This window comes from Tabrizicola soli (genome assembly GCF_015999335.1).
GTDB classification, from domain to species: domain Bacteria; phylum Pseudomonadota; class Alphaproteobacteria; order Rhodobacterales; family Rhodobacteraceae; genus Tabrizicola; species Tabrizicola soli.
This window is the reverse complement of the sequence record NZ_JAEACP010000015.1, coordinates 56305-108485: the sequence shown is the minus strand read 5'-3', so window position 1 is coordinate 108485 and position 52181 is coordinate 56305. Positions and strand designations below refer to the sequence as shown.

Sequence of the window (52181 nt, the reverse complement as noted above, 5' to 3'; positions counted from 1 at the left end):
GCGGCGGGGGTTGTTGGGGTGGTGTGGGGGGGGTGTGGGGGGCGGGGGGGCCCGCCCCCCCCCCGCGACCGCGGCGGTGCGCTGTAGCGCACCCTACGCTGCCCCGTTGGGTGCGCTACAGCGCACCGTCCTTCCGATTCGCCCCCCATGGTTGACGCCCCGCCAGCCCCACGCGGACCTGGACAGGTGCCAGACGGATGCCAGACGCTTCGCAGACGCGCCGTCTCGCCGAGGACCCCGGCGTAAACCCGGCGTTCCCAGATGCTTGCCCGGACCGGCCGGGCGCGGCGGACCGCGGCCCTAGTGTCCCACCGATTTCGAGAACAGGTTCACCACCATCACCCCCGCGATGATCAGCGCAAGACCGATCAGCGCGGCGGTGTCGAGGGTCTGGCGATACCAGATCCAGGCCACGCCGCTGATCAGGACGATGCCCATGCCGGACCAGATCGCATAGACGATCCCGGTCGGCATCACCTTCAGGGGATAGGACAGCAGCCAGAAGGCGATGACATAGCCCGCGACGGTCACGACCGTGGGCCAGAACCGCGTGAAGCTGGCGGAGCGCGACAGGGCGGTGGTCGCGATGACCTCGGCGAGGATCGCAAGGCCCAGGATGGCGTAGGTCTTGGTCATGGTCGTGCGTCCTCTCGTCGAGGAAAGCCTAGCAGGGGCCGGGCAGGGATGGTGCGCGGTTCGCGGCAAGATATGGACGGATTGCGGCTGTCAAGGGCAACTGCTGGGGCGAAAGCGCGCTCTGGCGCGGCCTGCGGGACAAGGGCAGGGGGCGCCATGACGGCGCGGCCGAAGGGGATCCTGGCGGCATTCCTTGACTTTGGACCGAGGCGGCGGATTGATCTGGCCTTATCCCCCAGCCGCGATTCCCATGGCCGCCATCCCTGTCGAAGCCTTCTACCTGACCCCCGGCGCCACCGGCTCGCTGCAGCAGCAGATCCGGGCGATGGTGACGCAAGGGATCCTCGCCGGCCGCTTCCGGCCGGGGGCGCGGATGCCCTCGTCGCGCGGGCTGGCCGGGCATCTGGGGGTCAGCCGGATCACGGTGACGCTGGCCTATTCGGACCTCGTGTCCTCGGACTACCTGACCTCGGCCGGCCGGTCGGGCTATTTCGTCTCCGGGACCGCGCCGCTGGCGCCGGAGTTTCCCGCAAGCGCGCCGCCGGCGGAGGCGATTGATTTCAAAGGCTTGACGGGGGGGAGGTTCTCCTCGGTCGTGCGGGTGGAGCGGCCGGATGACTGGGACCGCTATCCCTGGCCCTTCATCTACGGCCAGGCGGATCCGACGCTTTTCGACCACCAGAACTGGCGGCAATGCGCGCTGCGGGCGCTGGGCAAGCGCGATTTCGCGGCGCTGACCAGCGACTACTACGAACGCGACGATCCCCTGCTCTTGCAGGAGCTGGTGCGCTCGATCCTGCCCCGGCGCGGGATCGCTGCGCGCGAGGAGGAGGTGCTGCTGACGCTGGGGGCGCAGAACGCGCTCTGGATCGCGGCGATGGCGCTTCTGGGGCCGGGGCGGCGGGCGGTGGTGGAGAATCCGGGCTATCCGGCCTGGCGGGCCATCGTCGCGGCCACCGGGGCCGAGGCGGTGCCGGTGGATGTCGATGCGCTGGGCCTGCCGGTCGAGGGGCTGGCGGGGGACGTGGTCTTCACCACCCCCTCGCACCAGTGCCCGACCAATGCGACCATGCCGGTGGAGCGGCGGGTGGCGCTGCTGGAGGCGGCGGAGCGGCAGGGTTTCGTGATCGTCGAGGATGATTACGAGTTCGAGATGTCCTTCCTGAAGCCGGTGGCCCCGGCGCTGAAGTCGCTGGATCGCGGCGGGCGGGTGATCTATGCCGGGTCCTTCTCCAAATCGGTGTTTCCGGGGCTGCGGCTGGGCTATCTGGTTGGCCCGCCCGGCTTTATCGCCGAGGCGCGCAGCTTGCGCGGGCTGATGCTGAAGCACCCGCCGGGGCATATCCAGCGGACAATGGCCTATTTCCTGGGCCTCGGGCATTACGATGCCCTCGTCAACCGGATGAAGAACGCCTACCGCCGCCGCCGGCAGGTGATGGCCGAGGCGATTGCCACCGAGGGACTAGAGGTCGCGGGGCAGGGCGGCTTTGGCGGTTCGTCCTTCTGGATGCGGGCCGGGGCGGGGGTGGATACGGAGGAACTGGCCCTGCGGCTGCGGGCCGATGGCGTGCTGATCGAGCCGGGGCGGGCGTTCTTTGCCGGCGCGGGGCCGCGGAACTACTACCGGCTGGCCTATTCCTCGATCGCGCCGCAGCGCATCGCCGAGGGCGTGGCGCGGATCGCCCGGGCCTTGGCGCCGGGAGCGGCCCGGCGATGACTTCGTCGCGCCTCGCGGGGGCCCGCCGAGGAGGAGACGACGTCGAACGGGGAGGGGGTCCGGTTGGATATAGCGGGCCGGATCATCTGGCCGTAAGCTCGACCGGGGCGCGGCGCTAGGGTGCCGGGCAAGGGGGCCTTCGGGGCCGTGGAAAGTCATGGAGAGACGCGATGAGGATGACGACCGAGGAAGCCTTCGTGAAAGTGCTTCAGATGCACGGGATCGAACATGCGTTCGGGATCATCGGCTCGGCCTTCATGCCGATTTCGGACCTGTTCCCGAAGGCCGGGATCACCTTCTGGGACTGCGCGCATGAAGGCTCGGGCGGCATGATGGCCGATGGCTTTACCCGCGCCTCGGGCAAGATGAGCATGATGATCGCGCAGAACGGGCCGGGGATCACCAACTTCGTAACCGCGGTGAAGACGGCCTATTGGAATCACACGCCTTTGCTGCTGGTCACGCCTCAGGCGGCGAACAAGACCATCGGGATGGGCGGGTTCCAGGAAGTCGAGCAGATGGCGCTGTTCAAGGACATGGTCTGCTACCAGGAGGAGGTGCGCGACCCCTCCCGCGTGGCCGAGGTGCTGAACCGGGTGATCCTGCAGGCCCGCCGCCAGTCGGCCCCGGCGCAGATCAACATGCCGCGGGATTTCTGGACCCAGGTGATCGACGTGGCCCTGCCCGCGGTGGTGGAGTTCGAGCGGCCCTCGGGCGGGGAGGAGGCCCTGGCGCAGGCGGCGCAACTGCTGTCCAGCGCGAAGTTCCCGGTGATCCTGAACGGCGCGGGCGTGGTGATCGGAGGGGCGATCCCGGCCTCGATGGCCTTGGCGGAACGGCTGTTGGCGCCGGTCTGCGTCGGCTACCAGCACAACGACGCCTTCCCCGGCTCGCATCCGCTCTTCGCCGGACCGCTGGGCTACAACGGCTCGAAAGCCGGGATGGAGCTGATCCAGCAGGCCGATGTGGTGCTGGCGCTGGGGACACGGCTCAACCCGTTCTCCACCCTGCCGGGCTATGGGCTCGACTACTGGCCGAAGGAGGCGAAGATCATCCAGGTCGATATCAACCCGAACCGGATCGGGCTGACCAAGCCGGTGACGGTGGGGATCGTGGGCGATGCGCGGAAGGTGGCCGAGGGCATCCTGTCGCGCCTGGCGAAGACGGCGGGCGATGCGGGGCGTGAGGAGCGCAAGGCGCTGATCGCGCAGAAGAAATCCGCCTGGGCACAGGCGCTGGCGGGGATGGACCACGAGGAGGACGATCCCGGCACCAGCTGGAACGAACGCGCCCGCGCCGCGAAGCCGGAGTGGATGAGCCCCCGTATGGCCTGGCGCGCGATCCAGTCCGCGCTGCCGAAGGAGGCGATCATCTCCTCCGATATCGGCAACAACTGCGCGATCGGGAACGCCTATCCCAGCTTCGAGGCCGGGCGGAAATACCTGGCACCGGGGCTGTTCGGACCCTGTGGCTATGGGCTGCCCAGCATCATCGGGGCCAAGATCGGCTGCCCGGATGTGCCGGTGGTGGGCTTCGCCGGCGACGGGGCCTTCGGGATCGCGGTGACGGAACTGACCGCCATCGGCCGCAAGGAATGGCCGGCGATCACCATGGTGGTCTTCCGCAACTACCAGTGGGGAGCCGAGAAGCGGAACTCGACGCTCTGGTATGACGACAACTTCGTCGGGACCGAACTGGACACCGACGTGAGCTATGCCGGGATCGCCAAGGCCTGCGGCTTGCAAGGCGTGCAGGCGCGGACGATGGAGGAGCTGACGGCCGCGCTGCGCAAGGCGATCGAGGACCAGATGGCGGGCAAGACCACGCTGATCGAGGCCCTGATCAACCAGGAACTGGGCGAGCCGTTCCGCCGCGACGCGATGAAGAAGCCGGTCGAGGTCGCCGGGATCTCGATGGCGGACATGCGGCCGCAGGTGGTGGGGTGACAGCCCTGCTGCGGCTGGCCAGAGGAAAGGCGGCCGGCATTCCGCGCCTCCCCTCCCCCTGGTGGGGAGGGGTTGGGGGTGGGGGGCAACCTGCGTTGGCCGCCCCCCCACCCTCTCCCTCCCCCACGCGGGGGGAGGGAAGCTCCTGGTGCGCGAGGCCTGGCCTGCTTCGGCAGCCGACGCAGGGCGGGTGTCATGCCCTATGACCTTGGGCCAGGGGCGCTGGCCTGGCTGGCGGTGGCCAGTCTGGTGGCGGGCTTCGTGCGCGGCTATTCCGGCTTCGGCTTCTCGGCCCTGCTGATCGCGGCTTCCAGTCTTGTCACCAATCCCCTGAACTTCGTCGCGGTTGTGGTCATTCTGGAAACGGTTATGTCGCTGCAGGCCGCCAGGGGCGCCGGGCCGCATGTGGACTGGGGCAGGGTCGGCTGGCTGATGGGCGGCGCGGCGCTGGGGCTGCCCCTGGGGTTGTGGGTGCTGACCGGGATCAGCGAGGATGCGGCGCGGGCGGTGATCTCGGGCTATGTGCTCTTGATGTGCGTCGTCCTGCTGGCCGGCTGGCGGCTTTCCCGCGAGGTCACGGGCGCGGCGAATGGGGTGGCGGGGGTGGTCTCGGGCCTGGCGAATGCGCCGGGAATGGGGGGACTGCCGCTTGCGGCCTTCTTCGCGGCGCAGCCGATGCCCGCGGCGGTGTTCCGGGCCACGCTGATCGCCTTCTTCCCGCTGCTCGACCTTTACTCGGCTCCGCTCTACTGGCTGGCGGGGCTGGTCGGCTGGGATACGCTCCGGGCCTCGCTGCTCGCGCTGCCGGTGACGCTGCTGGGCAACTGGCTGGGCGGGCGGCATTTCTTCGGCACCGATCCGCAGGACTTCCGCCGCTTCGCGATCGGGCTTCTGGCGGGGCTGGCGGTGCTGGGACTCGGGAAGGCGGTGCTGTGATGTGGCTGATCGTGAACGCGGGCTCGTCCTCGCTGAAGCTGAAGGTCTTCGACGGCGACGCCGAGGTCGGCAGCGCGCTGGTGGGCGAGATCGGGCCGGACGGGCACCGCGAGGCGATGGCGCGGGGGCTGGCCGAGGCGGGCGTCCCGCTGGACCGGCTGACGGCGGCGGCGCATCGGGTGGTGCATGGCGGGGCGGGGCTGACCGCGACGGCCCGCGTGACGCCCGAGGTCCTGCGCCAGATCGAGGCCTGCGTGCCGCTGGCGCCGCTGCACAATCCGGGGAATCTGGTGGGACTTCGGGCGGTTTCGGCGCTGGCGCCGGACCTGCCGCAATATGCCGCCTTCGATACCGCCTTCCATGCGACCAACCCGGAGGTGGCCACGACCTATGCCCTGCCCTTGGTCGAGCGGGAGCGGGGCATCCGGCGCTATGGCTTTCACGGCATCAGTTTTGCGGCCCTGGTGCGCATCCTGCGCGCAAGGGGGGACCTGCCGGGGCGGCTGCTGGCCTGCCATCTGGGCAACGGCTGCTCGCTGGCGGCGATCCGGGACGGGCGGTCGGTGGCGACGACGATGGGCTATTCGCCGCTGGACGGGCTGACCATGGGGACGCGGACCGGGGGGATCGACGGCAATGCGGTCCTGCGGCTGGCCGAGCTGCACGGGGTGGAGCGGGCGGGTGCGATCCTGAACCGGGAGAGCGGGCTTCTGGGCCTGGCGGGGGCGAGCGACATGCGCGCTCTGCATGCGGCGGGGACGGCGGAGGCGCGCTTTGCGCTGGCGCATTTCGCCTATTGGGCGATGCGCCACGCCGGGTCGATGGTGGCCGCGATGGGGGGGCTGGACGGCGTGGTCTTCACCGGCGGCATCGGCGAGAACGACCCCTGGATGCGGAACGAAATCCTGTCCGGGCTGGCGTTTCTGGGAGTATCTCCCGACGCTCAGGCCAATGCCCGGAACGACAGGGTGCTGCATGACGCGACAAGCCGTGTCGTTATCCTTGTTGTGCCGGCGGACGAGGAGCGGCAGATTGCGCTTGAGGCGCAGGCCGTAATGTCTGCCGAGGCGCAGGCCGTCAGGGCAGGGGAGGGGGCGTGAACCAGCCGAGGGTGGAGACGCAGCGCGAGGTCGGCGACGAGGTCCGCCAGACCACCTGCTACATGTGCGCCTGCCGCTGCGGGATCAACGTGCATCTGAAATCGGGGCGCGTCGCCTATATCGAGGGCAACCGCGACCACCCGATCAACAAGGGCGTCCTTTGCGCCAAAGGGGCGTCGGGGATCATGCAGGTCACGGCGCCCTCGCGCCTGAAGGCGCCGCTGCGGCGGGTGGGGCCAAGGGGCTCGGGGGCGTTCGAGGAGATCAGTTGGGAAGAGGCGCTGGAAACGGCGGTCGCCTGGCTGAAACCGCTGCGCGAGACGGCGCCGGAGAAGCTGGCGTTCTTCACGGGCCGGGACCAGTCGCAGTCGTTGACAGGCTGGTGGGCGCAGAATTTCGGCACGCCGAACTACGCGGCGCATGGCGGCTTCTGTTCGGTCAACATGGCCGCCGGGGGGATCTACACCATCGGCGGCGCCTTCTGGGAATTCGGCCAGCCGGACTGGGAGCGGACCAAGCTGTTCGTCATGTTCGGGGTGGCGGAGGACCATGACAGCAATCCGATCAAGATCGGCATTGGCAAGCTGAAGGCGCGGGGCGCGCGGGTGATCTCGGTAAACCCGGTCAGGACCGGCTATTCGGCGGTGGCGGACGACTGGATCGGGATCACCCCCGGCACCGACGGGCTCCTGATCCTGTCGCTGATCCATTGCCTCTTGGAGGCGGGGAAGATCGACCTCGACTACCTGGCGCAATGGACCAACGCGCCCTTGCTGGTGAACGAACACGAAGGCCCGGAGAAGGGGCTTTTCGTCCGCAATGCCGAAAGCCAGCCCTTCGTCATCGACCGTCGCACCGGCCATCCTGCGCCTTGGGATGGCAAGGGGGTGGAACCCGACCTCGGCGCGGACTGGCAGGGGCACCGGACGGTGTTCCGGCACATGGTCGAGGAATACCTGAAGCCGGAGCACGCGCCGGAAGCGGTGGCCGCGCGCTGCGGGGTGACGGCGGAGCGCATCCGGCAACTGGCGGCGGAATTGGCGGAGGCGGCCTTCGAGCAGGCGATCTCGCTGCCGCGCCCGTGGGTGGATTTCCGGGGCAATGAACATGCCGACATGCCGGGGAGGCCCGTCTCTTTCCACGCCATGCGGGGGATTTCGGCGCATTCCAACGGCTTCCAGACCGCCCGGGCGCTGCATCTGTTGCAGATCCTGCTCGGCGCGGTGGAAACCCCCGGCGGCTATCGGCTGAAGCCGCCGTACCCGAAGCCCATCGAGGCGCACCCGACGCCGCATTTCGTGGCGACGCCCGGCAAGCCGCTGACCGGCCCGCATCTGGGCTATGTGCGCTCGCCCGACGACCTGTGCCTTCTGCCCGATGGCCAACCGGCCCGGATCGACAAGGGGTTTTCCTGGGAAAACCCGTTCTCCGCCCATGGCCTCATGCACATGGTGATCCCCAACGCCCATGCGGGCGACCCCTACCGGATCGACACGCTCTTCCTCTACATGGCGAACATGTCGTGGAATTCCTCGATGAATTCCGCGCGGGTGATGGAGATGCTGACCGAGACGGGCGAGGACGGGGACTATCTGATCCCCCGGATCATCTATTCCGACGCCTATGCCTCCGAGATGGTGGCCTATGCCGACCTGATCCTGCCCGACACCACCTATCTGGAGCGGCATGACTGTATCAGCCTGCTCGACCGTCCGATCTCCGAGCCCGATGCGGCAGGGGATGCGGTCCGCTGGCCGGTCGTGGAGCCGGACCGGGAGGTGAGGTGCTTCCAGTCGGTGCTCTTGGACCTCGGCGCGAGGCTGGGCCTGCCGGGGATGGTGGAAGAGGACGGCAGCCCGAAATACCGCGACTATGCCGATTATATCGTCAACCACCAGCGGCGGCCCGGTGTGGGACCGCTGATGGGGTTCCGGGGGGACGGGACGCAAACCGGACGGGGCGCGCCGAACCCCGGGCAGATGGAGCGCTATATCGCGGCCGGGGCCTTCCATCAGGCGCATGTGCCCGAGGAGGCGGCCTTCTACAAGCCGTGGAACGCCGCCTATCAGGACTGGGCGGTTCGCCTTGGCCTTTACGAGACGCCGCAGCCCTATCTGTTCAACATCTGGTCCGAACCCATGCGCCGCTTCCAGCTGGCCGCAGAAGGCTTCGGCCCACGCCAGCCGCCGGACCACCTGCGCGACCGCCTGCGCCAGGCGATGCAGCCGCTGCCGGTCTGGTATCCGCCCTATGGCGACGAGGACGCGGCTTTCGGTTATCCGGTCCATGCGCTGACCCAGCGCCCGATGGACATGTATCACAGCTGGGGCAGCCAGAACGCCTGGCTGCGGCAGATCAGGGGGCGGAACTATCTGTATCTGCCGACGAAGCTCTGGCAGGCGCAGGGGTTCGAGGAGGGCGACTGGGCGAGGGTCTCCAGCCGTGCGGGACGCATCGTGGTGCCGGTGGCGCATATGGCGGCGCTGAACGAGAACACGGTCTGGACCTGGAACGCCATCGGCAAGCGCAAGGGAGCCTGGGCGCTGGATCCCGATGCGCCGGAGGCGGTGACGGGGTTCCTGCTCAACCATCTGATCCCGGAGCTTTTGCCCGGGAAGGGGGCGCGGCTGTCGAACTCGGACCCGGTGACGGGCCAGGCGGCCTGGTTCGATCAAAGGGTGCGGGTCGAGCGGGTGGCGGCGGCGGATCATCCGCGCGGGACGGCGGAACCGGCCTTCCCCGGCTTGCCCGAGGTGCCGCACTCGGGCGGGGGGCGGCAAAATTCTTCGAAGAATTTTGGCAAAAGTTTTCGAAAACTTTTGCGCCTGGCGGAGGGGCCGCGATGACCTTGTTGCCGGGAGCGACCGAAAAGCTGCTGGGGCTGGTGATCGACCTCGACACCTGCGTCGGCTGCCAGGCCTGCGTCACCGCCTGCAAGGGCTGGAACGACGCCGGGATCGGCTTGTCGGACCAGGACCCCTATGGCGCCGATCCCTCGGGCACCTTCCTGAACCGGGTGCATTCCTATCAGGTCGCGGTGCCCGACGGCCCGGCGCAGGTGGTGACCTTCCCCCGCTCCTGCCTGCATTGCGAGGTTGCCCCCTGCGTCACCGTCTGCCCGACCGGGGCCAGCTACAAGCGGGCCGAGGACGGGATCGTGCTGGTCAACGAGGACGCCTGCATCGGCTGCGGTCTCTGCGCCTGGGCCTGTCCCTACGGCGCGCGCGAGATGGACGCGGCCCAGGGGGTGATGAAGAAATGCACGCTCTGCGTCGACCGGATCTACAACGACCACCTTCCCGAGGCGGACCGCGAGCCCGCCTGCGTGCGGACCTGTCCGACGAACGCGCGGCATTTCGGCGATCTGGCCGACCCGGAGAGCCCGGTGTCCAGGCTGGTGGCCGAGCGGGGGGGCTATGACCTGATGCCGGGAATGGGAACCAGGCCCACGAACAAGTATCTGCCGCCAAGGACGAAGGGGCCGGGCAATGCAAGCCCGCTGGCGCCGCTTCTGGACGTGCAGGCGCATGGCATCGCCGGCTGGCTGGACCGGATGCTGGGGAAGATCTGAATGCATCCGGCGCCTTCGGTCATCCTGTTTTCGACGCTGTCGGGTCTTGGCTTCGGCTTCCTGGCCTTCCTGGGCTGGGGGGCGGTGCAGCCCTCGGGCTGGGGGGCGTTCTTCCTTTGGGGCTTGGGCTACGGGCTGGCGGTGGCGGGGCTGATGGCCTCGACCTTCCACCTCGGCAATCCGAAGAACGCGCTGAAGGCCTTCAGCCAATGGCGGACAAGCTGGCTGAGCCGCGAGGCCTGGGCCTCGGTCGCGACGCTGGTGCTGCTGGCACCGGCGGCGCTGGCGGGGATCTTCGGGCTGGGCCTGCCTGCGGTGGTGGGGCAGGTCGGGGGCGCTCTGGCGCTGCTCACGGTCGGCACCACGGCGATGATCTATGCCCAGATCCGGGCGGTGCCGCGCTGGCACCATTGGCTGACGCCGGTGATGTTCCTGGCCTTCGCGCTGGCCGGGGGAGCGATGCTGTCGGACCAAACCTGGGCGCCGATGGCGCTGCTGGCGCTGGGGGCGGTGCTGCTGGCGGTCTGGCGGGTCGGCGACGGGGCTTTCGCGAAGGCGGGCGAGAGCCTGGGGACGGCCACGGGGCTGGGCGGGCTCGGGGTGCCCTCGGTCCTGGATCCGGCGCATACGGCGGGGAGCTACCTCAAGCGCGAGATGATCTTCGTGGTGGGGCGGAAACATGCCGCCAAGCTGCGGCGGATCGCGCTGGCGCTGGCGGCGCTGGCCCCGGCGCTGGTGCTGCTTCTGCCGCTGGGCCCCTGGGCGATCGCGCTGGCGGCGGTGCTGCACCTGGCCGGGGCGCTGGCGGCGCGCTGGCTGTTCTTTGCCGAGGCCGAGCATGTCGTGGGGCTTTACTACGGCGCGCGGGGATGATCCCCTGCCGCCATGAACCCGTTCAAGCGTTATGACATCCGTGGCAGGCTGGGAATCGACCTCGACGAGGCCGTGGCCTGCCGGATCGCGCGCGCCTTTGCCCGGGTGACCGGGGCCGGGGCGGTCGTGCTGGCGCGGGATCCGCGCGAAAGCTCTCCGGCGCTGGCCGGGGCGGTGGCGGCGGGGCTGGTGGCGCAGGGGGTCCGGGTGCTGGACATCGGGATGGCCGGGACCGAGGAGATGTATTTCGCGACCGCCCATCTGCGCGCCGGCGGCGGGATCATGGTCACGGCCTCGCACAATCCGCGCGATTACAACGGGATGAAGCTGGTGGGCGCGGGGGCGGTGCCGCTGACCGACGCGGGTTTTGCCCGGCTGCAGGCATTGTCGGCCGAGGAGCCGGACCGGCTGCCGGGCGGCGGGGTCGAGGACGCAGGCGCGGTACGCGCGGATTATGTGGCGCATGTCGCGCGGCTGGTCGGGCCGGTCGGGCCGCTGCGGGTGCTGGTCAATGCGGGCAACGGGGCGGCGGGGCCGACGCTGGATGCGTTGGCCGAGGGACTGCGGGCACGGGGCGCGCGGCTGGACCTGGTGCGGATGCATCACGAGCCCGACGGGGCCTTTCCGAACGGGGTGCCGAACCCGCTTCTGCCCGAGAACCGGCCCGTCACCGAGGCGGCGGTCCGGGCGGCGGGGGCGGATATGGGGGTGGCCTTCGACGGCGATTTCGACCGCTGCTTCCTGTTCGACGGCGCGGGGCGCTTCGTCGATGGCGAGCATGTGGTGGCGCTCCTGGCGCGGGCGGAACTCGCCCGGCATCCCGGTGCGGCGATCGTGCATGATCCGCGCGTCCTTTGGGCGGTGCAGGACACGGTGGCGCGGGCCGGGGGGCGGTCGGTGCTGGCGCCGACGGGGCATGTCTTCCTGAAGGAGGCGATGCGGCGCGAAGGCGCGGTCTACGGCGGCGAGATGTCGGCGCACCATTATTTCCGCGATTTCATGGCCTGCGATTCGGGGATGATCCCCTGGCTTCTGGTGGCGGGCCTCGTCTCGCAGGGCGAGGCGCTGGACGAGATGGTCGGCGCGCTGCGGCGCGAGCATCCGTCCTCGGGCGAGGTCAATTTCACCGTCACCGACCGCGAGGCGATGATGGGCCGGGTCCATGCGGCGCTGGGGCCGCTGGCGCGGGGCGAGGACCGGACGGACGGGCTGAGCCTGGATTTCGGCGACTGGCGCTTGAACCTGCGGGCCTCGAACACCGAGCCGCTGTTGCGGCTGAACGTCGAGGCGCGGGGCGACCGGGGGCTGGTGGCCGAGGGGGTGGAGCGCGTGCGGCAGGTGATCGGGACGGGAGAGGCTTGACGCAAGGCCGGCTGCGGGGAGAGGCTGACCGCCTGACGCAACAGGGAGAGACCCCATGTGTGACGCCTGCCTGATCGAGTCCATCAAGAATTCCATGCTGTCGCGCCGGGCGCTGTTCGCCGGCGCGGCGGCGACGACCGCCGCCGTGGTGGCAAGCGGCCTGACCACGGCAAGGCCCGCGCTGGCGCAGGCGGCGGGCAAGGTGGTGGACCTGACCCATGCCTATGACGGGGAGTTTCCGACCTTCGACGGCAATCCGGGGATCCTGTACGAGCCCGCGGTCAAGTTCGACGAATCGGGCTATCAGCTGTGGAAGCTCACGATCTACGAGCACACCGGCACCCATATCGACGCGCCGCTGCATTTCAGCGCGGACGGCGCCTCGGTCGCCGATCTGCCGCCCGAGCGGCTGGTCTGCCCGCTTTGCGTGCTGGACATCACCGCCAAGGCCGCCGGGGACGCCAATGCGATGGTGGAACCGGCGGATATCGAGGCCTGGGTTTCGGCGAACGGCGCGATTCCGGCGGGGTCCTGCGTGGCGATGCATTCGGGCTGGGCGGCCAAGCTGGGCGATCCCTCGTTCCGCAACACGGCCGATGGCAAGCTGGCCTTTCCCGGCTTCTCGAAGGCGGCGACCGACATGCTGGCGGGGATGGATGTGGCCTGCATCGGGGTGGACACGCTGTCGCTCGACCCCGGCAATTCGGCCGATTTCGGAGTGCATTTCAGCTGGTTGCCCGGCGGGCGCTTCGGGATCGAGAACCTCGCGAACCTGGACCAGTTGCCCGCGACCGGGGCGACGGTGTTCATCGGTGCGCCGAAGCACAAGACCGGCACCGGCGGGCCGGCGCGCGTCATGGCGGTGCTCTGATGGCGGTGGTGCCGCTGCTCGGCGACGGGGAGGCGGGGGCAGAGGCCCGTGCCGTCTTCGCTGACATCCGCGAGAAGCGGCAGACGGATTACGTCAACAACTTCTGGCGGGCGCTGGCGCATGACCCGGCGCTGTTGCGGGCGACCTGGGAGCGGGTGCAGGCGGTGATGGCGCCGGGCGCGCTGGACCCGCTGGTCAAGGAGTTGGTCTATGTCGCGGTCTCGGCCGCGCATGGATGCGACTATTGCGTCCATTCCCATACGGCGGCGGCGAAGGCGAAGGGGATGACGGCGGCCCAGCATGGCGAGCTTCTGGCGGTGATCGCGCTGGCCAGCCAGACCAATGCCCTGGCCACGGCGCTGTCGGTTCCGGTGGACGAGCGGTTCCGGGCCTGAGGAGTCAGGCGTGGACCTGTCCGGCCGGTTGCGCCGCGGCCCCGGGCCCGGCACGCCGGATCGGCCAGCCGGGACGGAAGACCGGGATGGCGGGCAAGTCCCGCTCGATCCGGGCGAGCGCGAGTTCGCGCCGCTGCAACCGGGCGATTTCGTCGCGGATTTCGGCAAGTTCGTCTGCAAGCGAGAAGCGGGGCGCGGCCATCTTGATCCTCCTTCGTTCCGGCTCAGGATCGCCGGGATTCTTGAAGGAATCGCTAAGGCCCGCAGGTATCCCCCGGCTCGGTTCGCGCCGGGGGATCCTCCGCGGGTCAGTTCGATCCTGAATCCGAGTCCGACTCCGAGCCGGTCCCGGAGCCGCCGTCGCCGGTTTCCGTCCCGGTACCTTCGGCGGCCGGGGCGGCATCCCCGTCTGCAGGCGGCGCGGGCGAGAGGGAGACGATGAAGGCCCAGACATTCGCGACATCCTCGGGCTTCTTCAGCTTGAAGGACATTTTCGTCGTCGCTTTTGGGTCGCCAAGTTCCTCCTTGAGGTATTTTGCCGGGTCGTGGACGAAGGCCGTGAAGTGCTCTTCGTCCCATTTCACGCCCTTCTCGCCGAGGGCCACGAGGGATTTGCTGTACTTGAAGTCGGGCAGGCTGCCCGCCACCCGGCCCGGTACGCCGTAAAGGTTCGGCCCGGTCTTGGCGGTCTTGCCAGCGAGAACCTCGCCGGCCTCGTTCTCGATCACATGGCAGGTCTGGCACTGGTTGAAGACCTTGACCCCGGCCTCGGCATCCCCGGTGGGGGCGTCCTGGGCAAGGGCGGGGGCGGCCAGGCTGGCCATGGCGACGGCCGTCAGAGTGAAACGCATGATATCCTCCTCGAGGGCTTGGTTCGCTGGAGTTCCAGAGGGATGGAACAGGGCGCGGGCGGCGTATCGGCCCGCGGCCGGAGGGAAAACGCACAAGCGCGCGGGATGTTCCGGCTTGCCGGGCGGGCAGGCGGCCCGATAGGGGGAGGGGAAGCATCGGAGGGCTGGGCGATGGACGGCGCGTTGCAGGAGAAGATCCCGGCCTGGGTGGACGGCCGGCTGGTGCCGGTCGAAAAGCTGGAGGTCCACCGGCGCGGGTTGCGGCACAAGGCGGTCTCGGTCTTCGTGCTGGAAGGCACGCGCGTGCTGATCCAGAAGCGGGCGGCGGGCAAGTATCACACACCGGGGCTTTGGGCGAATACCTGCTGCACCCATCCGCGCTGGGAGGAGACGGCGCTTGCCTGCGCCGGGCGGCGGCTGGACGAGGAACTGGGGATCGGCGGCCTGTCGCTGGGGCATGTGGGGCAGGTGGAATACCGGGCCGATGTGGGCCGGGGCATGGTCGAGCATGAACTGGTCGAGATCTTCCGGGCCGAGGCGGGGCCGGATCTGCCGGTGCGGCCCAATCCGCAGGAGGTCGAGGCGGTGCGCTGGGTCGAGCTTGACCAACTGACGGAAGAGGTGCGGCGCGAACCGGAGCGTTTCACGCCCTGGTTGCGAATCTATCTGGCCGAGCATCTGGACCGGATTCTCGGGCCGGCCGGCCCTTGCGATTGATTTTCTTAGGATTTCGTATATTTTTCGGTGGATTTCGGCCTGGACCCAGCCATTCGTCAAGACTTCCGCAGCCAGACGCGGGCTTCTCTTGACAATCTGGCGTTGAGGGGAATCGTTCTTCCGGCCGTTTCGGGGCGGGTGGGGGCCGTCATGGATATCGGATCCTTCTTCATCTTCCTCGCGGCCTGCGTCCCCTCGGCGGCGACGGGCGCGCTGTTTCCGCCCGGCGCCTGGTACCGGCGCTTGCGCAAGCCGCGCTGGACCCCGCCGGATCGGGTCTTTCCGGTCGTCTGGACCACGCTTTACCTGCTGATGGCCGCCGCCGCCGCCCGCGCCTCGGGGTTTCGCGGGGCGGAGACGGGGCTCGCGCTCTGGGCGCTGCAGATGACGTTCAACACGCTCTGGACCCCGGTCTTCTTCGGGTTGCACCGGATGGCGCTGGCGCTGGGGGTGCTGGCCGTGCTGTGGGTCGCCGTGGCGGCCACGACGCTGGCCTTCTTCCAGGTCGATCGCTGGGCGGCGGGGATGTTCCTGCCCTATTTCGCCTGGGTCAGCTTCTCGCTGGCGCTGAATGTGGCGGTGGTACGGCTGAACCCCGGACCGCATCGCCAAGCCGCAGAGGCGGACTGCGGCGCGCCGAACGGCTGAGGCATCGGGCCCTGCCGCCCATGCCGGCTGGCCAAGGTTGCGCGGGCAATGACCGGCGTGTATCACCCCTGAAAAGCCTTTGCCTTAAGGGAGAGCAGCATGCGTCGCGTCGTGGTCACCGGCCTGGGAATGGTCACTCCTCTTGCCTCGGGCGTGGAGGAGACCTGGAGCCGCCTGCTGGCCGGGCAATCGGGTGCGGGGCTGATCACGAAGTTCGACACCTCGAACGTGGTGACGCAATACGCCTGCGAGATTCCGATGGGCGACGGCAGCGACGGCACCTTCAATGCCGACGACTGGATGGAGCCGAAGGAGCAGCGCAAGGTCGATGACTTCATCATCTACGGGATGGCCGCCGCCGTGCAGGCCGTGCGGGATGCGGGCTGGGAAGATCCCTCGGAGGAGGAGAAGCTGCGCACGGGGGTGATGATCGGCTCGGGCATCGGGGGGCTGAACTCGATCGCCGAGACGGCGGTGCTGATCAAGGAGAAGGGGCCGAAGCGGGTCTCGCCCTTCTTCATCCCGGGGGCGCTGATCAACCTCGTCTCGGGTCAGGTCTCGATCCGCTTCGGTTTCAAGGGTCCGAACCATGCGGTGGTCACGGCCTGCTCGACCGGGGCGCATGCCATCGGCGACGCGGCGCGGCTGATCATGTGGGGCGATGCCGACGTGATGGTCGCGGGCGGGACCGAGAGCCCGATCAGCGAGATCGGCATCGCCGGGTTCAACGCCTGCAAGGCGCTGTCGACCAAGCGGGCGGATGTGCCCGAGAAGGCCAGCCGGCCCTATGACGCCGACCGCGACGGGTTCGTGATGGGCGAGGGGGCCGGGGTGGTGGTGCTGGAGGAATACGAGCACGCCAGGGCGCGCGGCGCGAAGATCTATTGCGAGGTGCTGGGCTATGGCCTGTCGGGCGACGCCTACCACATCACCGCGCCGAGCGAGGACGGGGACGGCGGGTTCCGCTCGATGGCGGCGGCGCTGAAGCGGGCCGGGCTGCAGCCTTCGGACATCGACTATATCAACGCGCATGGCACCAGCACGATGGCCGACACCATCGAACTGGGCGCGGTGGAGCGGCTTCTGGGCGACGCGGCGTCGAATACGACCATGTCCTCGACGAAGTCGTCCATCGGGCACCTGCTGGGGGCGGCGGGCGCGGTGGAGGCGATCTTCTGCGTGCTGGCGATCCGCGACCAGGTGGCGCCGCCGACGATCAACCTGGACAACCCGGCGGTGACGCCGAAGCTGGACCTCGCCCCGAACAAGGCGGTGCGGCGCAGGATCGACGTGGCGCTGTCGAACAGCTTCGGCTTCGGCGGCACCAATGCGAGCCTTGTCCTGGGCAAGGTGCGCTGAGGCATGTGGCGGTCCGTCGCCTCGAACGCGCTGACGCTGTTCATCGTGATCCTGATCGCGCTGGCGGCGCTGGTGGCCTGGGGGCGGAACGAGTTCGTGAAGCCGGGGCCGCTGGCCGGGCCGATCTGCCTGCAGGTGGAGCGGGGGGCGTCGCTGTCCGCCGTCAGCCGCAACCTGGAGGAGCGGGGCGCGATCACCGATGCGCGGATCTTCCGCATCGGGGCGGAATATGCCGACCGGGCGGGGAACCTGAAGTTCGGGAGTTACATGGTCCCGGCGGGGGCGAGCATGGAACAGGTGCTGGAGGCGATCACCGCCACCGGCAAGTCGACCTGCGGGCGGGATCTGAACTTCCGCATCGGGGTGGCCAGGGCCGATGTGGTGCTGAGCGAGCTGGACCTGACCTCGAACGCCTATGTCGAGGTGGCGCGCTTCGATGCCGGGGTGGAGGCTTTGCCGCCGGAATACCTGGAGGTCGCGGATGATCCGGCGCTGGTCTTCCGGGTGACGGTGGCCGAGGGCGTGACCAGCTGGCAGGTGGTGGATGCGCTGAAGAAGGCGGATTTCCTGCAGGGCTCGCTGGAGACCGTGCCGCCCGAGGGCACGCTGGCGCCCGGCGGCTACGAGCCGGTGCGCGGGACCGAGCGCGGGGCGCTGATCGCCGAGATGACCGCGCGCCAGTCCGCGATCCTGGCGGAGGCCTGGGAGAAACGGGCCCAGGGCCTGCCCTATGACACGCCGGAAGAGGCGCTGATCATGGCCTCGATCGTCGAGAAGGAGACCGGCATCGCCGAGGAGCGGGGCCGGGTGGCGAGCGTCTTCCTCAACCGCCTGGCGCAGGGGATGCGGCTGCAGACCGACCCGACGGTGATCTATGGCATCACCAAGGGCGAGGGCGTGCTGGGCCGAGGCCTGCGGCAGAGCGAGCTGCGGCGCGAGACGCCCTACAACACCTATGTGATCGACGGGCTGCCGCCGACCCCGATCGCCAACCCCGGCGCCGAGGCGATCCGGGCGGCGCTGAACCCGGACCGGACGGACTATCTGTTCTTCGTAGCCGATGGCAGCGGGGGGCATGCCTTTGCCGAGACGTTGGAGGAGCACAACCGCAACGTCGCCGCCTGGCGCAAGATCGAGGCCGAGCAGGGCGCGGCGGATGAGGGTGGGGTGCAGGGGGAATAGGTTGACGAAGCGTTAACGCGGAGAGCTACAACCCATTGATACGATTGAAGTTTTATCTTGACTTGCCGCGCGGTCCGATGTAGGACTCGTGCCATGCTGGAAGAGGTGTCGAAGCGGCCCGGGGTTCCCCCGTCGGCCGCTTTTTCACGTCCTGCGGGGGCGGCATGGGGGTGGACAGGTCTGGATGACGCTGAGGTTTACGGGCGAGGGTCCCAGCCCGGAGGATGTGCTGGGGGCGACAGAGCAGTTTTACGGCCTGGCGGTAATGGAGCTTTACCGCACCATCGGCGCGATCCGGGCCGGGGAATTCACCGAGGTCAGGGCAGCGCAGACGGCGATCCGCGATCTTCGCGCGACGGCGGTGCAGGTGCTGGAAGAAAGGGGCAAAGTTGACAAACTCCGCAAGCAGATTGCCGGCCATGTCGGGGCCGGAGGGGCACTCGACCTTGACGGGGCCCGAGCTGAAATCGGGCGCCGCCTGGCTTGCCTCCGCAACGCCGGAGGAGGTGGATGAGTTCCTCTCGGGGCTGAGCCAGAACGCGCTGCTGGCGCTGCCCTGGATGTTCGAGTTCTGGGCGCTGCCGCACCAGCTGCCGCCGCGCGGGGCCTGGAAGACCTGGGTCATCATGGGCGGGCGCGGCGCGGGCAAGACGCGGGCGGGCTCGGAATGGGTGCGGGCGCAGGTCGAGGGCGCGGGGCCGGGCGATCCGGGCCGGTGCAGACGGGTGGCGCTGGTCGGCGAGACGGTGGACCAGGTGCGCGAGGTGATGGTGATGGGCGAAAGCGGGATCATCGCCTGCTCGCCCCCCGACCGGCGGCCGGAATGGCATATGACGCGCCAGCAGCTGATCTGGCCGAATGGCGCGGTGGCGCAGGTCTTTTCCGCACACGATCCCGAGGCGATGCGGGGACCGCAGTTCGATGCGGCCTGGGCGGATGAGCTGGGCAAGTGGAAGAAGGGGGCGGAGGCCTGGGACCAGCTGCAGTTCGCGCTGCGGCTGGGGCAGAACCCGCAGGCGGTGGTCACGACGACGCCGCGCAACGTGGGGGTGCTGAAGGCGATATTGAAGAACCCGTCCTCGGTGGTGACCCATGCGCCGACCGAGGCGAACCGGGCCTATCTGGCGGAAAGCTTCCTGACCGAGGTGCAGGCGCGCTATGGCGGCTCGCACCTCGGCCGGCAGGAGTTGGAGGGCGTGCTGGTCGAGGAGGAGGAAGGGGCGCTCTGGACCATGGCCATGCTGGAGGCGGCGCGGGTGGATGCCGTTCCGGCGTTCAACCGGGTGGTGGTGGCGGTGGATCCGCCGGTCACCGGCATGAAGTCCAGCGATGCATGCGGGATCGTGGTCGTGGGGGCCGATACGCGCGGGGAGCCGAAGGACTGGCGCGCGGTGGTGCTGGAGGATGCCTCGGTGCAGGGGGCCTCGCCGGAGGGCTGGGCAAGGGCGGCGCTGGCGGCGATGGAGCGGCATGGGGCGGACCGGCTGGTGGCCGAGGTGAACCAGGGCGGCGATCTGGTGGAACGGCTGGTGCGGATGGTGGACCCGCTGGTGCCCTATCGCGGCGTCCATGCAACGCGGTCGAAGATGCTGCGGGCCGAGCCGGTGGCGGCGCTGTATGAGCAGGGGCGGGTCGGCCATATGCGGGGCCTGGGGGCGCTGGAGGACCAGATGGTCCGGATGACGGCGACGGGCTGGAAGGGGACGGGATCGCCCGACCGGCTGGATGCGCTGGTCTGGGCGCTGACCGACCTGATGCTGAACCCGTTGCAGGGCGGGCGGCCGAGCGTTCGGTCGCTTTAGAGGATCTTCTCGATCGAGAGGTCATATGGCCGGGCGCTTCAGGCAGCCCGGGCCGGGCAGGCATTGCCTGAAGCATGAGGGAGCGCGAGATGGTGTTCGATTTTCTGCGGAAGGCCCCGGTGCCGGTGCCGGAGCGCAAGGCCAGTGCGGTGGGGCGGGTGATCGCCTGGGGCAATGCGGGCCGCGTGGCCTGGAGCCCGCGGGACGTGGGCTCGCTGACGCGGACTGGGTTCCAGGGCAACCCGGTGGGGTTCCGCGTGGTGCGGCTGATCGCCGAGGCGGCGGCGGCGCTGCCGCTGGTCTGCCAGACGCATGCGCAACGCTTCGAGACGCATCCGGTGCTGGGGCTGATCGGGCGGCCGAACGGGGCGCAGGGCCGGGCGGAGTTCCTGGAAGCGGTCTATGGCTATCTGTTGCTGTCGGGGAACGCCTATGTCGAGGCGGTGCCGGGCCTGGGCGCGGTTCCGGGCGAGCTGCATGTGCTGCGGTCGGACCGGATCAACCTGGTGCCGGGGGCGGACGGCTGGCCGGTGGGTTATGACTACACGGTCGGCGGGCGGACGCATCGCTATGACGTGACCGGCGAGACGAGCCCGATCTGTCATCTGAAGACCTTCCATCCGCAGGACGACCACTACGGATTCTCTCCGATGCAGGCGGCGGCGGTGGCGGTGGATGTGCACAACTCGGCGAGCGCCTGGTCGAAGGCGCTTCTGGACAATGCGGCGCGGCCTTCGGGGGCGATCGTCTACAAGGGGGCGGATGGGGCGGCCTCGCTGTCTTCGGACCAGTATGACCGGCTGGTGAGCGAGATGGAGGCGCATCATCAGGGCGCACGGAATGCGGGGCGGCCGATGCTCTTGGAAGGGGGGCTGGACTGGAAGCCGATGGGGTTCTCGCCGTCGGACATGGAGTTCCAGAAGACCAAGGAGGCCGCGGCGCGGGAGATCGCGATCGCCTTCGGGGTGCCGCCGATGCTCTTGGGGATTCCGGGGGATGCGACCTATTCCAACTACCAGGAGGCGAACCGGGCCTTCTACCGGCTGACGGTGCTGCCCTTGGCGACGAAAGTGCTGGCGGACCTTGCGCATTGGCTCTCGGGGTTCGCGGGCGAGGCGGTGGAGCTGAAGCCCGACCTTGACCAGGTGCCTGCCCTGGCGAGCGAGCGGGACCAGCAATGGGCGCGGGTCGCGGCGGCGGAATTCCTCACGGTGGCGGAGAAGCGGATGCTTCTGGGCCTGCCGAAGCTGGCGGAGGCGGAATGACCCCGCGGCGGTCCGAGGGCGGTTCGCGTTTCCTCTACGACAGTTTCGACGCGGCGGCGGCGCGGATCGAGGCCAACGAGCGGGTCGCGGAGGAGCGCTGGGCCGGGCTGGAATACCGGCTGGGGCAGATCGAGACGACGCTGGAGCGGTTGGAGAAACGGATCTGGGTCGGCGTCTACGGGGTGGCGGCCTTCCTGATGGCGCAGATGGCCGAGACGGTAGTTCAGGCGGCGATGAGGTGAGGCGATGAGAGATTGGGGAGCGCCCGAGCGCAAGTTCCACCGGCCCGAGGCGGGGCTGGTGGTGAGCGAGGGGCATGTGGTCGAGGGCTATGCTTCGCTGTTCGGCAAGGCCGACCAGGGCGGCGACATCGTGCGGAAGGGCGCCTATGCGGCGAGCCTGAAGCGGTTGGCGGCGCGGAGCGGCCGGGTCAAGATGCTATGGCAGCATGACCCGGGCCAGCCCATCGGCGTCTGGGACGAGGTGCGCGAGGATGCCACGGGCCTTTGGGTCAAGGGGCGCATCCTGCCGCAGGTGGAGCGGGGCCGCGAAGTTGCGGCTCTGGTCCAGGCGGGGGCCATCGACGGGCTGTCCATCGGCTATCGCACGGTCAGGGCGGAACGCGACGGCAAGGGCCAGCGCCTGTTGTCGGAGCTCGAGCTTTGGGAGGTGTCGCTGGTGACCTTCCCGATGCTGCCCGAGGCGCGGGTCGCGGCCAAGGCGGAGGCGCTGGACGACGGCTGGCGTCACATCGCGGCGGTGTTCGAGGACGCGCGGCGGAGCCTGGCCGGGCTATAGCGCGGGGTTCTTCAGACGCCCCCCACCCCCATCCCCTCCCCACGAGGGGGAGGGGAGGCGCGGGGTCTGACGCCGAGTTCTGGTTGAAAGCGAGAGGAACGAGACGATGACCGAGACGAAGGCTCGGGCCGGGGAAGGTGTGTCCCCCGCCCAATCGCCGGCTGCGGAGGCCAAGGCCGCCATGGCGGGTTTCCTGAAAGAATTCAGTAGCTTTCAGGACGAAGTGAAATCAACGCTGAAACATCAGGAAGAGCGACTGACCATGCTGAACGCAAAGACGATGACCTATGGCCGCCCCGCGCTTTCGGCCCGCGCGGAGGTGGAAGTCCCGCACCAGAAGGCGTTCAACGCCTATCTGCGGTCGGGCGACGACGACGGGCTGCGCGGCCTTACGCTGGAAGGCAAGGCGATGTCCTCGGCCGTGGCGGCCGATGGCGGCTATCTGGTCGATCCGCAGACGGCGGACCGCATCCAGTCGATGCTCTTGTCCACCTCCTCGTTGCGGTCGGTGGCCAATGTGGTGCAGGTCGAGGCCACCTCGTTCGACGTGATCGTGGATCGCAGCGAGGTGGGTTCGGGCTGGGCCACCGAGGCGGCTGCCACCACCGAGACCGCGACGCCGGTGATCGAGCGCATCTCGATCAAGCTGCACGAGCTGGCGGCGATGCCGAAGGCCAGCCAGCGACTTCTGGACGACAGCGCCTTCGATGTCGAAGGCTGGCTGGCCGAGAAGATCGCCACGCGCTTCACCCGCGCCGAGGCTGCGGCCTTCATCAACGGGGATGGGGTGGACAAGCCGAAGGGCATCCTGCTGCCCAACAAGGTGGCGAACGCCTCCTGGACCTGGGGCAATATCGGCTATGTCCCGACCGGGGCCGCGGCGGATTTCGCCACCACCAACGCGGCGGACTGCATCGTCAACCTGGTCTATGCGCTGGGCGCGGATTATCGGGCGAACGGCAGCTTCGTGATGAACTCCAAGACCGTGGGCGCGGTGCGCAAGATGAAGGATGCCGACGGCCGCTTCCTGTGGTCGGACGGTCTGGCGGCGGGCGAGCCCTCGCGGCTGATGGGCTATCCGGTGCTGGTCTGCGAGGACATGCCGGACGTGGGCGCGAACAGCTATCCCCTCGCCTTCGGCGACTTCCGCGCCGCCTATACCATCGCGGAACGCCCGGACCTGCGCATCCTGCGCGATCCGTTCTCGGCCAAGCCGAACGTGCTGTTCTACGCCAACAAGCGCGTCGGCGGCGACATCACCGACTATGCGGCGGTGAAGCTGCTGAAAGTCGCGGTGTCGTGACGCTTTGGCCCGGTCCCTTCGGGGGCCGGGCCTATCGAGCCGTGCCTTACAGCAACGACCCGGCCGCAGGCGGAGAACTGAACATGATGTTGACCGAAGAAACCCCGGTGCCCTCGCTGGCGCTGCCGGTGGAGGAGATGAAGCACCATCTGCGGATGGGCTCGGGCTTTGCCGAGGACGGGTTGCAGGACGGGCTGATCGAGACCCATCTGCGCGCCGCGCTGGCGGCGATCGAGGGGCGGATCGGCAAGATGCTGTTCCAGCGCCGCTTCCTCTGGGTGCTGGAGGGATGGCGCGACGAGGAGCAGGCGCTGCCGGTGGCCCCGGTGTCGAGCGTGGTGAGCGTGACGCTGGCCGATGCGGCGGGGGGCGAGGTGGTGGTGCCGGCGGGGGCGTTCCGCTTGGTGAAGGACCTGCACCGGCCGCGGCTGGCAGGCCGGGGCGGCGCGCTGCCGGCGATCCCGGGCGAGGGGGTGGCGAAGGTCGTGTTCGAGGCGGGTTTCGGCCCGGCCTGGACCGACATTCCGGTGGACCTGCGGCAGGCGGTGCTGCTGCTGGCCGGGGAATATTACGAGCACCGGCACGACGACGGCGCGCAGGCGGCGGGGCTGCCTTTCGGGGTTGTGGCGCTGATCGAGCGTTGGCGGACGGTGCGCATCCTGGGCGGGGGGCGGAAATGAAGGCGCCGCATCTGAACCGGGCGCTGGTGCTGGAAGGGGTGGTGCGCACCCCGGACGGCGCGGGCGGTTTCACCGAGGCCTGGGCCGCGCTGGGCACGCTGTGGGCCGAGGTCCTGCCGGGGTCGGGGAGCGACACGCTGGGCGAGGAGCGGATGCTGTCGGCGGTGCCCTACCGGGTGACGGTGCGGGGGGGCCCGGTCGGGGCCGGCTCGCGCCCCAGGGCGGGGCAGCGGTTCCGCGAGGGGCTGCGCCTGTTCCTGATCCAGGCGGTGGCCGAGCGCGATCCGCAGGGGCGCTACCTGACCTGTTTCGTCCGAGAGGAGGTGCCGAAATGAGCTATGGTGCAGCACCCGCCCTGCAGACGGCGGTGTTCCAGCGGTTGTCGGCCTGGCCCGCGCTGGCGGGGGTGGCGATCCATGACGCGGTACCTCCGGCCGTCAGCGGGACCTTCGTGCTGGTCGGGCCGGAGGAGGCGCGGGACCAGTCGGACAAGACGGGGGCCGGGGCCGAGCATCAGCTGGTGATCAGCGTGATCACCGATGCGGCCGGGTTCCTGTCGATCAAGACCGTGGCCGCCGAGATTTCCGACGCGTTGGTCGGCGCGCCCCTGGCCCTGAGCCGGGGGGCGCTGGTGAGCCTGTTCTTCCTGCGGGCCAGCGCCCGGCGGATCGAGGAGGGCGAGACGCGGCGGATCGACCTGACCTTCCGGGCGCGGGTTCAGTTGTAGCGGCCCCCCACCCCCAGCCCCTCCCCACGAGGGGGAGGGGAGGCGCCTGGCGCCACCCCACATCGCATGACGGAGAGCGAACATGGCTGTGCAAAGCGGCAAGGATCTGCTGATCAAGATCGACCAGACCGGGGACGGCCAGTTCGTCACCATCGCGGGCCTTCGGGCGACGCGGATCAGCTTCAACACGGAATCGGTGGATGTGACCAGCCTGGAAAGTCAGGGCGGCTGGCGCGAGCTGCTGGCGGGGGCGGGGGTGAAGTCGGCGGCGATCTCCGGCTCGGGCGTGTTCCGGGACGAGAACACCGACGAGCGGGCGCGGCAGGTGTTCTTCAACGGAGAAATCCCGGATTTCCAAGTGGTGATCCCGAGTTTCGGCGTGATCGAGGGGCCGTTCCAGATCACCTCGATCGAATATTCGGGCAGCCACAACGACGAGGCGAGCTACGAGATGGCCATGGCCTCGGCCGGGGCGCTGACCTTCACGGCGCTTTGACATGGCGAACCCCTGGGCGGGAGAGGTGGCGATCCGGCTGGACGGCCAGCGCCATGTGGCGAAGCTGACGCTGGGCGCGCTGGCCGAGCTGGAGGAGGCGCTGGAGACGGGGTCGCTGCTGGACCTGGTGCAGCGGTTCGAGGAGCGGCGGTTTTCCACGCGGGACGTGCTGGCGCTGATCGTCGCCGGGCTGCGGGGCGGGGGGTGGCAGGGTTCGGCGGCGGACCTGTTGCGGGTCGAGATCGGCGGTGGCCCGGTCGAGGCGGCGCGGGCGGCGGCGGAGCTGCTGGCGCGGGCCTTCGCGCTGCCGGGCGAGCCGTGAGGGGGATCGACTGGCCGGGGCTGATGCAGGCGGGGCTGCATGGGCTGGGGCTGGAACCGGCGGTCTTCTGGCGGCTCACGCCGGTGGAACTGAAGATCATGCTGGGGCGGGAGGGTCTGGTCCCGCCCCTGACACGCGCGCGGCTGGCGGAGTTGGCGGCGGCGTTTCCGGATGTGAGGAAGGATGAGCGCGATGGCGGATATCGGAACGATGCAGGAGCAGCTTCAGGCGCTTGAGGCGCAGCTGGGCAGTTCCGTGTCGATGGTGGCGGCGTTCGATGGCGAGCTTTCGCGGATGCGGGAGACGATGGTCTTCACCGGGCGCGAGGTGAACACGCTGTCGAGCGGGATCGGCGGCGGGTTGCGGAAGGCGTTCGACGGGCTGGTCTTCGACGGGATGAAGCTGAACGATGCGCTGAAGTCGGTGGCGAGCACCATCGTGGACACGGTCTATTCCATCGCGATGAAGCCGGTGACCGGGGCGCTGGGCGGGCTTCTGGCGCAGGGCGTGGCCGGGGTCATGGGGGCGGGGATGCCCTTCGCCAATGGCGGGGCCTTCAGCCAGGGCCGGGTGATGCCCTTTGCCAAGGGCGGGATCGTCGGGGCCCCAACGGCCTTTCCGATGCGGGGCGGGATGGGGCTGATGGGCGAGGCGGGGCCCGAGGCGATCATGCCGCTGGCGCGCGGCCCCGATGGCAGGCTGGGCGTGCAGGCGGGCGGGGGCAGGGCGGTCAACGTGGTGATGAACATCACGACCCCGGACGTGCAGGGCTTCCAGCGCAGCCAGAGCCAGGTTGCCGCCCAGATCGGCGGCGCGCTCTCGCGCGGTCAACGCAATCGCTGAGGGAAGACGATGGCATTTCACGAGATACGTTTCCCCGCGAACCTGAGCTTCGGCTCGGTCGGCGGGCCGGAGCGGCGGACCGAGATCGTCACGCTGGCGAACGGGTTCGAGGAGCGGAACACCCCCTGGGCCCATTCGCGCAGGCGCTACGACGCGGGCGTGGGTCTGCGCTCGCTGGACGATGTGGCGGTGCTGATCGCCTTCTTCGAGGCGCGGGCGGGGCAGTTGCACGGGTTCCGCTGGAAGGACTGGTCCGATTTCCGGTCCTGTGCGCCCTCGGCCACTCCGGGACCGGAGGACCAGCTGGTCGGCATCGGCGACGGGGAGACGGCGGTGTTCCGGCTGCAGAAGACCTATGTCTCGGGCTTGCAGAGCTATGTCCGGCCGATCCTGAAGCCGGTGGCGGGCACGGTGGCCGTGGCGCTGGCGGGCGATCCGAAGGTCGAGGGCGTCGAGTTCGACGTCGATGTCGAGACCGGCGAGATCAGCTTTGCGGTGCCGCCGGATCTGGGGGTGCGGATCACGGCGGGGTTCGAGTTCGACGTGCCGGTCCGCTTCGATACGGATGCGATCCAGACCTCGGTCGCCTCGTTCCAGGCGGGCGATGTGCCGACGGTCCCGGTGGTGGAGATCCGGCTATGAGCGCAGGGGACCTGTATCGGCATCTGGAAAGCGGGGCGACGACGGTTTGCCGGGCCTGGATGGTGACGCGGCGGGATGGGGTGGTGCTGGGCTTTACCGACCACGACCGCGACCTGATGCTGCGGGGCGTGACCTGCCGGGCCGATACCGGCATGACGGCGCGGGCCCTGCAGCAGACGACGGGGCTTTCGGTGGACAATTCCGAGGCGATGGGTGCGCTGAGCGCCGCGGCGATCACCGAGGCGGATATCCTGACGGGGCGGTTCGACGGGGCCGAGGTGCGGGCCTTCCTGGTCAACTGGGCCAGGCCGGAGGACCATATCGAGCAGTTCCGCGGCTCGCTGGGGGAGATCGAGCGGGCGGGGGGCAGTTTCCGGGCCGAGTTGCGCGGGCTGACCGAGGTGTTGAACCAGCCGCAGGGGCAGGCCTATCTGCCGCGCTGCTCGGCCGTGCTGGGCGATGGCCGCTGTCGGTTCCAGATCGGCCAGCCGGGGTATTTCGCGGTCAGGGCGGCGGAGGAGGTCGAGGACGGACGCGTGTTCCGCTTCGCCGGTTTCGCTGGCTTCGACGATGGCTGGTTCACCCATGGCCGGTTCGAGGTGATCTCGGGCGCGGCCGTGGGTCTGGTGGGGCTGGTGAAGAGCGACAGGCTTGCGGGCGGGGGACGGCGGATCGAGCTGTGGCAGTCGATCGGGGCCGAAGTCGTGGCGGGCGATCAGCTGCGGCTGGTCGCGGGCTGCGACAAGGCGGTCGGGACCTGCCGGGAAAAGTTCGCCAACTTCCTGAATTTCAGGGGCTTTCCACATATCCCCGGCGAGGATTGGCTGGCATCCTATCCGGTCTCCGGGCGGCCCAATTCGGGTGGGCGCAGGGTCTCGGGGGGTGGAACGTGACATGCCTTGTCGTGGCCGAGGCGCGGAGCTGGATCGGCACGCCCTATCTGCACCAGGCCAGCGCCCAGGGGGCCGGGGCGGATTGCCTGGGGCTGTTGCGAGGCCTGTGGCGCAGCATCCATGGCAAGGAGCCGGAGGCGGTGCCGCCCTATACCGAGGACTGGGCCGAACCCGATCGCCGCGAGGTCCTGCTGGAGGCCGCGAGGCGCTGGCTGGTCGAGAGGCCGCTGGCCCTGGAGGCGCCGGGCGATGTGCTTCTGTTCCGCATGCGGAGCGGCGGTATCGCCAAGCATCTGGGAATCCAGTCCGAAATCGGCACTGAGGCCCGGTTCATCCATTCCTATAGCGGGCAGGGTGTCGTCGAAAGCCCGCTGTCGCAGCCCTGGCGGCGCAGGATCGCCGCCCGGTTCGCCTTTCCTGAAGGAGCCGATTGATGGCAACTCTACTTCTCTCGGCCGCCGGTGCAGCCGTCGGCGCGGGTTTCGGCGGCACGGTGCTGGGCCTTTCGGGGGCGGTCATCGGCCGGGCGATCGGCGCGACGCTGGGCCGGGCGATCGACCAGCGTCTCCTGGGCGCCGGGTCCGACCCTGTGGATGTGGGCCGCATCGACCGGCTGCGACTGACCGGCGCGGGCGAGGGGGCGGCGATCGGGCAGGTCTGGGGCCGGATGCGGCTGGCCGGGCAGGTGATCTGGGCGACCGAGTTCAAGGAGTCGGTCCAGCGCCGACGCTCGGGCAAGGGGGCGCCGAAGCCGAAGGTCAACGACTACAGCTACTCGGTCAGCCTGGCGATTGCGCTGTGCGAGGGCGAGATCCTGCGGGTGGGGCGGATCTGGGCGGATGGCAACGAGATCTCGGCCAGCGACCTGAACCTGCGGGTCTATCCCGGCAGCGAGACGCAGTTGCCCGATGCGCTGATCGAGGCGGTCGAGGGGACAGGCCGCGCGCCGGCCTATCGCGGTCTGGCCTATGTGGTGATCGAGGACCTGGAGCTGACGCCCTACGGCAAAAGGGTGCCGCAGTTCAACTTCGAGGTTGTCCGCGCGGCCCAGGGTCCGGCGGTGGCGCAGGGGGCGACGCTGGACACGGCGGTTCGCGCGGTGGCGCTGATTCCGGGGACGGGGGAATATGGGCTGGCGACGACTGCGGTGCATTATGCCGAGGCGCCGGGGCGCAACCGTTCGGCGAACGTGCACTCGCCTTCGGGGATGACGGATTTCGCGACCAGCCTTGAACAGCTGGACAGCGAGCTGCCGATGGCGGGTTCGGTCTCGCTGGTGGTGTCCTGGTTCGGCAGCGACCTGCGCTGCGGCGCCTGCGCCGTACGGCCGAAGGTCGAACAGAAACTGCGCGAGGGCGTTCCGATGATCTGGCGGGCGGGGGGCCTCACCCGCGCCGGGGCCGGGGAGGTGCCGAAGGTCGAGGGCAAATCGGTCTACGGCGGCAGTCCGGCGGATGCCTCGGTGATCGAGGCGATCCGGGCGCTGAAGGCGGCGGGGAAGGAGGTGATGTTCTACCCCTTCCTGCTGATGGACCAGATCGAGGGCAACAGCCTGCCGGACCCCTGGACCGGGGCCACGGGACAGCCGAGACTGCCCTGGCGCGGGCGGGTGACGTTGTCGGTCGCGCCGGGGCGCGAGGGGAGCCCGGACCGCTCGGCCGCTGCGGCTGCGGAAGTCGCGACCTTCTTCGGTGCGGCCGAGGTTGGCCATTTCTCGGTGCAAGGCGAAACGGTTTCCTATTCCGGCCCGCAGGACTGGGGAGATCGGCGGTTCGTCCTGCATTACGCCCATCTTTGCGCAGCGGCGGGAGGGGTGGAGGCGTTCTGCATCGGCTCGGAGATGCGGGGGCTGACCCAGATCCGCGGTGCAGGCGACAGCTTTCCGGCAGTCGAGGCATTTCGGCAACTGGCCCGGGACGTGCGCCTGATCCTGGGGCCCGAGACCCGGATCAGCTATGCCGCCGACTGGTCGGAATACTTCGGCCTGCATGCCGACGGGAACGTGTATTTCCACCTGGATCCGCTGTGGGCCGATCCCGAGATCGATTTCATCGGGATCGACAACTACATGCCGGTCTCGGACTGGCGGGAGGGCGAGGATCATGCGGATGCCGCCTGGGGGGCGGTGCATGACCTGGATTATCTGAAGGCCAACATCGCGGGCGGCGAGGGGTTCGACTGGTACTACGACAGCCCCGAAGGCGCTGCGGCGCAACAGCGGTTGCCGATCACCGATGGCGCGTTCGGAGAGGATTGGGTGTTTCGCGTCAAGGACCTGCGGTCCTGGTGGTCCAACCTGCACCATGATCGCGTGGCGGGCGTCCGCAGCGCGACCCCGACGGCCTGGGTTCCGGGGTCGAAGCCGATCCGCTTTACCGAATACGGCTGCGCGGCGGTCGACAAGGGGACGAACCAGCCCAATCGTTTCCTGGACCTGGCCTCCTCGGAATCCGGCCTTCCGGCCTGGTCCAGCGGCCGCCGCGACGACCTGATGCAGATGCAATATCTGCTGGCGATGCGGGCCTTCTGGACGGATCCGGCGAACAACCCGCAGTCCCTGCTTTACGACGGGCCGATGGTCGATTTCGACCGCGCCCATGCCTGGGCCTGGGATGCGCGGCCCTTCCCCGAGTTTCCGGGCCAGGTCGAGGTTTGGAGCGATGGCGGCAATTATGGCCGGGGGCACTGGCTGAACGGCCGGGCGACGAACCAGCCGCTGGCCCAGGTGGTGGCCGAGATCTGCGAAGGCTCGGGCCTGGCGGAGGTGGACACCTCTGGTCTTTTCGGCGTGGTGCGCGGGTATCAGCAGGCCGAGGTGACCAGCGCGCGGGCGGCACTGCAACCGCTGATGCTGACCTTCGGCTTCGACGTGATCGAGCGCGACGGAAGGCTTGCCTTCCGCAACCGGACGGGGCGGGTGGACGGGCTGGTCGATGACGACGATCTGGTCTTGCTGCCCGACATGAACGGCAGTTTCGAGACGACCCGCGCCGCTGAAGTCGAGGTCTCGGGGCAGGTCCGCATCGGCTTTGTCGATGCGCAGTCGAGCTATGAGACCTGTTCGGCCGAGGCCCGGTTCCCGGACGAGGTCGCGCGGGGTGTGTCCCAGACCGAAATGCCGCTGGCGCTGACCCGGCCCGAGGCCCAGGCGACCGTGGACCGCTGGCTCTCGGAGGCGCGGGTGGCGCGCGATGCCGCGCGCTTCGCCCTGCCGAAGTCAAGGCTGGGCGTCGGGGCGGGAGATGTGATCGAATACCGGGGCCTGCGCTACCGGATCGACCGGATCGAGCAATCGGAGGCGCAGCTGATCGAGGCGGTCCGGATCGAGCCGGGTATCTACACGCCCGCAACGGGCGACGACACCATCGCCATCCGGGATTTCGTGGCGCCGGTCCCGGTGCTGCCGGTTTTCCTGGACCTGCCGCTCTTGACGGGGGGCGAGGTGCCGCACGCGCCGCATGTCGCGGTGACCTCGGATCCCTGGCCGGGCTCGGTGGCCGTCTGGTCGGCGGTCGCGGATGCCGGATACGAGCTGAACCGGCTGGTGGCGGCGCCGGCGGTGGTCGGTTTCACCGAAAGCGTGCTGCGGGCGGCTCCGGTCGGGCTTTGGGATCGGGGAGAACCGCTGCGGGTGCGGCTCTCGGCGGGTGAGCTTGCTTCCGCCAGCAGGGACGCGGTGCTGAACGGGACGAACGTCATGGCCATCGGCGACGGGTCGGCGGGCAAGTGGGAAGTCTTCCAGTTCGCCGAAGCGCAGCTGGTCGCGCCCGACACCTATGAGCTCTCGCTACGACTGCGTGGTCAGGCCGGGACCGATGGGGTGATGCCGCCGGAATGGCCCGTCGGCAGCACGTTGGTGCTGGTCGATCTTGCGCTGTCGCAGATCGAGCTGCCGCTTTCGGCCCGGGGCCTGGCCCGCCACTACCGGATCGGCTCGACCGCGCGGGGCTATGACGACGCCAATGTCGTGATGCGGATCGAGGCCTTCGACGGCATCGGGCTGCGCCCCTATCCCGTCGCGCATCTGCGGGCCGCAACGGATGCGGCTGGGACGCTGGTGGCGAGTTGGAAGCGCCGGACCCGGATCGACGGCGACAGCTGGCAATCGGCGGAGGTGCCGCTGGGCGAGGAGGAGGAAGCCTATCTGGTGCGGATCATTAAGGGCGATGCGGTCGTGGCGGAGTACGGGACCCAGGCGCCAGGCTTTGCCTATACCACCGCGCAGCGGCTCCATGACGGGGTGGGTGAGGCCTACCGGATCGCGGTGGCCCAGTTGTCCCGGCAGTTCGGGCCGGGGCCGTTCCGGTCTGTCGAGGTCGCGCCATGATCCGTCCGGTCACGGCTGGCGAGCTTTGTCTTCTGGCGCGGGTCCTGGTGCCCGCGCCAGAACAGGACCGGCCCGGACTTGCCGCCGGAATACTTGCGGAAACGCGGGCCGCTGCCGAGTATCTCGACCGCCACGGACGTCCGCATCCGCAGCTTGGGGATGGCTCCATCGCAGCGCGCTGTCTGCGGCTTTCGCCTCCTCCCGAAACCTTCTGCGATCCTCAATTCCTCCGGGCGCTGCAACTGGCCTGTGCTGTGCTCGTCCGGCATCTGGAAAGGTGATGGGATGATCCCCATTTTGCCAGTCGTCTCTCTCTTGCCGATTGTGCTAGAAGGAGAGGAGCAAGGAGAGGTCGCATGCTCGAGACCAGATCAAAGGTGACCGCAATCGATCCCGTCTGGCGGCGGGTCGGGGAAGAGGCGGTCGAAGCCATCCGCAACGAGCCCCTGCTCGGCGGGCTGATCCATTCCGGCCTCCTGCATCACTCGACGCTCGAGAAGGCGCTGGCCTATCGCTTCTCGCTGAAACTCGCCTCGGGCGAGATGAGCGAGCAGATCCTGCGCGAGATCGCGGATCAGGCCTATGAGACCGATCCCGAGATCGGAGCTGCCGCACGTTCCGACCTCATGGCGGTGTACGAGCGCGATCCGGCCTGCCACCGCTTCATGCAGCCGCTCCTTTTCTTCAAGGGGTATCAGGCCGTGCAGGCCTACCGCATCGGCCATTGGCTCTGGCAGACCGGCCGGACCGACATGGCCTATTTCGTCCAGATGCGCGTATCCGAGATGTTCGGCGTCGACATCCACCCCGCCGCGCGGATCGGCAAGGGCATCATGATCGACCATGCCCATTCCATCGTCATCGGTGAGACCGCGGTCGTCGGTGACAATGTCTCGATGCTGCATTCGGTCACCCTCGGCGGCACCGGCAAAGAGGACGGAGATCGCCATCCCAAGATCGGCAATGGCGTCCTGATCGGGGCGGGGGCCAAGGTTCTGGGCAACATCTCGGTCGGCCGATGCTCACGCATCGCGGCCGGTTCGGTGGTGCTGCAGGACGTTCCCCCGAACTCCACCGTTGCGGGGGTGCCCGCGAGGGTGGTGGGCAAGGCGGGCTGCGCGCAACCGGCGCTCACCATGGACCAGATCCTCCAGGGCGAGTGACCCGGCTTGAAAGACCTCCTGCGTTCCGTCGCCGCAAGGGTCACCGGGCAGGCCATCTCCCTTTTTGCCCGGTTCATGACCGCACCGCGCGCGATCTGGCAGGGGATCGAGCCGATACCCGTCCAGCGCGTCTACTACGCCAACCATTCCTCGAACGGCGATTTCGTCCTCCTCTGGACCGTCCTGCCCGCGCCGCTGCGCCGCTCGACCCGGCCCGTCGCGGCATTGGAATACTGGCTCACCTCGCCGCTCCGCGCCTTCATCGGCCGCGAGGTCTTCAACGCCGTCCTGATCGACCGCCGCCCCGAGGCGCGGACCGAGGATCCCGTCGCGCAGATGGTCGCGGCGCTGGATCAGGGGGCCTCGCTGATCCTCTTCCCCGAAGGCAAGCGCAACAGCTCGGACGAGGTGCTGTTGCCGTTCAAGTCGGGGCTTTACCACCTTGCGAAGGCGCGCCCCGAGGTGGACCTTGTCCCGGTCTGGATCGCCAATCTCAACAAGGTCATGCCCAAGGGCGAGGTCATCCCCGTGCCGCTGATCTGTACCTTGACCTTCGGCGCCCCCCTCCACCTGACCCAGGGCGAGGGCAAGGATGCCTTCCTCGCCCGCGCCGCGCAGGCGCTGCGGTCACTGCAGCCCCCGGTCCAGCCATGACCTCGCCACATCTTCTCTGGCTCCTCTCCGGCGTCGCCGCCATCCTGGTCCTGGCCTCCGCCCTGGGCGAGATTCTCCGCCGCCGCCTGTCGCCCCGGGGTGACAACCCGGTGATCGAGAACCTGAACGCCCGGATCAATGCCTGGTGGGTCATGGTGTTCTTCCTTGGCCTTGCCTTCCTGGTCGGCAAGCCCGGCGTCGTCCTTCTCTTCGCGCTGGCCTCCTTCGCCGCCCTGCGCGAGTTCCTGACGCTGACCCGCTACGACCGCGCGGATCACTGGTCGCTCCTCGGCTGCTTCTTCCTCGTGCTTCCGCTGCAGTACTACTTCGTCCTGACCGACTGGTACGGCATGTATTCGGTCTTCATCCCGGTCTACGCCTTCCTCCTCCTGCCCGTCGTCTCGGCCCTGCATGGGTCGACCAGGGACTTCCTCGTCCGCGTCTCCGAGACGCAATGGGCGCTGATGATCTGCGTCTACTGCGTAAGCCACGTCCCCGCGCTCCTCTACCTCCAGATCCCGGGATTCGAGGGTCGCAACGTCATCCTCATCGCCTATCTGATCTTCGTCGTGCAGCTCTCGGACGTCATGCAATACGTCTGGGGCAAGCTCGTCGGCCGCACCAGGGTCGCCCCGACCCTCTCACCCTCGAAGACCTGGGAGGGGCTGATCGGCGGCGCCCTCACCGCCAGCGCCGTCGGCACCGCGCTCTGGTGGATGACACCTTTCTCCCCGCTCCAGGCCGCCGGCATGTGCCTGCTGATCACCCTCATGGGCTTCTTCGGCGGCCTCGTCATGTCGGCCATCAAGCGCGACCGGGGGATCAAGGACTGGGGCCACCTGATCGCCGGGCACGGCGGCTTCCTCGACCGGCTCGACAGCGTGATCTTCGCCGCGCCGATCTTCTTCCACGTCACCCGCTGGCTCTGGTCCACCACATGAGCGAAGCCGAGAACCGCCGCCCCCTGACCTCGCGCAACTCTGCCTGGGCGGCACGGCTCGCCTCCTGGGCCGTTGCCAAGAGCCTGACCCCGAACCAGATTTCGCAGGCCTCGATGGCTTTCGCCGCCCTCGGCTTTGCCTTCTTCGCCCTCTCGACGCACGGCGGCATCCTGCAATTCCTCTGCCTGATCCTCGCCGCCGCCACCGTTCAGGCCCGCCTCGTCTGCAACCTGATCGACGGCATGGTCGCCATCGAGGCTGGCCGCGGCGCCAAGGACGGCCCGTTCTGGAACGAAGCCCCCGACCGCGTCTCCGACCTCCTCCTCTTCGCGGGCGCCGGCCTTGCCGCCCACCAGCCCGCCCTCGGCCTCCTCGCCGCGAGCCTCGCCATCGCCACCGCCTATATCCGCGAACTGGGCCGGGCCGAGGGCTTCCCGCCCGACTTCTCCGGCCCCCTCGCCAAGCCGCAGCGCATGGCGGTCCTCACCGCAGGCACCGTCCTCGCCGCCGTCTACGCAACCGGCTGGACCCTGAGCGTGACCCTCTGGATCATCGTGATCGGCACCGCCATCACGGTCCTCCGCCGCTCCCTTGGCCTGATCGACAAGCTCAAGCTTCGATAGAAAAAGGGGGCCGAACCGACCCCCTCCTTCCTCTTGGCGAAAATACTCTGCGGGGGTGCGGGGGTGCAAAACCCCCGCTCCTCGGGTTCAAGCCAGCATCACCATCGGGTTCTCCAGCGCCTCGATCACCGCCTTCAGGAACTCGGCCCCGAGTGCCCCGTCGATCACCCGGTGGTCCACCGACAGCGTCATCGACATGACCGTCGCCACCCCGATGGTCCCGTCCGCCAGCACGACCGGCTTCTTCACCCCCGCGCCGACCGCGAGGATCGAGCCATGCGGCGGATTGATCACCGCGTCGAAATTCTCGATCCCCATCATCCCCAGGTTCGAGATCGCAAACGACCCGCCCTGATACTCATGCGGCGCCAGCTTCTTCGACTTCGCCCGCGCGGCGAGGTCCTTCATCTCCGCCGAGAGCGCGCTCAGCGACTTCTTGTCGGCATCGCGCAGCACCGGGGTGAACAGGCCCCCCTCCACCGCCACCGCGACCGCCACGTCCGAGGGCTTCAACCGCAGCATCCGGTCGCCCGCCCAGACGGCGTTCGCATTTGGCACCGCCTGAAGCGCCATTGCGCAGGCCTTGATGATGAAGTCGTTCACGCTGAGCTTCACCCCGCGCCCTTCCAACTGCTTGTTCAGCTGCTCGCGGAAGGCCATCAGCGCGTCGAGCTTCACGTCCCGGCGCAGGTAGAAATGCGGGATGGTCTGCTTGGCCTCGGTCAGCCGCGCCGCAATCGTCCGGCGCATGCCGTCCAGCGGCACTTCCTCGTAGGCGCGGTCGGCATACATCTTCAGCACCACCTCGGTCGCCGGTCCCGTCGGCATCGCCGCCGTGGCCGCAACCGGGGCAGGGCTCACCTTCGGGGCTTCGGCTGCCGGAGCCGCCGCAGGCTTCGCCGCCCCCGGCTGAGCCCCCTCGACATCCGCCCGCACGATCCGGCCATGCGGACCCGAGCCCTTCACCGCCGTCAGGTCCAGACCCTTCTCCTTGGCGATCCGCCGCGCCAGGGGCGAGGCGAAGACCCGCGTGCCACCCGTCGCCGCCGGAGCGGGAGCCGTCGCCGGAGCCGCCGCCACTTCCGTACGTCGGGGTTCACCCCGACTCTCCGCCGCCGCCTTCGGCGCCGTAACCGCCGAAGCATCCTCCCCCTCGTCCAGCAGCACCGCGATGGGGGTGTTGACCTTCACCCCCGCCGAGCCCTCGGCGACTAGGAGCTTGCCGACGACACCCTCGTCGACCGCCTCGAACTCCATCGTCGCCTTGTCGGTCTCGATCTCGGCGATGACCTGGCCCGATTTTACCGCATCGCCTTCCTTCACCAGCCATTTCGCCAGCGTCCCCTCCTCCATCGTCGGAGACAGTGCCGGCATCAGAATTTGCGTAGCCATGACCTCACCTCAGCGATAGCAGACGGATTTGACGGCGGTGACGACCTCCGCCGGGGTGATCAGCGCGAACTTCTCCAGGTTCGCGGCATAGGGCATCGGCACGTCCTTGCCCGTGCAGGTCACGACGGGGGCATCCAGGTAATCGAAGGCCCGCTGCATGATCGTGCTGGCAAGGTGGTCGCCGATGGACCCGACCGGGAAGCCTTCCTCGACCGTCACGCAGCGGTTGGTCTTCATCACCGAAGCCAGCACCGTGTCATAGTCGATGGGGCGCAGCGTCCGCAGGTTGATCACCTCGGCGCTGATCCCTTCCTTGGCCAGATCCTCGGCTGCCGCCATGGCATGCGAACAGCCGATCCCGAAGGACACCACCGTCACATCCGTCCCCGGCCGCAGGATCGAGGCCTTGCCGAAGGGCACCACGAAATCGCCATCCACCGGCACCTCGAAGGACCGGCCATACAGGATCTCGTTCTCCAGGAAGACCACCGGGTTCGGATCGCGGATCGCCGACTTCAACAGCCCTTTCGCATCCGCCGCCGTATAGGGCATGCAGACCCGCAGGCCCGGGATCGCCGCATACCAGGCCGCATAATCCTGCGAATGCTGCGCCCCCACCCGCGCGGCCGCCCCGTTCGGACCGCGGAACACCATGGGCGAGCCCATCTGCCCCCCCGACATGTACAAGGTCTTCGCGGCCGAGTTGATGATGTGGTCGATGGCCTGCATCGCGAAGTTGAAGGTCATGAACTCGACGATCGGCTTCAGCCCGCCCCACGACGCCCCGGTCGCGATCCCGGCAAAGCCCATCTCGGTGATCGGCGTATCGACCACCCGCTTCGCCCCGAACTCGTCCAGCAGCCCCTGGGAAATCTTGTAGGCCCCCTGGTACTCGCCGACCTCTTCCCCCATCAGGAAGACCGTCGGGTCGGCGCGCATCTCCTCGGCCATCGCCTCGCGCAGGGCCTCGCGCACCGTCATCGTCTTGGTCGCGCCGGGGGGCAGGTCGGTATGCGGCCAGCCGCGCACCTCGGCGGGCGCCGGTGCTGGCGAGGGCGCGCTAGGGGCCGCCGCCACCGTCGCCGGAACCTCCGCTGCCGAGGCCGCAACCGCGACCGCCGCCGGGGCAGGGGCGTCGGAAACGCTCTCCCCTTCCTCGACCAGCACCGCAATCGGCGTGTTCACCTTCACGCCCGCCGTCCCCTCGGCCACCAGGATCTTGCCCACGGTGCCCTCATCCACCGCCTCGAATTCCATCGTCGCCTTGTCGGTCTCGATCTCGGCGATGATCTGCCCCGACTTGACCGTATCGCCTTCCTTCACCAGCCACTTGGCCAGCGTGCCTTCCTCCATGGTCGGAGAAAGCGCGGGCATGAGTACTTCGGTTGCCATGGTTTCCCCTCCCTCAGGCGTAGATATCGGTCCAGAGTTCCGCATTCGGCGGCTCCGGGCTGTCCTTGGCGAATTCGGCCGCGTCGTTGACGATGGCCTTGATCTCCTTGTCGATCGCCTTCAGTTCCTCGTCCGAGGCGAGCCCCCCCTGCGTCAGCAGGTCGCGGACATGCTCGATGCAGTCCTTCTCGGTCTTGATCTTCTCGACCTCTTCCCGCGTCCGGTATTTCGCCGGGTCTGACATCGAATGTCCGCGGTAGCGATAGGTCATCATCTCCAGGATATACGGCCCCTTGCCCGCCCGGCAGTGCGCGACGGCCTTCTCGCCGGCGGCCTTCACCGCCAGCACATCCATCCCGTCGACCTGCTCGCCCGGAATGCCATAGGCTTCGCCCCGGCCGAACAGCGTCACCGACTTGGTGGCGCGCTTCATGCTGGTGCCCATGGCGTACTGGTTGTTCTCGATGACGAAGACCACCGGCAGGTCCCAAAGCTCGGCCATGTTGTAGGTCTCGTAGACCTGGCCCTGGTTCGCCGCCCCGTCGCCGAAATAGGTGAAGGTCACGTTGTCGTTGCCGAGATACTTGTCGGCAAAGGCCAACCCCGCCCCCAGCGGCACCTGAGCGCCGACAATCCCGTGTCCGCCATAGAAATGTTTCTCTTTCGAGAACATGTGCATGGAGCCGCCTTTGCCCTTGGAATAGCCCCCGATGCGGCCCGTCAGTTCGGCCATCACGCCCTTGGCGTCCATCCCGCAGGCCAGCATATGCCCGTGGTCGCGGTAGCTCGTCACCCGCTTGTCGCCCTCTTTCGACGCAGCCTCCAGCCCGACGACCACCGCTTCCTGCCCGATATACAGGTGGCAGAAGCCGCCGATCAGGCCCATGCCGTACAGCTGGCCCGCCTTTTCCTCGAAGCGCCGGATCAGCAGCATCTCACGGTAGAACTTCAGCAACTCGTCCTTCGAGACGTTCGGCCTCGCGTCCGGTTTCTTCGCCATCGGGGCTCCTCCCAGGGGTCAGAATGGTTTAGCGTTAAACCATCCATACAGCATCGGCGAAAAAAGGGCCAATGCAAATTTCCCATGCGTCATGCGCTGCCGGAATGCGGCCCTGCGTCTGGCGAAAAGCTGCCGTGGGTGTCAGCGGATCGCGATCTCGTCTGCGCGCATGTAGCCCAGGACGTCGCGGGTCTGCTGGTCCAGAAGGTCGAGGTCGAGGTAATCGTCCGAAAGCCGGTGCGTCAGGTTCTGCATCTCGGCCAACTCGGCCGCCAGCCGGTCGCGCTCCTCGGAGAGGGCGGCGGCCTCGGCCTTGATGGCGACGCGGGCGAACATGCCGTAGTCGCCCTGCACGGCGGCGAAGGTGAAATAGATCCCAAGGGCAAAGGCCAGGACCAGATAGATCGCCCCGCCCAGCCCCCGATTGTATTGCGCTACAGCCATGCCCGCCTCGAAGCCCCTCGTTCAGCCGGGGGCCGTTCCGCGAATCATGTCACAGCCGCGCGGGCTTGTGAATCCTGAAAATGCACGCCAGCCAGAGGTTTGGCCGGCCCCGTCAGGTGATCGAGGCCGCGTGGATGCTGTCGATAGCGCCCTTCAGCACCGCGTCGAACTCGGCATCCGTCTGTTTCGCCGACAGGCCTTCCGACAGCGCGCGGCTGAAGCTGGCGATGATCCCGTGGTTCTGCGCCAGGATCCGGTTCGCCTCGTCACGCGAATAGCCGCCCGACAGCGCGACCACCTTCAGGACTTTGGGATGATCGACCAGCGGCCGATAGAAATCCGGCACTGTCGGCAGGCTCAGCTTCAGCATCAGCTGCCCCTCATAGCCGTCCAGCGCCTTCAGGATCTCCTCCTGCAGGATCGCCTCGGCCTCGGCCTTGTCGGCGATCGAGATCGTCACCTCCGGCTCCAGGATCGGCATCAGCCCATGCGCCGCGACCTGGCGGCCCACCTCGAACTGCTGCGCCACGATCGCCGCGATCCCCTTGCGGTTGGCCGCATTGATCACCGAGCGTTCCTTGGTCCCGTAGATCCCCGCCTTCACCGCCCGCGCCAGCAGCGCGTCCAGCCCCGGCATCGGCTTCATCAGCTGGACGCCGTCGGCTTCCGCCTCCAGCCCCTTGTCGATCTTCAGGAACGGAACCACGCCGCGCCTTTCCCACAGGTAGGTCGCGGTCGGGATGCCGTCGACCTTGCGGTCCATGGTCTGCTCGAACAGGATCGCCCCCACCACCTTGTCGCCGGTAAAGGCCGGGGACTGGATGATCCGCGCCCGCATCGCATGGATCAGGTCGAACATCTGCTCCTCGCCGGAGTATTCCGTCTCGGCCACCCCGTAAAGCCGCAGCGCCTTGGGGGTCGAGCCGCCCGACTGGTCCAGCGCGGCGATGAAGCCCCGCCCGTTCTTCACCTGCTCGGTCATCTTCGCGTTGGTCATGTCCGTCTCCCGATCCTTGGCCCCCGGCATAGCCCGAGGGGCCCCGCCGCTCAAGCCATCAGGGCCTTCACGCCCGGCAATTCCTTGCCCTCCATCCATTCCAGGAAGGCCCCGCCGGCGGTGGAGATGAAGGTGAAATCCGCCGCCGCCCCGGCCGCGTTCAGCGCCGCCACGGTATCGCCGCCGCCCGCGACGGACACCAGGCTTCCCGCCTTCGTCAGCCGCGCCGCCGCCTGCGCCGCCGCATTGGTCGCGGCATCGAAGGGCGGGATCTCGAAGGCGCCCAGCGGCCCGTTCCAGATCAGCGTCTTGGCGCCGGCGAACACCGCCTCCAGCTCGGCCACCGTCTGCGGCCCCGCATCCAGGATCATCGCATCCGGCGGGCATTTGTGCACCCCGACGGTCTGGCTCTCGGCCCCCGCCTTGAACTCGCGCGCCACGACCACGTCCACCGGCAGGTGGATCCGGCAGCCCGCCCGCTGCGCCCTGAGCCGGATCTCGCGCGCCGTCTCGGCCATCTCGCGTTCCGCCAGCGAGCGGCCGACCTCGATCCCCTCGGCCACCAGGAAGGTGTTCGCCATCCCGCCGCCGATCACCAGATGGTCGACCTTCGTCACCAGATTCGCCAGCAGCTCGATCTTGGTCGAGACCTTGGCCCCGCCCACCACCGCCACCGCCGGCCGCCGGGCATTTCCCAGCGCCGCATCCAGCGCCTTGAGCTCCGCCTCCATCAGCCGCCCCGCCGCCGCGGGCAGTTGCCGCGCCAGACCCTCGGTCGAGGCATGCGCCCGGTGCGCGGCCGAGAAGGCGTCGTTCACATAGACCTGCCCCAGCGCCGCCATCTGACGGGCCAGGTCGGGATCGTTCTTCTCCTCGCCCGGATGGAAGCGGGTGTTCTCCAGCAGCACCACATCCGCCGGACCGGCCTTTGCAATCGCCGCCGCCGCCGCATCGCCGACGCAATCCGCCGCGAACACCACCTTCCGCCCCAGCGAGCCCGCCAGCGCATCCACCACATGACCAAGGCTCATCTCCGGCACCACCTTGCCCTTCGGCCGGTCGAAATGTGCCAGCAGAACCACCTTGCCGCCCCTGGCGACGATGTCCTCGACCGTCGGCCTGATCTTGTCGATCCGGGTCATGTCCGTGACCCTTCCGCTTTCCATCGGCACGTTGATGTCCACCCGCGTCAGGACCACCTTGCCGGCCAGGTCCATGTCGTCCAGAGTTTTCCAGGGCATCGCCGTCTCCATCCTTGAAAGCCTTACCGCTTTTGGCCCCCGGATCACGCTCCCGTCAACCGCTTCCGACGCTTTGCCCTTCCCTTGGGCGGATGCCGCCTTTACGGTCACGCCCGACCGAAACCGTAAGAGGCACCCCGATGGCCGACATCAAGGACCCCGAAAACACCATCATCCTGACGCTGAAGGACGGCGAAGTGGTGATCGAACTGCTCGCCGAGGTGGCGCCGAAACATGCCGAGCGGATGAAGCAGCTCGCCCGCGACAAGGCCTATGACAACGTGGCCTTCCACCGGGTGATCGACGGCTTCATGGCCCAGACCGGCGATGTCGAGAACGCCAACATGGAAAGCCCGAACTACAACCCGCGCCGTTCGGGCACGGGTGGCTCGCAATATCCCGACCTCCCGGCCGAGTTTTCCAAGCTGCCGCATGACCGGGGCACCCTCGGCGCCGCGCGGTCGCAGAACCCGAACTCGGCCAACAGCCAGTTCTTCATCAACTTCCGCGACAACCATTTCCTGAACGGCCAGTACACCGTCTACGGCCGCGTGATCAGCGGGATGGAGCATGTCGACAAGATCACCCGCGGCGAGCCGCCGGCGAACCCCGACCGCATGATCACCGTCCGGGTGGCCGCCGATGTCGCGTAAGCTTGCCCTCGCCGCCGCCTTCGCCGCCTTCGCCGCCCTCGCCACCAGCGCCGGCGCGCAGGCCACCGACGGCCCCGGCCCGAACCTGGTGATCGAGGTCGCGGGCGTGGCCAACGGCACCGTGGTCATCGACCTTCTGCCGGATGTCGCGCCGAAGCATGTCGAGCAGATCACCGCGCTGGCGACCGAAGGCGCCTATGACAACGTGGTCTTCCACCGCGTGATCGAGGGCTTCATGGCCCAGACCGGCGATGTCTCGAACGGCAAGGCAGGGGGCGACCTGTCGATGGCGGGCATGGGCGGTTCCTCGAAGCCCGACCTCCCCGCCGAATTCTCGAACGAGCTTTCGTTCCAGCGCGGCGTCGTCGGCATGGCCCGGTCGCAGGACCCCAATAGCGCCAACAGCCAGTTCTTCATCATGTTCGGCGACGGCAGCTTCCTCGATGGCCAGTATACCATCGTCGGCAATGTCGTCTCGGGGATGGAGGTCGTGGACGCGATCAAGCGCGGCACCGGCTCGAACGGCGAGGTGACCGACGCGCCGGACGTGATGACGAAAGTCACCGTCCAGCCCTGAGAGCGCAAGGGTAGGGTGGGCAATATTGCCCACCCTGCGCCTTATCCCAGCACTACCAGCGCGTGCCGCTTCTTGCCGGCGGTCAGCTTCATCGGCTCGACCAGATGGCTGGCCCCGAAGCGCAATGCGGAATCGGTGACGATCTCGTCGTTCACCTTCGCCCCGCCTTCCGCGATCAGCCGCTTGGCATCCTTGCCGCTCGCCGCCAGTCCCGCCCGCACGAAAAGCTGCACGATGCCCACGCCCTCGGCCAACTCGCTCGCTTCCAGCGTCACCGTCGGCAGATCCTCCCCGATCCCGCCCTTCTCGAACACCTCCCGCGCCGTCGCTTCCGCCGCCGCGGCTGCCTCGTCCCCGTGCAACAGCCCCGTTGCCAGGTTCGCCAGCATGATCTTCGCCTGGTTGATCTCCGACCCGCCCAGCGACCCCAGCCGGTCGCATTCCTCGACCGGAAGTTCGGTGAAGATCTTCAGGAACCGGCCCACGTCGGCGTCGGTCGTGTTGCGCCAGAACTGCCAGAACTCGTAGGGGCTCAGCATCTCGCCGTTCAGCCAGACCGCGCCGCTCGCCGACTTGCCCATCTTCCGCCCGTCGCTGGTGGTCAGCAAGGGCGTGGTCAGCCCGTAGATCTCGGCGTCGATCACCCGGCGCGTGAGGTCGATCCCGTTGACGATATTGCCCCACTGGTCGCTGCCGCCCATCTGCAGCAGGCAGCCGTACCGGCGGTGGATCTCCAGGAAGTCATAGGCCTGCAGGATCATGTAGTTGAATTCCAGGAAGCTCAGCGACTGCTCCCGGTCCAGCCGCGACTTCACGCTCTCGAAGGACAGCATCCGGTTGACGCTGAAATGCCGCCCGATGTCGCGCAGGAAGTCCAGGTAGTTCAGCTGGTCCAGCCATTCCGCATTGTTCAGCATGATGGCGTCGGTCCTGCCCTCGCCATACGCGAGATACCGCGCGAAGACCTGTTTCAGCCCGGCGATGTTGGCGTCGATCGCTGCCGGCGTCAGCAGCGGCCGCTCCTCGCTGCGGAACGAGGGGTCGCCGACCTTGGTCGTGCCGCCGCCCATCAGCGTGATCGGCTTGTGCCCGGTTTTCTGCAGCCAGCGCAGCACCATGATGTTCATCAGGTGTCCGACATGCAGCGAGGGCGCGGTCGCGTCATAGCCGATGTAGGCGGGCACCACGCCCTTGACCAATGCCTCGTCAAGCGCCTGATAATCCGTGCAATCGGCCACGAAGCCGCGCTCGAACATCACGCGCATGAAGTCGGATTTCGGATGGTAGTGCATGGCCGCCTCGGTCTAGGATGTGGCGGCGGTATATCTTCGCGAGGGTGCCAAGGGAAGATGCGGAAGGACGGAGCTCTCTGGGCGCTCGGCGCCATGTCCGGAACCTCGCTCGACGGGGTGGACGCCGCCATGGTGCGGACCGACGGCCTCACGATCGAGGCGTTCGGCCCTTCGGCCTACCGTCCCTATACCCCCGAGGAGCAGGAGGCGATCCGCGCCGCCCTCGGTCGATGGCCCGGCGACCCCGCCGTGGCCGCCGCCGCCGAAGTGGTCGAGACCGCCCATGCCGAACTTCTGTCGCGCTTCACCGGGGCCGAGGTCCTGGGCTTCCACGGCCAGACCCTTGCCCACGACCCGCAGGGGCGCGGCACGCATCAATGCGGCAATGGCGCCCTGCTGGCGCAGGTGCTGGACCTGCCCACCGTCTGGGACTTCCGCACATCCGACGTGGCCATGGGCGGGCAGGGGGCGCCGCTCGCCCCCTTCTTCCACTTCGCGCTGGCCCGCCACATCGGCGCGACCGAGCCCCTGGCCTTCCTCAACCTCGGCGGCGTCGGCAACCTCACCTGGATCGACCCCGCCGCCCCCGGACCCGAGGCCGAGGGCGCGCTTCTCGCCTTCGACACCGGCCCGGCCAATGCGCCGTTGAACGATCTGCTGCGCGCCCGCCTCGGGCAAAGCCACGACCACGACGGCGCGCTGGCTGCCGCCGGCGAGGCGGACGAGGCCTTCGTCGCCTCGGTCCTGCGCGACCCCTGGTTCGACGCCCCGCCGCCGAAGTCGCTCGACCGCAACGATTTCGCCGGGCTGATCGACCGGCTGGAGATGCTCCCGGACGCGGATGCCGCCGCCACCCTGGCCGCCGTCGCCGCCGCCTCGGTCGCGGCCGGGCAGATCCATTTTCCCGCCCCGGTCTCGCGGATCCTGGTGACCGGGGGCGGGCGGCTCAATCCGGTGCTGATGGCGGAACTGCGCCGCCGCATCCCCGCCGCCATCGACCCGGTCGAGGCCGTGGGCCTGAATGGCGACATGCTCGAGGCCCAGGCCTTCGCCTTCCTCGCCGTCCGCGTGCTGCGCAAGCTCGCCACCTCGGCCCCCGGCACCACCGGCGCGCCGACCCTGGTCGGCGGCGGCCAGATCAGCCGGCCCGATCCCTGACCCCCGCCACGAGCATCGGCAGGGTGTAGATCAGCAGCGCCGTCCAGATCAGCGCGAAGGCTACGGCCTTCACCGTGCTGAAGGGCTCGTGAAAGACGAAGACCGCCGTCAGGAAGATCATCGTCGGCGCGATGTATTGCAGCACCGCGATGGTCGAAAGCCGCAGCTTCTTGGCCCCGTTGGCATAAAGGATCAGCGGCCCCGCCGTGACGATGCCGAGACCGAACAGCAGCGCGGTGTCGCCGGAGCTCCCGGCCAGGAAATGCCCGCCGCCCGAGGCGCCGAGCCACAGCATCCAGCCCAGGGCCGGCGGGAACAGGATCAGCACCTCCAGCGCGAAACCCTGGTTCGGCCCGATCGGCAGCCATTTCTTCAGGAAGGCGTAGAAGCCCCAGGTCACCGTCAGCCCCAGCGCCACCACCGGCAACCGCCCGGCCTCCCAGGTCAGGATCGCCACCGCCACCGCCGCCAGCGCGATGGCGACGCCCTGCCGCCGCCCGATCCGCTCGCGCAGGAGGACCGCCCCCAGGAAGATCGAGAACAGCGGATTGATGTAATACCCCAGCGCCGCATCCAGCGTCCGGCCCGCGCCGATCGCCCAGATGTAGATCCCCCAGTTGACGCTGATGATCGCCGCCGTCATCGACGCCATCCCCAGCATCCGGGGGCTGCGCAGCGCGGCCTTCAGATCGCGCGTCCGCCCCAGCAGCCACAGCAGCGCCAGCGCCACCGGCAGCGACCAGACCACCCGGTGCACGATCACCTCGACCGGAGAAACATGCGCCAGCGCCTTCATGTAAAGCGGCAGGAAGCCCCAGAGCACATAGGCCGATGTCGCAAAGAGATAGCCCGACAGGCTGTCCCCGCCTTGCTCCGCGGGGCGTGGAGAGGTCGCATCGCTCATGTCTTCCCCCTAGCGAAAGCCGCGGGCCGCGACCATGGCAATCTTGTGCCCCGCACAATCGGTCGCATCGGGATGGGCGCTGGCGCGCAAGTCCCTTGTCTCGTCGTCGGGCTTCGCCTCCTCCTCGGACGTGCCTCCGGCGGGAGTATTTTCGCCAAGAGGAACGAGGGGTCTTCCTCTTGGCGCAAATACTCTCGGGGGTTCGGGGGTGAAACCCCCGACGCCGAGGAGGAAAGGCTTGCGGCGCCGGCCGGCTATTCGGAAAGCGCCCGCCAGCCGATGTCGCTGCGGCAAAAGCCGCCGGGCCAGTCGATCCGGGCGACCATGGCATAGGCCGCCTCCCGCGCCTCGCGCAGGGAGGCCCCGCGCGCCGTCACGTTCAGAACCCGCCCGCCTGCGGCGACGATCTGCGCCTCGCGGGCGGCGGTGCCGGCGTGGAACACCATGTGGCGGCTGTCCTCGGGCAGTTCCTCCAGCCCCCGGATCTGGCTGCCCTTCGCGTAAGCCCCCGGATAGCCGTTCGCCGCCATGACCACGGTCAGCGCATGGTCCCCGGCCCAGTTCGCCCGCACCCCGGCCAGCCGGCCTTCGGCGCAGGCCAGCATCAGGTCCAGGGCCTGCGCGCCAAGCCGCATCATCAGCACCTGGGCCTCGGGATCGCCGAAGCGGCAGTTGTATTCCACCAGCCGCGCGCGGCCGTCCCTGATCATCAGCCCGGCGTATAGCACGCCCTGATAGGGCGTGCCGCGCCGGGCCAGCTCGCGGATCGTGGGCAGGACGATCTCGTCCAGGGCCTGGCGCTGGATCGCCTCGGTCAGCACCGGGGCAGGCGAATAGGCCCCCATGCCGCCGGTGTTCGGGCCGGTGTCGCCATCGCCCACCCGCTTGTGGTCCTGCGCCGTGCCGATCGGCAGCGCGGTCTCGCCGTCGGTCAGGATGAAGAAGCTCGCCTCCTCTCCTTCCATGAACTCCTCGATCACCACTTCCGCGCCCGCCGCGCCGAACTCGCCGCCGAACATGTCGTCGACCGCCGCCAGCGCCTCGGCCTCGGTCATCGCCACGATCACGCCTTTCCCGGCTGCGAGGCCATCGGCCTTGACCACGATGGGGGCGCCTTGCCGATGGATGTAGTCCTTCGCCGGGGCCGCCTCGGTGAAGCGGGCATAAGCGGCGGTCGGCGCCTCGCAGGCGTCGCAGATCGCCTTGGTGAAGGCCTTCGAGGCCTCCAGCCGCGCCGCCGCCGCCGAGGGGCCGAAGGTCAAAAGCCCCGCCGCCCGGCAGGCATCCGCCACCCCCGCGGCCAGCGGCGCCTCGGGTCCGACGATCACGAAATCGACCGCGTTCTCCCCGCAGAAGCCGACCACCGCCGCCCCGTCGAGGATGTCGATATCGGCACATTCCGCCAGCATCGCGATCCCGGCATTGCCCGGCGCCACGATCAGCCGGTCGCATTTCGGGTTCTGCTTCACCGCCCAGGCCAGCGCATGTTCGCGGCCGCCGGAACCAAGGATCAGGATGTTCATGGCCGCCCCCCGCTTGGAACTTTCCCGTCCGCGTCATAGGGTGACTGCCGCGAGGAGGCAAGCCATGGAACCTGAGGTCGGAATCGGGATGGGCAGGGATGCCGCCGCCGGCGGGCAGGCGCCGCCGCGGCCGTCGCTTCGCATCCGGGCGATGGAGCTGGCGGGGCTGGCGATGCTGATCCTCGGGGTTGGCAACTGGTCATTCTGGCAGATCGCGCTTGGAGGCGGGTTGGTGCTCGGCAGCTATGCGATCTACCGGCGGAAGCATGGGCCGCAGGCAGGGACGGGGGCCGGACCGGATGGCCTTGGCGGCGATGCCGGGGACGGGGGCGGCGACTGATGGATCTGATCGACGGTCCCGCCCCGCAGGGCAACCAGCCGGAATACACCGTCTCCGAGCTTTCGGGCGCGGTGAAGCGGGTGATCGAGGGCGAGTTCGGCCTGGTCCGCGTCCGGGGCGAGGTCGGGCGGGTCTCGCGTCCGGCCTCCGGGCATCTCTATTTCGACCTCAAGGACGACCGCGCGGTGATCGCCGCGATCAGCTGGAAGGGTCAGGTCGCCCGGATGCAGGTCCGCCCAGAGGAGGGGATGGAAGTCGTCGCCACCGGCCGGATGACCACCTTTCCCGGCCAGTCGAAATACCAGCTGATCGTCGATGACCTCGCGCCGGCGGGAGCGGGCGCGCTGATGGCGATGCTGGAAAAGCGCAAGGCGGCGCTGGGGGCCGAGGGGCTGTTCGATCCGGCCCGCAAGAAGCCGATTCCCTATCTGCCCCGGGTGATCGGGGTCGTCACCTCGCCCTCCGGCGCGGTGATCCGGGACATCCTGCATCGCCTCCGCGACCGCTTTCCCCGGCATGTGCTGGTCTGGCCGGTCGCGGTGCAGGGCCAGGACTGTGCGGCGCAGGTCGCCGCCGCGATCCGGGGTTTCAACGCGATCGAGCCGGGCGGTCCGATCCCGCGCCCCGACGTGCTGATCGTCGCGCGCGGCGGCGGGTCGCTGGAGGATCTCTGGGGCTTCAACGAGGAAGTGGTGGTCCGCGCGGCGGCGGGAAGCCGCATCCCCCTGATCTCGGCCGTGGGCCACGAGACCGACACCACCCTGATCGACCTTGCCGCCGACCTGCGCGCGCCCACGCCCACGGCGGCGGCGGAACTGGCGGTGCCGGTGCGGCTGGAGCTTCTGGCCACGCTCGACGCCCTGGCCGCGCGGCTGACGCGCGGGGTGGGGCAGGGGGTGATGCAGCGCCGCCAGCGCCTGCGCGACCTCGCCCGCGCGCTGCCCCGGCTCGAGGCGCTGCTGCAGACCCCCCGGCAGCGGCTGGACGGCTGCGCGATGCGGCTTTCGGCGGGGCTGGGCCTGGCGGTGGCGCAGAAGCACCGCGCCTTCGACCGGCTGGCGGGGCGGATGCAGCCCGCCACTCTGCGGGCGGGGCTGGCGCGGCAGCGCGACCAGCTGGCGGCGCGCGACGAGCGGCTGGGCCGGGCGGTCCAGCGCCGCTTCGAGCAGCGGCAGGACCGGCTCGGGCATCTGGCGGCCCGCCTGGCCCCGGCGCTGGGGCGGATGCTGGGCGATGCCGAGCGGAAGCTGGCGGAAGGGCGGCTTGCCCTGGTCCGGCTCTCCGACCGGCTGGAGGCCGCGCCCGCGCAGCGGCTGGCCCGGCTGGCCGACCGGCTGGAGGCGCTGGACCGGACGCGGGTGACGCTCGGCTATGCCGAGACGCTGAAACGCGGCTACGCGGTGGTGCGGGGCGATGGGGCGGTGGTCACGACCCGGGCCGGGGCGGAACGCGCAAGCGCGCTGGAGATCGAGTTCCGGGACGGACGGCTGGCCCTGACGCGCCCGGCGCGCAAGGCGCGGGGCGAAGGCGGCGGCGGGCAGGGCAGCCTGTTTTGAACGGGGGGCCGCCCTCGGGGCATCGAGCCCCTCGGGCGGCGCTGCCGCCGCTTTCCCTTGTGACCTTCGCGCGGGGTGACGCGGCGGGGGCCTCCGGCCGGGGGTGTTCGGAAAAAGAGCAAGCTGCGGGGGCGGTTGCCGCTCAGGTCCCCGTATCTCAGGTCCCCGTGTCGCGATCCAGCGGCACCACCGTCAGCTTCTGCAGATCCGCGGTGTTGCGAAGCGCGCCCGCGACCGCGTCGCAGTCGATGCGCTGGTCCTGGCCCGCCGCCATCAGCTTGTAGCGCCGCTGTCCCAGCCCGATATCCTGCGCCAGCGAGATCGGCCCGGCGGTGAGACCGATCCCCGCCAGCGCCGCCGTCAGCTGCGTCCCGTCCAGGGTGCTGGTCGCGGGCACCACCACATCCAGCCGGATCACCGGCTTCGGCGGCATCACCCGCTGCACCAGCCGGAACAGGATCAGCACCAGAAGGGCCGCCACCGTTCCGATCACCCCGAGTTCAAGCAGCCCCGCGCCGAACACGATCCCCAGCGCCGCCGTCATCCACAGCGTCGCCGCCGTGGTCAGCCCCTGCACCGAGGGCCCCTCGCGGAAGATCACGCCCGCGCCGAGAAAGCCGATCCCAGTCAGGATCGCATGCGGCATCCGCGCCATGTCGCTGACGATCTGCGTGCCGTCCGGCAGGACCGCGGCCCAGTCCTCCATCCGCAGCCCCAGAAGCGTCATCAGGGCCGAGGCGACGCAGACCAGCGCATGGGTGCGCAGCCCCGCGGGCTTGCGGCGCAACTCGCGCTCGATGCCGATCAGGAGGCCCGCCGCCAGGCTGAAGGCAAGCGGCACCATCAGCGACTGGTCTTCCAGCGTGGCAATCAGACTCTGGGGCGTCATCTATGCTCTTCCACGGCAATCACCCCCAACGCCGCAGGCCCCGGCCGGTTCCCTTATTTCATCGCCATCGAAGCGGCCGATTCCGGCAGTTCCTCGGCGAAGCAGCGCTGGTAGAACTCGGCCACGGTCTGGCGCTCCAGCTCGTCGCATTTGTTCAGGAAGGTCAGCCGGAAGGCATAGCCGACGTTGCGGAAGATCTCGGCGTTCTGCGCCCAGTTCAGCACGGTCCGGGGCGACATCACCGTCGAGAGGTCGCCGTTCATGAAGGCGGTCCGCGTCAGGTCGGCCACGGCCACCATCTGGCTGATCGTCTTGCGGCCCTTCTCGGTGTTGTAATGCGGGTTCTTCGCCAGGACGATCGCGGTCTCGGCGTCATGGCTCAGGTAGTTCAGCGTCGCCACCAGGGACCAGCGGTCCATCTGCGCCTGGTTGATCTGCTGCACGCCGTGGTAAAGCCCGGTCGTGTCGCCCAGCCCCACCGTGTTCGCCGTGGCGAAGAGGCGGAAGCAGGGATGCGGGGTGATGATCTCGTTCTGGTCGAGGAGCGTCAGCTTGCCGTCATGCTCCAGCACCCGCTGGATCACGAACATCACGTCGGCCCGCCCCGCATCGTATTCGTCGAAGACGATGGCGACCGGGTTGCGCAGCGCCCAGGGCAGGATGCCCTCGTGGAACTCGGTCACCTGCTTGCCGTCGCGCAGCTTGATCGCATCCTTGCCGATCAGGTCGATCCGGCTGATGTGGCTGTCCAGGTTCACCCGCACGCAGGGCCAGTTCAGCCGCGCCGCCACCTGCTCGATATGGGTGGACTTTCCGGTGCCGTGATAGCCCTGGATCATCACCCGGCGGTTATAGGCAAAGCCCGCCAGGATCGCGAGCGTGGTATCGGGGTCGAACTTGTAGGTCGGGTCGATCTCGGGCACGCGGTCGGTCCGCTCGGCGAATGCCTTCACACGCATGTCGGTGTCGATCCCGAACACATCGCGGACCGAGATTTCCTCGGTCGGTTTCATCACCTGATCCAGCATCGCCTGCCCACCTTAAGCCGCCCGCGCCCCATCGCGCCCATTCCGGTCATCCTTGGAACATATCGCGGGGGGGTTCAAGGGGAAGGGCCGCCCGCGACGGCCCCGCGCCGGTTTTCGCCTTCCGGGCTAATCGCGGAAATGCCGGCTGTCCT

The 52181-nt window shown here is 68.8% G+C and carries 56 protein-coding genes (1 of these 56 running past the window's edge); 41 read left to right on the top strand and 15 right to left on the bottom strand.

The window, feature by feature from the left end:
* Positions 1-300: 300 nt before the first annotated feature.
* The gene (locus I7S92_RS15055; protein WP_197645796.1) at positions 301-636 is read right to left on the bottom strand and encodes an SMR family transporter; all 336 of its coding nucleotides are present in this window, start codon (positions 634-636) and stop codon (positions 301-303) included.
* Between the two features lie 250 nt (positions 637-886).
* On the opposite strand from I7S92_RS15055, the gene pdxR reads away from it, so the two are divergent.
* The 10 genes from pdxR to I7S92_RS15005 all read left to right on the top strand — a co-directional run bounded on the left by pdxR (position 887) and on the right by I7S92_RS15005 (position 13407).
* Positions 887-2353 carry a MocR-like pyridoxine biosynthesis transcription factor PdxR gene (gene pdxR, locus I7S92_RS15050; RefSeq protein ID WP_197645794.1) on the top strand — a complete coding sequence of 489 codons (1467 nt, stop codon included), beginning with the start codon at positions 887-889 and terminating at the stop codon, positions 2351-2353.
* A 170-nt stretch (positions 2354-2523) separates the two neighbouring features.
* Positions 2524-4299, top strand: a complete 1776-nt coding sequence (gene xsc, locus I7S92_RS15045) for a sulfoacetaldehyde acetyltransferase (RefSeq protein ID WP_197645792.1) — start codon at positions 2524-2526, stop codon at positions 4297-4299.
* A 195-nt stretch (positions 4300-4494) separates the two neighbouring features.
* Positions 4495-5235, top strand: a complete 741-nt coding sequence (locus I7S92_RS15040) for a sulfite exporter TauE/SafE family protein (protein WP_197645790.1) — start codon at positions 4495-4497, stop codon at positions 5233-5235.
* Positions 5235-6335, top strand: coding sequence for an acetate/propionate family kinase (locus tag I7S92_RS15035; RefSeq protein WP_197645788.1), 1101 nt, complete (start codon positions 5235-5237; stop codon positions 6333-6335). The genes I7S92_RS15040 and I7S92_RS15035 overlap by 1 nt, the downstream gene beginning before the upstream one ends.
* Positions 6332-9181, top strand: coding sequence for a molybdopterin oxidoreductase family protein (locus I7S92_RS15030; protein WP_197645786.1), 2850 nt, complete (start codon positions 6332-6334; stop codon positions 9179-9181). The genes I7S92_RS15035 and I7S92_RS15030 overlap by 4 nt, the downstream gene beginning before the upstream one ends.
* Positions 9178-9906, top strand: a complete 729-nt coding sequence (locus tag I7S92_RS15025) for a 4Fe-4S dicluster domain-containing protein (RefSeq protein WP_197645784.1) — start codon at positions 9178-9180, stop codon at positions 9904-9906. The genes I7S92_RS15030 and I7S92_RS15025 overlap by 4 nt, the downstream gene beginning before the upstream one ends.
* Positions 9907-10779, top strand: a complete 873-nt coding sequence (locus I7S92_RS15020) for a dimethyl sulfoxide reductase anchor subunit family protein (protein ID WP_197645782.1) — start codon at positions 9907-9909, stop codon at positions 10777-10779.
* 12 nt (positions 10780-10791) lie between these two features.
* The gene (locus I7S92_RS15015; RefSeq protein ID WP_197645780.1) at positions 10792-12141 is read left to right on the top strand and encodes a phosphohexomutase domain-containing protein; all 1350 of its coding nucleotides are present in this window, start codon (positions 10792-10794) and stop codon (positions 12139-12141) included.
* Between the two features lie 55 nt (positions 12142-12196).
* A complete protein-coding gene (locus tag I7S92_RS15010; protein WP_197645778.1) occupies positions 12197-13012 on the top strand; it encodes a cyclase family protein in 816 nt (271 codons plus the stop codon).
* Complete coding sequence (locus I7S92_RS15005; RefSeq protein WP_197645776.1) at positions 13012-13407, top strand: carboxymuconolactone decarboxylase family protein; 396 nt, start codon at positions 13012-13014, stop codon at positions 13405-13407. Before I7S92_RS15010 ends, I7S92_RS15005 begins: the two co-directional genes overlap by 1 nt.
* A 4-nt stretch (positions 13408-13411) precedes the next feature.
* Here I7S92_RS15005 and I7S92_RS15000 read toward each other — a convergent pair whose 3' ends face one another.
* Positions 13412-13609 carry a hypothetical protein gene (locus I7S92_RS15000; protein WP_197645774.1) on the bottom strand — a complete coding sequence of 66 codons (198 nt, stop codon included), beginning with the start codon at positions 13607-13609 and terminating at the stop codon, positions 13412-13414.
* A 106-nt stretch (positions 13610-13715) separates the two neighbouring features.
* Positions 13716-14258, bottom strand: a complete 543-nt coding sequence (locus I7S92_RS14995; protein WP_277922971.1) for a c-type cytochrome — start codon at positions 14256-14258, stop codon at positions 13716-13718.
* Between the two features lie 183 nt (positions 14259-14441).
* On the opposite strand from I7S92_RS14995, the gene idi reads away from it, so the two are divergent.
* The 26 genes from idi to I7S92_RS14870 all read left to right on the top strand — a co-directional run bounded on the left by idi (position 14442) and on the right by I7S92_RS14870 (position 35643).
* On the top strand, positions 14442-14975 hold the full coding sequence (gene idi, locus I7S92_RS14990) for an isopentenyl-diphosphate Delta-isomerase (RefSeq protein ID WP_197645845.1): 534 nt from the start codon (positions 14442-14444) through the stop codon (positions 14973-14975).
* Positions 14976-15125: 150 nt separating this feature from the next.
* Complete coding sequence (gene tspO, locus I7S92_RS14985; RefSeq protein WP_197645772.1) at positions 15126-15623, top strand: tryptophan-rich sensory protein TspO; 498 nt, start codon at positions 15126-15128, stop codon at positions 15621-15623.
* A gap of 99 nt (positions 15624-15722) precedes the next feature.
* Positions 15723-16982, top strand: a complete 1260-nt coding sequence (fabF, locus tag I7S92_RS14980; RefSeq protein ID WP_197645770.1) for a beta-ketoacyl-ACP synthase II — start codon at positions 15723-15725, stop codon at positions 16980-16982.
* Between the two features lie 3 nt (positions 16983-16985).
* Positions 16986-18164: an endolytic transglycosylase MltG gene (gene mltG / locus I7S92_RS14975; protein ID WP_197645768.1), complete on the top strand. Its 1179-nt coding sequence runs from the start codon at positions 16986-16988 to the stop codon at positions 18162-18164.
* 184 nt (positions 18165-18348) lie between these two features.
* Positions 18349-18678, top strand: a complete 330-nt coding sequence (locus I7S92_RS14970; protein WP_197645766.1) for a hypothetical protein — start codon at positions 18349-18351, stop codon at positions 18676-18678.
* Positions 18671-19966 carry a DNA-packaging protein gene (locus tag I7S92_RS14965; RefSeq protein ID WP_453826611.1) on the top strand — a complete coding sequence of 432 codons (1296 nt, stop codon included), beginning with the start codon at positions 18671-18673 and terminating at the stop codon, positions 19964-19966. The genes I7S92_RS14970 and I7S92_RS14965 overlap by 8 nt, the downstream gene beginning before the upstream one ends.
* An 89-nt stretch (positions 19967-20055) precedes the next feature.
* Positions 20056-21231, top strand: coding sequence for a phage portal protein (locus tag I7S92_RS14960; protein WP_197645843.1), 1176 nt, complete (start codon positions 20056-20058; stop codon positions 21229-21231).
* A complete protein-coding gene (locus I7S92_RS14955) occupies positions 21228-21473 on the top strand; it encodes a GTA head formation protein, RCAP_rcc01685 family (RefSeq protein ID WP_197645761.1) in 246 nt (81 codons plus the stop codon). Before I7S92_RS14960 ends, I7S92_RS14955 begins: the two co-directional genes overlap by 4 nt.
* A gap of 4 nt (positions 21474-21477) precedes the next feature.
* Complete coding sequence (locus tag I7S92_RS14950) at positions 21478-22029, top strand: HK97 family phage prohead protease (protein ID WP_197645759.1); 552 nt, start codon at positions 21478-21480, stop codon at positions 22027-22029.
* A gap of 106 nt (positions 22030-22135) precedes the next feature.
* A complete protein-coding gene (locus tag I7S92_RS14945; RefSeq protein WP_197645757.1) occupies positions 22136-23332 on the top strand; it encodes a phage major capsid protein in 1197 nt (398 codons plus the stop codon).
* Between the two features lie 83 nt (positions 23333-23415).
* Entirely contained in the window at positions 23416-24012 is a 597-nt protein-coding gene (locus tag I7S92_RS14940) for a head-tail connector protein (RefSeq protein WP_197645754.1), read from the top strand.
* A complete protein-coding gene (locus I7S92_RS14935) occupies positions 24009-24347 on the top strand; it encodes a head-tail adaptor protein (protein ID WP_197645752.1) in 339 nt (112 codons plus the stop codon). The genes I7S92_RS14940 and I7S92_RS14935 overlap by 4 nt, the downstream gene beginning before the upstream one ends.
* Positions 24344-24739 (top strand): DUF3168 domain-containing protein, encoded by a 396-nt coding sequence (locus I7S92_RS14930; protein ID WP_197645750.1) that lies wholly within the window; start codon positions 24344-24346, stop codon positions 24737-24739. The genes I7S92_RS14935 and I7S92_RS14930 overlap by 4 nt, the downstream gene beginning before the upstream one ends.
* 82 nt (positions 24740-24821) lie before the next feature.
* A complete protein-coding gene (locus I7S92_RS14925; RefSeq protein WP_197645748.1) occupies positions 24822-25235 on the top strand; it encodes a phage major tail protein, TP901-1 family in 414 nt (137 codons plus the stop codon).
* Between the two features lies 1 nt (position 25236).
* Positions 25237-25557, top strand: coding sequence for a gene transfer agent family protein (locus tag I7S92_RS14920; protein ID WP_197645746.1), 321 nt, complete (start codon positions 25237-25239; stop codon positions 25555-25557).
* The gene (locus I7S92_RS14915; protein ID WP_197645743.1) at positions 25554-25793 is read left to right on the top strand and encodes a rcc01693 family protein; all 240 of its coding nucleotides are present in this window, start codon (positions 25554-25556) and stop codon (positions 25791-25793) included. Before I7S92_RS14920 ends, I7S92_RS14915 begins: the two co-directional genes overlap by 4 nt.
* Entirely contained in the window at positions 25750-26400 is a 651-nt protein-coding gene (locus I7S92_RS14910; RefSeq protein WP_197645741.1) for an RcGTA-type gene transfer agent tail tape measure protein, read from the top strand. The genes I7S92_RS14915 and I7S92_RS14910 overlap by 44 nt, the downstream gene beginning before the upstream one ends.
* 9 nt (positions 26401-26409) lie before the next feature.
* Positions 26410-27042, top strand: a complete 633-nt coding sequence (locus I7S92_RS14905; protein ID WP_197645739.1) for a DUF2460 domain-containing protein — start codon at positions 26410-26412, stop codon at positions 27040-27042.
* On the top strand, positions 27039-27935 hold the full coding sequence (locus I7S92_RS14900; RefSeq protein WP_197645737.1) for a phage/gene transfer agent baseplate hub protein: 897 nt from the start codon (positions 27039-27041) through the stop codon (positions 27933-27935). The genes I7S92_RS14905 and I7S92_RS14900 overlap by 4 nt, the downstream gene beginning before the upstream one ends.
* Complete coding sequence (locus I7S92_RS14895) at positions 27932-28369, top strand: C40 family peptidase (RefSeq protein ID WP_197645735.1); 438 nt, start codon at positions 27932-27934, stop codon at positions 28367-28369. The genes I7S92_RS14900 and I7S92_RS14895 overlap by 4 nt, the downstream gene beginning before the upstream one ends.
* Positions 28369-32262: a baseplate multidomain protein megatron gene (locus tag I7S92_RS14890; RefSeq protein WP_197645733.1), complete on the top strand. Its 3894-nt coding sequence runs from the start codon at positions 28369-28371 to the stop codon at positions 32260-32262. Before I7S92_RS14895 ends, I7S92_RS14890 begins: the two co-directional genes overlap by 1 nt.
* Entirely contained in the window at positions 32259-32543 is a 285-nt protein-coding gene (locus I7S92_RS23580) for a DUF7742 family protein (protein ID WP_287872838.1), read from the top strand. The genes I7S92_RS14890 and I7S92_RS23580 overlap by 4 nt, the downstream gene beginning before the upstream one ends.
* A 75-nt stretch (positions 32544-32618) precedes the next feature.
* A complete protein-coding gene (gene cysE, locus I7S92_RS14885) occupies positions 32619-33425 on the top strand; it encodes a serine O-acetyltransferase (protein WP_197645731.1) in 807 nt (268 codons plus the stop codon).
* A gap of 75 nt (positions 33426-33500) precedes the next feature.
* Complete coding sequence (locus tag I7S92_RS14880) at positions 33501-34079, top strand: lysophospholipid acyltransferase family protein (protein ID WP_197645729.1); 579 nt, start codon at positions 33501-33503, stop codon at positions 34077-34079.
* Positions 34076-35020, top strand: coding sequence for a phosphatidate cytidylyltransferase (locus tag I7S92_RS14875; protein WP_197645727.1), 945 nt, complete (start codon positions 34076-34078; stop codon positions 35018-35020). The genes I7S92_RS14880 and I7S92_RS14875 overlap by 4 nt, the downstream gene beginning before the upstream one ends.
* Entirely contained in the window at positions 35017-35643 is a 627-nt protein-coding gene (locus I7S92_RS14870) for a CDP-alcohol phosphatidyltransferase family protein (protein ID WP_197645725.1), read from the top strand. The genes I7S92_RS14875 and I7S92_RS14870 overlap by 4 nt, the downstream gene beginning before the upstream one ends.
* Positions 35644-35730: 87 nt before the next feature.
* Here I7S92_RS14870 and I7S92_RS14865 read toward each other — a convergent pair whose 3' ends face one another.
* From I7S92_RS14865 to I7S92_RS14840, 6 genes are all read right to left on the bottom strand, one after another.
* Positions 35731-37035: a pyruvate dehydrogenase complex dihydrolipoamide acetyltransferase gene (locus tag I7S92_RS14865; RefSeq protein ID WP_197645723.1), complete on the bottom strand. Its 1305-nt coding sequence runs from the start codon at positions 37033-37035 to the stop codon at positions 35731-35733.
* Positions 37036-37044: 9 nt separating this feature from the next.
* Positions 37045-38427: a pyruvate dehydrogenase complex E1 component subunit beta gene (locus I7S92_RS14860; protein ID WP_197645721.1), complete on the bottom strand. Its 1383-nt coding sequence runs from the start codon at positions 38425-38427 to the stop codon at positions 37045-37047.
* Positions 38428-38440: 13 nt separating this feature from the next.
* Positions 38441-39427: a pyruvate dehydrogenase (acetyl-transferring) E1 component subunit alpha gene (gene pdhA / locus I7S92_RS14855; protein ID WP_197645719.1), complete on the bottom strand. Its 987-nt coding sequence runs from the start codon at positions 39425-39427 to the stop codon at positions 38441-38443.
* 141 nt (positions 39428-39568) lie between these two features.
* Positions 39569-39871 carry an FtsB family cell division protein gene (locus I7S92_RS14850; protein WP_197645718.1) on the bottom strand — a complete coding sequence of 101 codons (303 nt, stop codon included), beginning with the start codon at positions 39869-39871 and terminating at the stop codon, positions 39569-39571.
* 112 nt (positions 39872-39983) lie between these two features.
* Positions 39984-40868, bottom strand: coding sequence for a fructose bisphosphate aldolase (locus I7S92_RS14845; protein WP_197645717.1), 885 nt, complete (start codon positions 40866-40868; stop codon positions 39984-39986).
* Positions 40869-40918: 50 nt separating this feature from the next.
* Positions 40919-42109 carry a phosphoglycerate kinase gene (locus I7S92_RS14840; RefSeq protein ID WP_197645716.1) on the bottom strand — a complete coding sequence of 397 codons (1191 nt, stop codon included), beginning with the start codon at positions 42107-42109 and terminating at the stop codon, positions 40919-40921.
* A gap of 140 nt (positions 42110-42249) precedes the next feature.
* Here I7S92_RS14840 and I7S92_RS14835 point away from each other — a divergent pair, with 140 nt between their 5' ends.
* Entirely contained in the window at positions 42250-42762 is a 513-nt protein-coding gene (locus tag I7S92_RS14835; protein ID WP_197645715.1) for a peptidylprolyl isomerase, read from the top strand.
* Positions 42752-43339 (top strand): peptidylprolyl isomerase, encoded by a 588-nt coding sequence (locus I7S92_RS14830; RefSeq protein WP_197645714.1) that lies wholly within the window; start codon positions 42752-42754, stop codon positions 43337-43339. Before I7S92_RS14835 ends, I7S92_RS14830 begins: the two co-directional genes overlap by 11 nt.
* Positions 43340-43380: 41 nt before the next feature.
* Here I7S92_RS14830 and tyrS read toward each other — a convergent pair whose 3' ends face one another.
* On the bottom strand, positions 43381-44631 hold the full coding sequence (tyrS, locus tag I7S92_RS14825; RefSeq protein ID WP_197645713.1) for a tyrosine--tRNA ligase: 1251 nt from the start codon (positions 44629-44631) through the stop codon (positions 43381-43383).
* 57 nt (positions 44632-44688) lie between these two features.
* On the opposite strand from tyrS, the gene I7S92_RS14820 reads away from it, so the two are divergent.
* Positions 44689-45789: an anhydro-N-acetylmuramic acid kinase gene (locus I7S92_RS14820; protein WP_197645712.1), complete on the top strand. Its 1101-nt coding sequence runs from the start codon at positions 44689-44691 to the stop codon at positions 45787-45789.
* On the opposite strand, the gene rarD is transcribed toward I7S92_RS14820, so the two are convergent.
* Together rarD and purD are read right to left on the bottom strand one after the other, a co-directional pair.
* On the bottom strand, positions 45770-46693 hold the full coding sequence (gene rarD / locus I7S92_RS14815; protein ID WP_197645711.1) for an EamA family transporter RarD: 924 nt from the start codon (positions 46691-46693) through the stop codon (positions 45770-45772). The genes I7S92_RS14820 and rarD overlap by 20 nt on opposite strands.
* 254 nt (positions 46694-46947) lie before the next feature.
* Complete coding sequence (purD, locus tag I7S92_RS14810; protein WP_197645710.1) at positions 46948-48216, bottom strand: phosphoribosylamine--glycine ligase; 1269 nt, start codon at positions 48214-48216, stop codon at positions 46948-46950.
* A gap of 64 nt (positions 48217-48280) precedes the next feature.
* Here purD and I7S92_RS14805 point away from each other — a divergent pair, with 64 nt between their 5' ends.
* Complete coding sequence (locus tag I7S92_RS14805) at positions 48281-48556, top strand: hypothetical protein (protein WP_197645708.1); 276 nt, start codon at positions 48281-48283, stop codon at positions 48554-48556.
* Positions 48553-50112 (top strand): exodeoxyribonuclease VII large subunit, encoded by a 1560-nt coding sequence (gene xseA / locus I7S92_RS14800; RefSeq protein WP_386003974.1) that lies wholly within the window; start codon positions 48553-48555, stop codon positions 50110-50112. The genes I7S92_RS14805 and xseA overlap by 4 nt, the downstream gene beginning before the upstream one ends.
* A gap of 157 nt (positions 50113-50269) precedes the next feature.
* Here the strand turns inward: xseA and I7S92_RS14795 are convergent, their stop codons facing one another.
* From I7S92_RS14795 to I7S92_RS14785, 3 genes are all read right to left on the bottom strand, one after another.
* Positions 50270-51001, bottom strand: coding sequence for an MgtC/SapB family protein (locus I7S92_RS14795; protein ID WP_242070225.1), 732 nt, complete (start codon positions 50999-51001; stop codon positions 50270-50272).
* 53 nt (positions 51002-51054) lie between these two features.
* Positions 51055-52029: a cobaltochelatase subunit CobS gene (gene cobS / locus I7S92_RS14790; RefSeq protein WP_197645703.1), complete on the bottom strand. Its 975-nt coding sequence runs from the start codon at positions 52027-52029 to the stop codon at positions 51055-51057.
* 126 nt (positions 52030-52155) lie between these two features.
* Positions 52156-52181, bottom strand: partial view of a DnaJ domain-containing protein gene (locus I7S92_RS14785; RefSeq protein WP_197645701.1) — the 3' portion only. Its footprint extends 607 nt past the window's final position; only the last 26 of its 633 coding nucleotides appear in the window; its start codon lies beyond the right edge, outside the window; the stop codon is at positions 52156-52158.

What these genes read in the sequence shown, in the direction of transcription:
- I7S92_RS15055 (WP_197645796.1), bottom strand. Translation starts at nt 636, where the DNA reads ATGACCAAGACCTACGCCATCCTGGGCCTTGCGATCCTCGCCGAGGTC.
- pdxR (WP_197645794.1), top strand. Translation starts at nt 887, where the DNA reads ATGGCCGCCATCCCTGTCGAAGCCTTCTACCTGACCCCCGGCGCCACC.
- xsc (WP_197645792.1), top strand. Translation starts at nt 2,524, where the DNA reads ATGAGGATGACGACCGAGGAAGCCTTCGTGAAAGTGCTTCAGATGCAC.
- I7S92_RS15040 (WP_197645790.1), top strand. Translation starts at nt 4,495, where the DNA reads ATGCCCTATGACCTTGGGCCAGGGGCGCTGGCCTGGCTGGCGGTGGCC.
- I7S92_RS15035 (WP_197645788.1), top strand. Translation starts at nt 5,235, where the DNA reads ATGTGGCTGATCGTGAACGCGGGCTCGTCCTCGCTGAAGCTGAAGGTC.
- I7S92_RS15025 (WP_197645784.1), top strand. Translation starts at nt 9,178, where the DNA reads ATGACCTTGTTGCCGGGAGCGACCGAAAAGCTGCTGGGGCTGGTGATC.
- I7S92_RS15020 (WP_197645782.1), top strand. Translation starts at nt 9,907, where the DNA reads ATGCATCCGGCGCCTTCGGTCATCCTGTTTTCGACGCTGTCGGGTCTT.
- I7S92_RS15015 (WP_197645780.1), top strand. Translation starts at nt 10,792, where the DNA reads ATGAACCCGTTCAAGCGTTATGACATCCGTGGCAGGCTGGGAATCGAC.
- I7S92_RS15010 (WP_197645778.1), top strand. Translation starts at nt 12,197, where the DNA reads ATGTGTGACGCCTGCCTGATCGAGTCCATCAAGAATTCCATGCTGTCG.
- I7S92_RS15005 (WP_197645776.1), top strand. Translation starts at nt 13,012, where the DNA reads ATGGCGGTGGTGCCGCTGCTCGGCGACGGGGAGGCGGGGGCAGAGGCC.
- I7S92_RS15000 (WP_197645774.1), bottom strand. Translation starts at nt 13,609, where the DNA reads ATGGCCGCGCCCCGCTTCTCGCTTGCAGACGAACTTGCCGAAATCCGC.
- I7S92_RS14995 (WP_277922971.1), bottom strand. Translation starts at nt 14,258, where the DNA reads ATGCGTTTCACTCTGACGGCCGTCGCCATGGCCAGCCTGGCCGCCCCC.
- tspO (WP_197645772.1), top strand. Translation starts at nt 15,126, where the DNA reads ATGGATATCGGATCCTTCTTCATCTTCCTCGCGGCCTGCGTCCCCTCG.
- fabF (WP_197645770.1), top strand. Translation starts at nt 15,723, where the DNA reads ATGCGTCGCGTCGTGGTCACCGGCCTGGGAATGGTCACTCCTCTTGCC.
- mltG (WP_197645768.1), top strand. Translation starts at nt 16,986, where the DNA reads ATGTGGCGGTCCGTCGCCTCGAACGCGCTGACGCTGTTCATCGTGATC.
- I7S92_RS14970 (WP_197645766.1), top strand. Translation starts at nt 18,349, where the DNA reads ATGACGCTGAGGTTTACGGGCGAGGGTCCCAGCCCGGAGGATGTGCTG.
- I7S92_RS14960 (WP_197645843.1), top strand. Translation starts at nt 20,056, where the DNA reads ATGGTGTTCGATTTTCTGCGGAAGGCCCCGGTGCCGGTGCCGGAGCGC.
- I7S92_RS14955 (WP_197645761.1), top strand. Translation starts at nt 21,228, where the DNA reads ATGACCCCGCGGCGGTCCGAGGGCGGTTCGCGTTTCCTCTACGACAGT.
- I7S92_RS14950 (WP_197645759.1), top strand. Translation starts at nt 21,478, where the DNA reads ATGAGAGATTGGGGAGCGCCCGAGCGCAAGTTCCACCGGCCCGAGGCG.
- I7S92_RS14945 (WP_197645757.1), top strand. Translation starts at nt 22,136, where the DNA reads ATGACCGAGACGAAGGCTCGGGCCGGGGAAGGTGTGTCCCCCGCCCAA.
- I7S92_RS14940 (WP_197645754.1), top strand. Translation starts at nt 23,416, where the DNA reads ATGATGTTGACCGAAGAAACCCCGGTGCCCTCGCTGGCGCTGCCGGTG.
- I7S92_RS14935 (WP_197645752.1), top strand. Translation starts at nt 24,009, where the DNA reads ATGAAGGCGCCGCATCTGAACCGGGCGCTGGTGCTGGAAGGGGTGGTG.
- I7S92_RS14930 (WP_197645750.1), top strand. Translation starts at nt 24,344, where the DNA reads ATGAGCTATGGTGCAGCACCCGCCCTGCAGACGGCGGTGTTCCAGCGG.
- I7S92_RS14925 (WP_197645748.1), top strand. Translation starts at nt 24,822, where the DNA reads ATGGCTGTGCAAAGCGGCAAGGATCTGCTGATCAAGATCGACCAGACC.
- I7S92_RS14920 (WP_197645746.1), top strand. Translation starts at nt 25,237, where the DNA reads ATGGCGAACCCCTGGGCGGGAGAGGTGGCGATCCGGCTGGACGGCCAG.
- I7S92_RS14910 (WP_197645741.1), top strand. Translation starts at nt 25,750, where the DNA reads ATGGCGGATATCGGAACGATGCAGGAGCAGCTTCAGGCGCTTGAGGCG.
- I7S92_RS14905 (WP_197645739.1), top strand. Translation starts at nt 26,410, where the DNA reads ATGGCATTTCACGAGATACGTTTCCCCGCGAACCTGAGCTTCGGCTCG.
- I7S92_RS14900 (WP_197645737.1), top strand. Translation starts at nt 27,039, where the DNA reads ATGAGCGCAGGGGACCTGTATCGGCATCTGGAAAGCGGGGCGACGACG.
- I7S92_RS14890 (WP_197645733.1), top strand. Translation starts at nt 28,369, where the DNA reads ATGGCAACTCTACTTCTCTCGGCCGCCGGTGCAGCCGTCGGCGCGGGT.
- I7S92_RS23580 (WP_287872838.1), top strand. Translation starts at nt 32,259, where the DNA reads ATGATCCGTCCGGTCACGGCTGGCGAGCTTTGTCTTCTGGCGCGGGTC.
- cysE (WP_197645731.1), top strand. Translation starts at nt 32,619, where the DNA reads ATGCTCGAGACCAGATCAAAGGTGACCGCAATCGATCCCGTCTGGCGG.
- I7S92_RS14880 (WP_197645729.1), top strand. Translation starts at nt 33,501, where the DNA reads ATGACCGCACCGCGCGCGATCTGGCAGGGGATCGAGCCGATACCCGTC.
- I7S92_RS14875 (WP_197645727.1), top strand. Translation starts at nt 34,076, where the DNA reads ATGACCTCGCCACATCTTCTCTGGCTCCTCTCCGGCGTCGCCGCCATC.
- I7S92_RS14870 (WP_197645725.1), top strand. Translation starts at nt 35,017, where the DNA reads ATGAGCGAAGCCGAGAACCGCCGCCCCCTGACCTCGCGCAACTCTGCC.
- I7S92_RS14865 (WP_197645723.1), bottom strand. Translation starts at nt 37,035, where the DNA reads ATGGCTACGCAAATTCTGATGCCGGCACTGTCTCCGACGATGGAGGAG.
- I7S92_RS14860 (WP_197645721.1), bottom strand. Translation starts at nt 38,427, where the DNA reads ATGGCAACCGAAGTACTCATGCCCGCGCTTTCTCCGACCATGGAGGAA.
- pdhA (WP_197645719.1), bottom strand. Translation starts at nt 39,427, where the DNA reads ATGGCGAAGAAACCGGACGCGAGGCCGAACGTCTCGAAGGACGAGTTG.
- I7S92_RS14850 (WP_197645718.1), bottom strand. Translation starts at nt 39,871, where the DNA reads ATGGCTGTAGCGCAATACAATCGGGGGCTGGGCGGGGCGATCTATCTG.
- I7S92_RS14845 (WP_197645717.1), bottom strand. Translation starts at nt 40,868, where the DNA reads ATGACCAACGCGAAGATGACCGAGCAGGTGAAGAACGGGCGGGGCTTC.
- I7S92_RS14840 (WP_197645716.1), bottom strand. Translation starts at nt 42,109, where the DNA reads ATGCCCTGGAAAACTCTGGACGACATGGACCTGGCCGGCAAGGTGGTC.
- I7S92_RS14835 (WP_197645715.1), top strand. Translation starts at nt 42,250, where the DNA reads ATGGCCGACATCAAGGACCCCGAAAACACCATCATCCTGACGCTGAAG.
- I7S92_RS14830 (WP_197645714.1), top strand. Translation starts at nt 42,752, where the DNA reads ATGTCGCGTAAGCTTGCCCTCGCCGCCGCCTTCGCCGCCTTCGCCGCC.
- tyrS (WP_197645713.1), bottom strand. Translation starts at nt 44,631, where the DNA reads ATGCACTACCATCCGAAATCCGACTTCATGCGCGTGATGTTCGAGCGC.
- I7S92_RS14820 (WP_197645712.1), top strand. Translation starts at nt 44,689, where the DNA reads ATGCGGAAGGACGGAGCTCTCTGGGCGCTCGGCGCCATGTCCGGAACC.
- rarD (WP_197645711.1), bottom strand. Translation starts at nt 46,693, where the DNA reads ATGAGCGATGCGACCTCTCCACGCCCCGCGGAGCAAGGCGGGGACAGC.
- purD (WP_197645710.1), bottom strand. Translation starts at nt 48,216, where the DNA reads ATGAACATCCTGATCCTTGGTTCCGGCGGCCGCGAACATGCGCTGGCC.
- I7S92_RS14805 (WP_197645708.1), top strand. Translation starts at nt 48,281, where the DNA reads ATGGAACCTGAGGTCGGAATCGGGATGGGCAGGGATGCCGCCGCCGGC.
- I7S92_RS14795 (WP_242070225.1), bottom strand. Translation starts at nt 51,001, where the DNA reads ATGACGCCCCAGAGTCTGATTGCCACGCTGGAAGACCAGTCGCTGATG.
- cobS (WP_197645703.1), bottom strand. Translation starts at nt 52,029, where the DNA reads ATGCTGGATCAGGTGATGAAACCGACCGAGGAAATCTCGGTCCGCGAT.